We start from the raw sequence: 43,639 nt of genomic DNA, 5'->3' as shown, positions 1-43,639 counted from the left end.
CTAAAGGCCTAAAGACCTAGGGGCGCGGGGAACTGCGCGACCAGCCACAGCGCACCCGCACACACATCTCAGCCCGCACCCCCCCACCCACCAACGGTCAACCCACCCACCCCAACAGCCCCCACCCACGCCCCAACGATCAGCCCACCCACCCCAACAGCCCCCACCCACGCCCCAACGGTCAACCCACCCACCCCCAACAGCCCCCACCCCCAGCCCCTCCGGCGTTTGAGGAGCGGGGGTTCGGGGGCGGAGCCCCTGAGTAAGGGACGGGAATGGGTAGGGGCGGCGGGGGCGAGAAAAGGTCGTCGCTACCTGCGCTTCGGCTTCAGCAACTGTTCCCGCAGGGCCGTGAGTTGATGGGACGTTTCCACCGCTCGGGTCTCGTCCAGGGCCGTGAGGGCGAGGAGCAGCGCGTCGGCGACGACGATCGCGGTGAGGGCCTCCGACGTTATGCCCGTCGGGGTGTGGGGGGCGATGAGGACGGCGTCCACACTCGGCCCGTACAACTCGGCGAGCTCGTCGGTGACGAGGATGACCCGGGCGCCCACGGACCGAGCCCGCTCAGTGATGACCGTCAACTCGGCGAGCGCGCGCCCCGGCTGAAAGATGACCACCGCGTCACCCTGCCGCAGCCGGAGCAGCGGATCGGCGAGTGCGAAGCCGGTCTCGCCGAGGTGCCGGGCCCGGCAGCCGATGCGGCCGAGCGCCAACGCCAGGTGGCGGGCGGCCAGTTCGGAGGCCGCGACCCCGTAGCAGTGGATCTCGCCCGATTCCGCCGCCTCGGCGAGTATGCCGACCGCGTCCCGCAGCGCGTCACCGGGCGTGAGCCGCCGCGCGTGCTCGATCCGCTCCTGGGCCTCGTCGAAGACCTCGCCCCAGATGCCGTCCAGATCCCGCCCCACATGGGCGATCCGCTGCTGGAGGCGGACCTCGGGCGCCACGGTCGAGGTGAAGTCGGAGGCCAGCTCCCGCTTGAGCGCGGGCAGCCCCGCGTAGTCGAGGCGCTGGAGGGTGCGTACGACGCTGGCGTTGCTGGTGCCGCTCGCGCTGCCCAGCTCCTGGGCGGACGCGAACAGCAGGGACTCCACGGGCGCGCTGACCAGGTGCTGCGCCACGGCCCGCTCGGAGGCGGAGAGCGACTCCCACTTCTCGCGCACGGTCGCGCGCAGCCGGGCGAGACCCTCGCCGCCGCCCGGCTCCTCTGAAATGTTCATTACGGGTATTGACTCCGGTGTGATTGCCGTTACTCTCCTGGGCAACGCATTCCAAAAGGAGAGCATCTCGTAACCAACGTTACAGGACGGTTGCGCAGAGCTCTCCACCGCGAGGAGAAGAATGGCACCCCGCACCCTCCCCATCATCGAGATCTCAGGCAACCCCCTGGACCGAGGCCGCCAGTACGGCGAAGCCGTCCGCCCCCGCCTGCACACCGCGCTCGCCTACTACGAGGAGGCGTTCGGGCACTCGTCGGGCCTCACCTGGCAGCAGGTGACCGCACGAGCCGCCCGCTGGCTGGACCCCGTACGCGACTACGCCCCCGACCTGGTGGACGAGATGCGGGGGATCGCCGACGGCGCGGGCGTGGACCTGCTCGACGTCCTCGCCCTCAACGCCCGCGGCGAGGTCATCTACGACCGGTCCTTCGCCAGGATGGGCGAAGCGCGGGGAGAGCTCCAGGAAGCACCCGTCGAGGTCCCCGCCGAGGAACGCTCCGAGGGCTGCACCTCCTTCGCCGCCTACGGAGAGGCCAGCGGCGACGGCCGGGTCTGGGCGGGCCAGAACTGGGACTGGCGGGCCGGTGTCTCCGACACGGTCGTCATGCTCCGTATCGTCCAGCCGCCGAAGCCCACCCTGATCATGCAGGTCGAGGCGGGCCAGATCGGCCGCCAGGGCGCCAACTCGGCGGGGATCGCGCTCAACGCGAACGGCCTGGGCGGGCGGTTCGACGACGCGGTGGGCCTGCCGCAGACCGTCGTACGACGCCGGGTCCTGGACCAGCACACCATCACCGACGCCCTCGACGTGCTGTGCCGCACCCGCGCGCACATCGCCAGCAACGCCCTGCTGACCTGCCGCGAGGGATACGCCGTCGACCTGGAGACCACCCCCGCCGGGCACGGCTGGATGCATCCGACCGACGGACTCCTCGTCCACGGCAACCACTACCAGGCGGGCGTCCCGGCCGCCCTCGCCGCCGGCTACCGGCCCCTGTCGTCGGACTCCCTGGTCCGGGTGCCGCGCGCCGAACAGGGCCTGCGCACCCTGCGCGGCTCCACCGGCCCCGACGAGAGCCGCAAGCTGATCAAGCAGGCCATGTCGGACCACCTCGGCCTCCCCGAGTCGCTCTGCACCCACCCCGACAGCCGCATGCCCGCGGTCCAGCACTGGAAGACGCTCGTCTCCTCCTGCGTCGACCTGACCGGCGGCGACTACCACGTGACCGCGGGCACGCCCTGCGACCGCGACTACCAGCACCTGCCCTGGAACCTGTACGACGGCCCTTACGGAGATGCCGGATGACGACCCACAGCGACAGAAGGCGGGGCGCCACCGCGGTCCTCGCCGCGGCCACCCTCCTCACCGTCGGCGCCTGCAGCGGCGCCGACACCACCAGCGGCACCGGCGGCGCCTCCGCAGACGCCGCCAAGCTGGAACTCAGCCCCACCACCCCGGCCGCCAAGGGCACGCTCGCCAGGGCCGACTGGCTCCTGGAGGACGAGCCCGACTCGCTCGACCTCGACACCCAGGGCACCAGCGCCGGCCGTGTCGTCCTCACCAACGTCTGCGAGCGGCTCTACCAGCTCCAGCCCGACATGACGACCAAGCCCTTCCTCGCCTCGTCGGCGAAGACCTCCACCGACGGCAAAACCCTCACCCTCACCGTCCGCTCCGGCGTCACCTTCCACGACGGCTCGAAGCTCACCGCCGACGACGTCCTGTGGTCCCTGAAGCGGCACGCCGACCCGGACATGGAGCAGTCCGACGAGTTCGGGAACGTCTCGTCCATGACGAAGTCCGGCGCCGACGCGATCACGATCCGCTTCAAGGCCCCCGATGCCCTCTTCACCAAGGCCCTCGCCGGGGACGCCGGAATCGTCTGGAACAAGGAACAGGTCGAGAAGTCCGGCCAGGACTTCGGCACCCCCGGCCAGGCGGACGCCTGCTCGGGACCGTACGCGCTGAAGAACTGGAAGTCCGGCGACTCGATCACCATCGCCGCGTACGACGACTACTGGGGCAAGAAGCCGCTGACCCGCGAGGTCGTCTTCCGCTGGGCCGCCGACAGCGCGCTCGTGAACGCGCTCAAGACGGGTGCGGCGGACGGCGCTTACGCCGAGACGCCCAACACCGCCGCCGCCCTCCTCAAGGACAAGGACATCGCCCAGCACTACGGGCCGTCCACCGCCTCCCTCGTCCTCATCCCGACCGCCCGCGGCGGCCTGGGGGACGAGCGGATCCGCCGCGCGCTCTCCCTCTCCCTCGACCGCAAGGGCATCGCCGACTCCGGCTACGGCGGCCTCGTCGAACCCTGGGCCACCCCCGTCGGCTCCGGCGCCTGGGGCTACGAGAAGGCCGGATTCCAGGCCGCGCAGAAGCAGTTGGCGTCACTGGCCCCCGCCTCACCCACCGCCGACGACCTCGCCGAAGCCAAGAAGCTGGTGAAGGAGGCGGGCACGCCCGGCGCGCCCCTCGTCATCGGCACCGACGCCAGCCAGGGCCGGACCGTCACCGCCAACGCCGTACGTGCCGCACTCCAGCGCATCGGACTCAAGGCCCGGATCAAGACCGTACCGACGTCCCAGTTCGAGGAGTTCTACAGCGACCCGCAGGCCCGCGAAGAGATCGACCTGCTGGTGGGCGACTGGTACATCTCCAAGGCCGACCCCATGGGCTTCTACGACAACGGCCTGTCCGACTCCTCCAACAACTGGGTCGGCTTCAAGGACGCCACGTACGACAAGAACGTCAAGAAGGCGCTCGCCACCCTCGACGACGCCGAACGGGCCTCGCTGGCCATCGACGTACAGCGGCGCTTCGCGGACGCGGCGGTCTGGATCCCGGTCGCGCAGGTGCCCACGATTCTGCTCCTCGACGCGAAGCTCACCGGCCCGCCGGCGTCGCAGGCCTACCTGTACTACCCGTGGGCGGCCGAACTTGGTTCCAAGCGCGCCGAGTGACGTCCGGAATGCAAGCTGCGGGTTCGTTGTGGCTGGTCGCGCAGTTCCTCGCGCCCCTTACGGGGCGCGGGTCGGCGCCGGGCCTCGACGACTGCGCCCAGTTGGAGAAACTCTGATGCTCGCTCGTATATCCCGGCGGCTGGCCGGTCTGCTGGCCACTCTGTTTGCCGCTTCCTTCGTCATTTTTGCCGCCGTGTACGCGGCGCCCGGCGACCCCGCCGTGTTCCTCGCGGGCGGGCGCGACAAGCTCACCCCCGAACGGCTCGCCTCCGTCCGCGCGCAGTACCACCTCGACGAGCCGCTCGTCGTGCAGTACGGGCGCTGGCTGTGGGACTGCGTCCACCTCGACCTCGGCCGCTCGTTCCAGTACAGCGACCAGGTCGGCGACCTGGTCTCCGCCCGCCTGCCGACCACCCTGCAACTCGTCGCGTACGCCACCGTGCTCTTCGTCGTCCTCGGTGTCGGCGCCGGAATCCTGGCCGCCGTGCGCCGCTCGACCTGGGTGGACTCGGCGGTCGTCGGCGGCACGACCCTGGCCGCCTCCGTACCGTCCTTCGTCGCCGCGATCGCACTCGTCTCGCTCTTCGGCGTACAACTGGGCTGGTTCCCGGTGACCGGCAGCGGTACGGGGATCGCGGGCACCCTGCACCATCTGACGCTGCCCGCCCTGTCGTTGGCGCTCGGCGCGCTCGCGATCATCAGCCGGGTCACGCGCCAGGCCATGGCGGACGCCGCCGCCTCCGACCACGTGGAGGCGGCCCGCGCCTCCGGTGTCCCGGAGCGCGACATCATCCGCCGCCATGTCCTGCGCAACGCGCTCGGCCCCATCGTCACCATGTGCGGCCTGGTCATGGCGGGCATGCTCGCCGGCACGGTCGTCGTCGAGACGGCCTTCGGCCTCAGCGGCATCGGCTCGCTCCTCGTCGGCTCGATCAACGCGCACGACTTCCCGGTGGCCCAGGCGGTCCTGCTGCTGATGGTCACCGGCTATGTCGTGGTGACGACCGTCGTCGACCTCGTCCATCCGCTGCTGGACCCGCGCGTCAAGGAGGTGCGCCCCGCATGACCACCCTCGCCCTGCGGCCCGTGGCGACCGGCACCCGCCCCCGCCGACGCCCTCTCAGCGTCCTGATCGCCGCCACCGTCCTCGCCCTGGTCGTCCTCGCCGCGGCCCTCGCCCCGCTGATCGCGCCCTACGCCCCCGACGCCATCGACCTCTCCGCATCCCTCGCCGGAACCAGCGCCGACCACATCCTCGGCACCGACTCCTCCGGCCAGGACCTGCTCTCCCGCGTGCTCCACGGAGCCCGTACGAGCCTGATCGCACCGCTGCTGCTCCTCGCGGTCGCCGCCGTGCTCGGAGTGACGCTCGGCGTGCTCTCGGCCTGGCACGGCGGCTGGATCGACGGCCTCGTCTCCCGGATCACCGACGTGATGTACGCCTTCCCGGGCCTGCTCTTCACCGTCCTGATCATCGCCGTCTTCGGCACCGGAACCACGACCTCCGTGCTCGCCCTCGGGCTGGCCTTCACCCCGACCGTCGCCCGGTACACCCGCTCGCTCGCCCTCTCCGAGGTCCGCAAGCCGTACGTCGACGCCTACCGCGTGCAGGGCATGGGCGGCACCCGCATCTGCGCCCTGCACCTGGTGCCCAACCTGGGCCGCTCGGTCCTCGGCTACCTCGTCGTCCTCTTCGGTGAGGCCGTGATGTCCCTGGCGACCCTCTCCTACCTGGGCTTCGGCGCCCAGCCACCCTCCTCCGACTGGGGATTGATGGTCCAGGAGGGCCAGTCCGCCGTCGTCCAGGGCGCCCTGCTGCCCGCCCTCGTCCCCGGCACGGCCATCGCCCTGGTCGTCGTGTCCGTCAACGTGGCCGGCGTCTGGGCCGCCGACCGCCTAGGAAGTCAGGACTGAGCCCATGCTGCTGTCTCTAGAGGACCTCACGGTCCAAGTCCCGGGCACGGCCCGCCCGCTCCTCGACTCCGTCACCCTGACCGTCGCGGAGGGCGAGGTCGTCGGCCTGGTCGGCGAGTCCGGTTCCGGCAAGTCGACCACCGCGAAGGCGGCCCTCGGCCTGCTGCCCACGGGCGCCGACTTCGCCGGCTCGGTCCGCGTCGACGGCACCGACGTACTCGGCCTGCGCGGCGAAGCCCTGCGCGCCCACCGCGCCGACACCGTCGCGATGATCCACCAGGACCCGCGGGCCACCCTCAACCCGGTCCGGCGCATCGGCGACTTCCTCGTCGAACGCGGCGCCACGAAGGAACGGGCCGTCGAACTCCTCGCCGCCGTCGGCCTGTCCGACCCCGAACAGCGGGTCCGCCAGCGGCCGCACGAACTCTCCGGCGGCATGCTCCAGCGGGTCGTCATCGCCGGCGCCCTGGCCGCCCGGCCCCGCCTCCTGCTCGCCGACGAGGCCACCAGCGCCCTCGACGTCACCACCCAGGCCGAGATCCTCGCCCAACTCCGCACGGCCCGCGAGGAACAGGGCGCGGGCCTGCTCTTCATCACCCACGACCTGCACCTGGCGGCCGCGTACTGCGACCGCGTGTACGTCATGTACGCCGGCCGAGTGGTCGAGGAACGTACAGCCCGGGCCCTCTTCGCCACCCCGGCCCACCCCTACACCCAAGGCCTACTCTCCTGCTCCCCAACCCTCGGCGACTCCCACCCCCTCCTCCCCATCCCGGGCCGCCCTCCATCCCTCTCGGACACCTTCCCGGGCTGCCCGTTCGCCCCTAGATGCGGCGAGGCGGAGGAAGCATGCGAGACGTGGCTCCCGGAGCCGGTGTTCCTGGAAGACCAGGAGCTGGGAGATGGGGCGCTTGTGGGGGAGGGCGGCATGGCAGCCTGCCGCCGCGTTGTGGGCAGGCGTTCCGCAGGGCGGAACGGGTGGGCACAACGCACAACGGCGGGTCAGCCAAAAGACAAGGTGAGCCACAAATGACAAGCACCCTGCTGCAGGTAGAAGGGCTGGGCAAGACATACCCCCTCCCCGGTGGAGGCCACCACAAGGCCGCCGAGGACGTCTCCTTCACACTGCAGCCCGGCGGAGCCCTGGGCATCGTCGGCGAATCCGGCTCAGGCAAAACCACAGTCGCCCGCATGCTCGTAGGCCTCACCACCCCCGACACCGGAACAATCACAGTCGAAGGCCGCGCACGCGAACCCCGTACCCCCCGCCGCAGAACCCAAAGGCTCACCCGAGCCCGCGAGATCCAGATGGTCTTCCAGGACCCGTACGTCTCCCTGGACCCCAGACTCACCGCAACCCAGTGCCTCCGCACGGCCCTCCGCCTGCACGGCCGCGCGGAGCCCCTCGCGGCAACGCTCCTGGACCAGGTGGGCCTCGGCGAACGGGAGGCGGAGGCCCGCCCCCGCCACCTCTCCGGCGGCCAACGCCAACGGCTGGCGATCGCCCGGGCCCTCGCCGTGGACCCACGCATCCTCGTCCTGGACGAGGCGGTCGCCGCGCTGGACGTGTCGATCCAGGCCCAGATCCTGCGGCTCCTGGACGAGATCCGCCGGGACACCGGGGTCGCCCTGGTCTTCGTCAGCCACGATCTGGCCGTCGTGCAGCACGTCACGGACGAGGTCCTGGTGATGCGCCGCGGCCGGACCGTGGAGCAGGGGCCCACCGCCCGCGTACTGACCGAGCCGTCGGACCCGTACACCCGCCTGCTGCTCGCCTCCGTACCGGGCGAGGGCTGGGACCCGGCGGACGCGGTCGAGGCGCGGACCGCTCTCAGTGCCTGAAAGGCAGGAGCCCCGACACCTGACGGTGTAGGGGCTCCTTGGGTACTTCTCTCGGTTCCGGATCAGAGTATTGGGCTCATGGAGCCAAGACTCGGCCGAAGGATCAGACGGGGGTGACGTTCTCCGCCTGCGGGCCCTTCGGACCCTGGGTCACGTCGAAGGTAACCGCCTGGTTCTCTTCGAGGGAGCGGAATCCGCTCGCGTTGATCGCGGAGTAGTGGACGAAGACGTCCGGGCCGCCGCCTTCCTGGGCGATGAAACCAAAGCCCTTTTCAGCGTTGAACCACTTCACGGTTCCGGTAGCCATAAGCCCTCCTTGGGCCCAAAGGGTTGCCCTGCTCCAGAACCTGCAAGGTGTAAACAAAAGCTTGTAAACAACTGCATTCGTCTGAAAACGACGAGAGCCCGCGGTCACATGCTCCGCAGGCTCTGTACTGCAAGGGAAACCAAACTGCAACTTGCGACGAGCGTACCCACGAGGGCAGCCGAAAGCAATAGAGGGCAAGATCACGTCACCCGGAAGTTTGGAGGGGTCGCCCGATGGGTTGACGTTGCGGTATCACTTGGCGTCACAGGGGTTGACAGGGGCGGAGTAGATCCTTTCGGAACCCGCTCGGGACCCTGAAGGCTGCACCGTACCCCATGGGCGCTAGCCTCGCGATGTGGACAATTCTCCCGAGTCTCCCGAGGGGCGTCCCGACGCCCGCCCGTCCAGGCCGCGCGTCGGCCACATCCAGTTCCTGAACTGCCTGCCCCTCTACTGGGGGCTCGCGAGAACGGGCACGCTGCTCGACTTCGAGCTCACCAAGGACACCCCGGAGAAGCTCAGCGAGCGGCTGGTGCGGGGCGAGCTCGACATCGGCCCGATCACCCTCGTCGAGTTCCTCAGGCACGCCGACGAACTGGTCGCCTTCCCCGACATCGCGGTCGGCTGCGACGGCCCGGTGATGTCCTGCGTACTCGTCTCCCAGGTCCCGCTGGACCAGCTGGACGGAGCCAGGGTCGCCCTCGGCTCGACCTCCCGTACGTCCGTACGTCTCGCGCAGCTCCTGCTGTCGGAGCGGTACGGCGTCCAGCCGTCCTATTACACGTGCCCGCCCGACCTCAGCCTGATGATGCAGGAGGCCGACGCGGCGGTCCTGATCGGTGACGCCGCCCTGCGCGCCAACCTCCTCGACGGCCCGCGCTACGGGCTCGCGGTGCACGACCTGGGCGCGATGTGGAAGGAGTGGACGGGCCTGCCGTTCGTCTTCGCGGTCTGGGCGGCCCGCCGCGAGTACCTGGAGCGCGAGCCCGTCCTCACACGCCAGGTCCACGAGGCCTTCCTCTCCTCCCGGGACCTCTCCCTGGACGAGGTCGGCAAGGTCGCCGAGCAGGCGGCCCGCTGGGAGGCCTTCGACGAGAGCGTCCTTGAGCGCTACTTCACGACCCTCGACTTCCGCTTCGGAGGCCCGCAGCTGGAGGCCGTCACCGAGTTCGCGCGGAGGGTGGGGCCGACGACCGGGTTCGCGGCGGACGTGAAGGTGGATCTGCTGCTGCCGTAAGGGAGGTCACCGGCGTACGGCACGGCATTACCCTGCTGGACAGGGTGGCGCGGTGGTGCGGCGGCGCGGTGCGGCACCTACGGGGACGGGTAGGGAACGGGCAGTGGAACACGGGGGAGGCGCGGGCACCATGCAACCGCTCGGAGTCGATGAACCCACCGTCGTGGGGCCCTACCGGCTGCTGGGCCGGCTCGGCTCGGGCGGGATGGGCCGTGTCTATCTGGGCCGCAGCGCGGGCGGCCGTACCGTCGCGGTCAAGATCGTGCACCCGCACTTCGCGCTCGACGAGGAGTTCCGGGCCCGGTTCCGCCGGGAGGTGGAGGCGGCGCGGCGGGTGGGCGGCGCGTACACGGCTCCGGTGCTGGACGCCGGCCCGGACGCGCCGGTCCCGTGGGTCGCCACGGCCTACGCCGCGGGACCGTCCCTCGCCGCCGCGGTCGCCGACGCGGGCCCGCTCCCGGAGCATTCCGTACGGGTCCTCGGCGCCGGCCTCGCCGAGGCGCTGTCGGCGGTGCACGGCCTGGACCTCGTCCATCGTGACGTCAAGCCGTCGAACGTCCTGCTGACCCTCGACGGTCCCCTCCTCATCGACTTCGGCATCGCCCGCGCGACGGACGGCACGGCCTCCCTGACCTCGACCGGCGTCTCCGTCGGCTCGCCCGGTTACATGTCGCCCGAGCAAATCCTCGGCAAGGGGGTCACGGGCGCGGCGGACGTCTTCTCGCTGGGTGCGGTACTGGCGTACGCGGCGACGGGCTCGTCCCCGTTCCCCGGCGACTCCTCGGCCGCGCTCCTCTACAAGGTGGTCCACGAGGAGCCCGAACTGGGCGGGCTGTCGGGCGACTTGAGGGACGTGGTGGCCGACTGCCTCTCGAAGGATCCGGCCGCCCGCCCCTCTCCGTTCGTCCTCGCCTCCCGCCTCGCCGCGGAGGGTGCGGCGCGGCTGGTGACGGCCGGATGGTTGCCGGGACCGCTGGTGGAGCAGGTCAGCCGCAGCGCGGTCCAGCTCCTGAACCTGGAGGCGGCGGACGTGACGCCGTCAGGGGTGGTGGGCTTCAGCAGCCCTTCGGTGGGCGACTCCAATGGATCGGCGCCGGCGGAAGGTCCCACAGCTGGGCCGGTGGAAGGTCCCCGAGCGGCGGTGGTGGATGGGCCCCGGGCGACGCCGATTCCGTCCCCGACCCCGGCCGACTCCGCACCTCCGGCTGGTGTGTTCGGCCCCCCGGACCCGTCGTACGCGCCCTACGCGCCGCACGTGTCCCAGTCACCCCAGCCGTCCCAGTCACCCCATGCACCCCTCTCCGGCCCCCCGACCCACGTCCCGGAGCCACGCGACGCGGCAGGTCCCGGCACCTCCCCCGGGAAGGTGTCCGTCAGCGTGGCCGCGACCTCCGTGCCGACCGCCAACGGGCGGGGACGCAAGCTGAGTTGCACGGTGGCGCTCGCGGTGGCGGGAGCGCTGGCGGCGGTGGTGATCGGCGGGGCGTTCGTGGGCGACCTGCTGCCGGGCGGGGACGACGACAGCGGCAGCGACGCGGGCGGACCGGCCGACTCCCAGCCCGCGGCCACCCCGAGCGGGGCCACCCCGAGCGCCTCCGGCACGGACGGCGGCGGCCTCTCCGCCGTCCCCAGTTCCTACCTCGGCACCTGGGAGGGCGACGGCTTCGCCCTCGACGGCAAGCTCCCCATGGGAACGTTCCGCGTCACCGTCGGCCAGGCCGAGCCGGGCGACCAACTCGGCACCTTCCGTCAGACCGACCTCATCGGCGGCACCTGCGACACCGACCTCGTCCTCAAGAAGGTCACCCCCAAGCAACTGATCGCCACCAGCATCTCCAAGCCCTCCACCACCTCCGAGTGCACGACGGGCCGCCACGAGGTCCGCCTGGTCCCGGTCGGCGACGACCTCCGCTACGAGACGGACAACGCGGACGCGGGGGATCCGGTGGCCCGGATGTCGAAGGTCGAGTGAGCCGCTGAGAGGCTGAGGGGCTACAGCGGCACGGTCACCGTGACCGGTTCGCCGTTGCCCAGGTGGAGCATTCCCTTGCCCGGGGTGATCGGGCCGCCGACCATGCTGCGGGTGGTGCGGATGCCGATCAGTTCGCCGGCGCCGGAGTCCTGGGGGGACAGGAGGATGCCGCGGCGGCCCTTCTTGGCCTCGACCTGCCAGCCGGAGAAGCCGCTGCAGACCTCTTCCTCGTCGCCGCCGATGACGAGCGCGAGGCCGCGGTCGGCGCCGCGCTGGACGAGTCGCTTCAGCTCACGCTCACAGTCCGCGTCCTCCAGGACCTCGCCGTCGTCGACGATGACCACGATCGGCTCCTCGGGACTCGCCGACTCGATCGCCTCGTTGAAGTCGTCGCTCTCGATGTCGTCGTCCGTGAAGACCTTCAACACGCCGTCCTGGCCGTCGAGTTCGCGGAGCGGCGAGGGCCGCGGGGCCGCCACGACGATACGTACGCCCTGGAGGAGGTACGAGCGGGCGAGGTTCAGCAGGGCCGTGCTGCGGCCCGACTTCGCCGGGCCCGCGACGACGAACGTCGGCACGCCCTGCGAGAGGTCCGGGCCGAAGGCCATGATGTCGTCGCCGCCGATGCCCGCCAGACCCCACAGCTTCGACTGCGCGACCGCCGGGTCCCGCATCTCCCACGCGTCCGCGAAACCGATGCGGGAGGGCAGGGAGTCCACTCGGAACGGGCGCCGGGCACGCGGGACTTCGGCGTCGCGGGCCGTGGCCGCCTCGCCGATCGTGGCGAGCGCCGCCGCCTGTCCCTGACCGGTCAGGTCGTCGGAGAGCAGCGCGAACTGCGTCTCGATCGCCGTCTCGTTCTTGAAGCCGCGCCCGGGCGGGATCTCCTCGGGCACCTTGCGGGCGTTGATGCCGAGCATCGAGAAGTCGGACTTGTCGGCGAGCCGCAGACCGTACTTCTCCTCCGTCAGCGAGGCCATCCGGCCGAGCAGCACCTGGCGGTCACCGGTGACGACGAGGTGGATGCCGACGCTCGCGCCCTCGCGCATCATCGTCTGCAACTCGTCGGTCAGTTCACCGTGGTTGTACTCGCCGAGCGTCGGCAGCCAGCCCTCCCACCGGTCGAGCAGTACGACGATGTGCGGCAGCCGCTCCTCCTCGGTGACGGACGCCCGCTGTTCCCCGATGTCGGCGAACCCCTTGTCGGACAACAGGTCCTGACGCCTCGTCAACTCGCCCTTGAGGCGCGTGACCAGTCGTACGGCCCGCTCGGTCTGGTTGCGTGCGACGACGGCACCGCAGTGCGGCAGCCGCGTCAGGGCGTTGAGCGCGCCGTTGCCGCAGTCGATGCCGTACAGGTGCACGTCCTTCGAGGAGTGGGTGCGGGCGATCGACCCGGCGAGGGTCCGCAGGATCTGCGAACGGCCACTGCGCGGAGCGCCGCCCACGATGAGGTGCCCGAAGGAGGAGAAGTCGACGACGACCGGCCGGCGGGCCTGGTCGGCGGGCAGGTCCTCGACACCGAACGGGGCCGGCGGCAGCTTGCCCGCCGACAGTGCGGCGACCGCGGGCATCTCGACCTCGTCAAGGAGCAGCGTCTCGGAGAGCGCGGGCAGCCAGGGGCTGTGCTGGGAGGGGATGCCGAGGGCCCCGTTGGCGTCGCGGATCGCGTCCACGAGCACCTTCAGGTCGGTGATCTCCTCCTCCTCGCGCGCCTCGGCCTTCGGCTTGACCAGCGCGGCCCGCCCCAGGTCCTCCCAGGCCAGCGGCCCGGCCCAGGGCGCGAGCACCGTCGGGTCGGCGGCTCCGGGCCGCCGACCGCCCACGCGTCCCGACTGGAACGGTACGAGCGAGGCATGCCCGAGCCGGACGTACGCGCGACCGGGCGTGCTCTTGGAGATGTGCCCGGCCTCGGGCGAGTCGATGACGTCGCTCGACTCGCCGCCGTCCGTCACGCGCAGCGCGATACGGAGGTTGGTGTTGGCCCGGATCTCGGGCGACACGACACCGGAGGGCCGCTGGGTCGCGAGCAGCAGGTGGATACCGAGCGAACGGCCCCGCTGGGCGATGTTGACCAGACCCGTCACGAAGTCGGGCAGGTCACGCACCATCGAGGCGAACTCGTCGATGACGATGAGGAGTCGGGGCAGCGGCCGGTTCGAGGGATCACGCCGTACGAGATCCTGGTAGTCCTCGATGTCCTTGGCGTCGGCGGCGGCCAGGATGTGCTCGCGCCGGTGCAGCTCGGCGCCGAGTGACTCCAGGGCCCGCTCGACGAGGTGGGCGTCGAGGTCGGTGACCATGCCGACGGTGTGCGGCAGGTGCACACAGTCCTTGAAGGCCGCGCCACCCTTGTAGTCGACCAGCACGAACGTCATGTTCTCGGGCGTGTTCGCCACGGCCAGCGCGGCCACGATGGTCTGCAGCAGCTCCGACTTGCCGGAACCGGTCGTACCGGCGATCAGACCGTGCGGCCCGTCCCGCCGGATGTCGATGCCGAACGCCCCGTCGTACGACTCACCGACGACCGCCATCGTCGACTGCCCGCCCATGCGCCAGCGGGCGGAGATCGCGTCGCTCGTCGGCGGCTCCAGCTGGAGCACGTCGAGCAGCCGGCTGGAGCCGGGCAGCGCCGAGTCCTCGGTCTCGCCGCTGATGTCGCGGATGGGGGAGAGGGACCGGGAGAGGCGGGCGCACCAGGGCGCCGACACGAAGTCGGGCCGTACGTTCTTGACCCGGGCCGTGCCCGTCTGCTCTACGCGCAGCCGCAGTTCGAGCGGCTTCTGCTCGCCGGACTGCTGGTCGTCGGGCTCGGCGGTGTGCCAGGCCTGGAAGGAGGGGAAGCCGCTGCCCTGGGCGGCCGGCTCCCGGGAAGCGGTGACGGAGGTGGCGTGCCCTCCCGGCGTCGACTGCGGCTTCGGCTTCGGCTCGGCGATGACGATGGCCTGGCACTCGCCGGGCAGGAACCGCTCCTCGGCGTCGAGGCAGATCGCGTACATGCTGACGCCGGGACCTTCGCGCAGCAGCCGTACGACGCCGGGCATGGACCGGAGCCGCCGCGAACCGTCCCAAATAACCACGATGTCCGGGTCGGTGAAGCTGGTCTGGCGCCCGTTCTCCTTGGCGGCCTTCTGGCGGGCGTCGAGGAGCTGGGTGAGTTCGCCGATGCGGGCGCCGACGGTCTCGGCGTCGGTGCCGATGAGGACGTTGGCGTCCTGGGCGCCGGAGGGGCGCGAGTGCGGCAGCCAGCGGACCCAGTCCCAGGTGGTCTGGGCGCTGTTCTCGGTGAGGACGTAGAACTGCACGTCGAGCGGGCTGTGCAGCACGGCGCTCTGGGCGACGATCCAACGCCCGATGGACTGGGCCGAGTCGCCGGGCCCGGCGATCCCGACGACCCCGCGCTCGCGCAGCGGCAGTGTCACCGGGGCGTCCTGGATCTTCCAGGTGACCTCGCGCTTGTGGTCGTCCTGCTCGGGGTCGTCGAGCACGACCTCGGAGGGCAGCTGTCCCGTGCCGACGCGGAGTACGAGATGGTCGGCGTCGGTACGCCGCCGCTCCCACAGCCGGGTACGGGGCCCGGTGCTCATGGACAGCACGGAGGCGGGATCGGGCACGGCAAGCCGCCGATCAAGCCGCTCGGCTATCAAGGCATCCTGAGCATCCTTCTCGATCCGCTCTTTGTGCTCCTTGTACTCCTTGACCTGCTTCGCATGGGACTTGCGTCCGTGCTTCTTGTCCATGAAGTAGTTGCCGAAGAGGATCAGCGGGCTCAGCAGGGCCATGATCAGGTAGTACCAGCGCCCGAAGATCATCACGGCCACGACCGCGCCGACCAGCGGGGTCAGGGCCATCAGCCAGGGCAGCGGCCGGGCCTCGAAGTCGCGCGGCGGGGTGGGCAGCTTGAACCGGGTCTGGCGCTCGGGGGGCTGGAGCCGGGGCGGCCGGTTGTAGTCGAGCCCGGCCCCGTCGTCGGACCACTTCAGCGCGGCGTTGGGCGGGGAGTAGCGGTCGAGTTCGAGAAGGGTGTTGCCGACGGCGACCTGGGCACCGAGGGGCCAGTCCTTGCCGTCGAGGGGCTCACCGTCGAGGGTGACGCCGCCTTCTTTCTTCTCGCCCTTGTCCTTGTCGTCCGTGTCGTTCTGGTTGTCCCCGTGTGCGACGACCTGACAGGTTCCGTCCGTTGCAACTGACAACGTCAGCGCGCGGGCGGGAAGCTCGGGATCGTCGATCCGTACGTAGGAGGCGGGGCCGCTGCCGATGTCGTACCGGCCGATGCCGAGCCGGTGCACGGCGCCGGCCGCGGGCCCGCTCGCGACGCGCAGCTCGACGAGGCCGGTCGGCTCGCCGGGCAGACAGCCGGCGGGGTCGTGCAGGCTGACGACGGCGCCTTCGCGCAGGGGTGAGGTGCCGATGGTGGAGGCCGGGTCGACGGGATGGCCGTCGACATAGGCGAGGGGCGCTCCGCCGCTGCCCGCCTGCTGTCCGTGCTGTCCGTGCTGTCCGTGGTGTCCGATGGGGATGATCTGCGCGCCGCCGCTGTAGCCGACGTGCGCGGCCAGCTCTTTCGCGATGTCCCCCACCGAGGACTCGGGATCCGCGTCGAGCACCACGTCGGCGTTGGCGCCGCCCAGTGGATCGACGACGGTCAGAGTCAGGCGCACGATCGTCCTCCCCGTTGACTGCTTTCCTACTGCCCAGTTGCTGCCCAGTGACGATATCCGCTCCACCCTTCCCACAGGCAACGGCGTATGTGCTGGTTCCCTGAAGGCTCTTGAAGGATCCGGGGTGTGCGGCTGCAAGCGTCCTGCGTAAGCTGCAGACTCGGCGGACGATCGCATCATCCGCAACGGGAGCCACGGGGGTTGGCCCTGCGGCAAGTCGAGTTGTTATGGAGGACGCCACATGGCCGGCGGCAAAGACGCAGATATCACTTATGACGAGATGCACAAGGCGGCTACCAAGCTGACCGACGCCAAGGACAAGATCGACGAGAAGCTCGACGCCCTTGAGCGCTACATCCAGGGCCTCGTCAAGGACGGCTACACCACCCGCAAGGGCTCGCAGGCCTTCGAGGACTCCTTCACCGAGTTCAAGAAGGGCGCGAAGGACACGATCGAGGGCCTGACCGGCATGTCCAAGTTCCTCACCAGCGCCGCGAAGGCGTACCAGGACCTGGATGATGAGCTGGCCAAGGGTGTCAAGGGCTGAAACCGCCCTTTTGGGTGGTTGAGATCGCCTTCGGGTGGCAGGGGCCGCCCGGTGATGGTGTGGTCTGGTGCGGTGGGAAGCTACGGCGTCCCACCGCACTGGGCTGTTCCGGGGCCGGTGTGACTGCGGTGGGTTGGTACAGGGGGTGCCATGGGTGGCGAAGTCGGGCATACGAAGCTTGATCTTGACGTGATCAAGGGGATGGGCACTGGTCTCGGCAACGTCAAGAAGGCGTTTGAAGGGCTGGAGAAGCTCACCCAGAAATATGGCGACGACTTCGGGCACACCGATCTTGCCGCAAAGTTCGAGGACTTCGCCGGCAACTGGGAGATCAAGCGCGAGGAATTGACGGCCGAGATCGACACGTTGGCCAAGATCGCCAAGGCCGCCGCGGAGGCGTACGAGGACATCGATCACCAGCTGGCCGAAGCCATTCGAGGCGCTCAGGACCCCAATGCCCCGAAGAAGGGGAAGTAGCCGTGGTGGGACGGCCGCGCGATTGGCACCCCGTAGCGGACGGTGATCCGGTTCCTGGTGACCCCGACCAACTGGCTTCTCTGGGACGGAAACTGCGTAAAACCGCGGAAGAGTTGCAGCGGCAGATCCGAAACCTCAATGCCGTCGCCAAGGTCGAGGCGTGGGACAGCAAGGCCGGCAAGGAGTTCCGGGAGAAGGCGAAAGGCAATGTCAAGAAGCTTGAGGCCGCCTTCAAACGGTATGACGCGGCCGCTGACGCCATCGGATCCGAGGTGACGGAGGTGGGCGGCGGTTACCAGGACAAGCTGCACGCGAAGCCGAAGAACTACGCCTCCGATTTGAATCGTGCCCAGGAGATTGCGGACGCCGCGCTCAAGGAGGCCAGGGATGCCGATGAGAGGAAGGGGGCAGCCCAACGGGGCCTGGATGGGCTGACGGAGAAACAGAAGGACGACAGGAAGAAGATCGAGGAGAAGCGGGATGCCGCTGGAGATGAGATCCAGGCAGCCAGGGAGAAGGTCGGAGAGGCTGAACGGATCCGGAACGAGGCTGCGCGGAGAGCATGCGAGGCCATTGACAACGCAATCAGCAACGATTCACTGAAGGATGGATTCTGGGATAAATTTGATGATTGGGTCAATGACATTGGAGAGTGGACAGGGAGCATCGCCACATGGCTCGGCGTTGCGTCACTCCTGATTGGCTGGATTCCCGTCATCGGGCAGGCCCTGGCCGGAGTTCTGGGCAGCCTGGCCATGGTTCTCACCCTGGTGAGCACGCTGGCCACTCTTATTCAGGTCGCGCGAGGCGACAAGGGGTGGATGGACCTGGGAATGGCCGTGGTCGGATTCCTCATGATGGGAGTCGGCAAGGCTTTTTCCAAGATGGCGGGCAAGTACGCGAAGACTGCTCTTGGCCGTATGGGAAAGGTCACTGAGTCCGCCACCTCGAAACAGTACAGGCGAAGTGCCAAGAGGGTGAACAAGCTTGCTGCCGGCCCCATCAAGTGGCAGCGAGGGGAGTTCGTCAACTCGGTGAAGGGGAGGCTCCAGAATTTCAAGCTGGAGAAGGGGGATGGCTGGAAGTCCTTGACGGAGCCGTTCACGGAGCCCTTCTCGGGGAGGGCGTGGGGGGACAGTCTCGGCACGCTGAGGAGCGCCGGAAGTTATCGTGACGCTTGGCGAACGGTGGTTGGCAGAGGAGACGGCAATGCGGCGCTCGGAGTCGGGCGGTCTTTTTCCGCGGCCGATGCGGGTGTCGCATCCCAGCTCAAGGACGTCAAGTTCGCTTCGCAGGGCCTGAACAGTTCGGAGGCGGTCAACAGGATCTCGCGGACGGCTACGGGTATCTCGCTCGCCGGCGCCGGGGTCACGGTCGGAGGAATGGCCTTGGACAGCAATCTCAATCCGCTGCTCGACTGAAAGGAAGAACGATGACCTCAGGAGGCGTTCCCTCGGGCGCTGACGACTTCGCATGCCGCTTCGACCTCGGGGCGGGTTGGGTGGATCTGACGCTCCAAGGCGGGTCGAAGGGCGAAGCGACGGGGCTGGCCGGTGCGGCGCTCGACGGGTTCAATCCGCTCGAACTCCAGGTCGGACGACGAGAGCTGTTGAGCGACCTGATCGATCGGGCTGTGGATCTCAACAGCGACGATCCGATCTTCGCTGCCTCCTACTATGGAAAGGACGGGGTCGGCCTGATCAATTTCGTGGTCGATTCCTACAGTGAAGAAGGCGAGCCCCGACCCAGTCGCGAAGAGGTACAGCCATTGCTGGTCCGGTCGGGCCCGGATCGTACGGTGGTTGCCGGCGAACCGGAAGTTTCATACCTGGATCTTCCTGCCGGACCTGCCGTCCGGATTCAGGCGATGGCGAAGGCCAAGCGAATGTTCGGCTTCGGGAGCCGCCTCAACGAGTTCGTCAAGTATGCGGTGTTCCCGCCAGGGATCGAACAATTCATTGTCATCACGGCGAATTGGCAGGACATCCAGCTCACGGATGAACTCGCACAAGCGACCGATGAGTTGGTGGCCACGATGAGGAACGTTCCGCTCGACGCCAACGGCCAAGAGATCGCCTCAGGCTCCGTGGAGTGACGGCAGCGTGAAGACAGCCAGTGATTTCATTTCACCGCCGCAGGACTACAACGTGATTGTTCCGGATGGCTGGTTTCAGCTGTCGCTTGACCCCGAAGAGCGCGATCGAGGCATTGCCGCCCTTGCCGATCTGCAGTTTCGTGGAATCGACAATGCTCCGCACCTCAGGGAGCAGTTCATGCGAGATGTGCAGAGAAAGGCGAAGGACGCATACGACGTCGGAGGCATGGAGCTGTACCTCTCGACCCTTGTCGTTGGACCTGTCCCGCTTGCTTCCTCACTGCTCACCAGCATGCCGGACCCTGACGAGTGGCCGAGGTGTTCGGACGCCGAAGAGCTCGCGGAACACCTTGCGGTGCTCGATGGGGGCGAACCCGAGGGTGAACTGGGCGTCGTCCATCTGGACGTGGCGGGCATGGCCGTACGCCGGCGTCGCCGCGATGCCCCGGACCCCGCCGCCCAGTTGGGCAACACGTTGCCCACCACGACCCTCACCTACTACGTCCCGATTCCGGCGACAACCAGATGGCTGATGCTGAGCTTCTCCACACCGGTGGACCCATTGGCGGACCAGATGGTCGAGCTGTTCGACGCCGTCGCGGGAACGCTGCATTGGGTGGCGTGACGACCTGCGGTGTGTTGGCGTTCGGGAACCATGTGCCAACATCTTTGCGTGTGTCCCTGTGCCCCCTCGTGTCACTCAAGTCCGTTTCAGTACGCGGCACTTCTTCATTTCTCAACCCTCACAACGCTCCCTGACCGCACGAACACCGGACATTCCGATCACTCGACCCTGGGATACGTACATGCTGACCACGCGACGGCGGACGGCCGTGGCCTGCCTCTTCGCTGCTGCCGTTCTTTCTCTCACCGGTTGCAGTAGCGATTCGGACGACTCCGGGAACGAAAAGATCGCGGGAGCAGGTGGGGGCGAGTCGGGTTCTCCGACGCCGTCCGCGTCCGCGTCCGCCGAGAAAGGTGCCCCGGCCTTCGACCTGCCCCCGGACATCACGGTGGACGTCGAGAAGGAGTCGACCGGGGACGCGGCGAAGGACGCGATCGTGCGGGATGTGGCGTATGCGGCGCAGGCCCGTATCGAGGCCTTCGCCGAGGGGGACGGCCGGACCGCCAACATGAACCGCTACTTCGCGGCGAATGCCCTCGCCTACTGGGGCGATCGCGTGACGACGGTCAAGAAGGACGGGCTGACCGTCACGGGCGACTACCGGTACTTCGACTTCGAGGTCACCGACGTCGCGAACGGCAAGAAGGCGGCCGCCCGTTACTGCGAGGACCAGAGCAAGGCGTACAACAAGGTGATCAAGACCGAGAAGGTGCAGCGCACCCAGCCGAGCGACAAGGACTTCGTCCTCTACACGCTCCAGGTCGAGAAGGACTCCCGCGGCGACTGGCAGGTGACGCAGCAGAACTGGAAGAAGGGGGACGCGTCGTGCGTGCAGGGATAGGGACAGGGATAGGGGCAGGGATAGGTACTCGCACAGCCACAGCCACAGCCACAGCCACCGCCACAGCCACCGCGACCGCCCCCGGTACTGGTACTGGGGCGGGCGTGATTCGTCCCGTTCTGCGGACTGCCGTGGCCGCCGGGCTGGTCATGGCGCTGGGCACGGGATTTCCGGCGTACGCGGGTGAGACCACCGGCGGGGACCAGGGGACCACCGCGCCCGAGCAGCCGGACCAGGACTCCGGTGCCGGTTCCGGCAACGGCACCATCGGTGCCCACATCCGGATCGACCAGAGCAAGGCCGGTTCGGGTGGCCCCACCTCGACCACCACGTCCTCGAACGCGAACTGGAAGCCCCCGGTCTGCTGGTACGAGCCCATGTACACCTCCGAGGAGTACGAGGAGTTCATCAAGACCGCGTACGACGGGGCGCAGGAGCCCGCGGCGAGTTACGCCAGGAAGCGCGAGGAAGAGGGCTACCGCAAGGACGACAAGGGCCTGTGGTGGCAGGTGCAGTTCCGCAACGACGAGTACACCGACGCCTGCCCCGTCACCACGGACAACTGGGAGATCTGGGTCCCGCCGGCCGACCCGCAGCCCGATCCCAACAAGCTCACCCCCGAGACCCTCTCCGAACTCGCCTTCAACTCCACCAAGTTGCCGGTACCGCCCGTCGAACTGAGCCCGCGCGCGGACCGGCTCATCGTGAACCTCGGTACGCGGGTGAAGTTCAAGGGCGACTTCGATCGCGTGTGGACGACCGCGAGCATCGACTACAAGGGCGTCCAGATGGCCGCGACCACCGTCGCGACCCCGGTCGCGCTCAAGGTCGAGGCCGGTACCGACGACGCGGACCCGGCGACCTGCACGTACGACCTCGTGAAGGGCAAGAACGGCTACACGGTCGACAGCGAGGACGCGGGCTGCAACGTCACCTACCGTCGCTCGTCCGGTACGGGCACCTACCCCTTCAAGGCGTCGATCACCTGGAAGGTGACCTGGACCGACTCCGCCGACCCGGACGGCCCGCCGCAGCAGCCCGCCCTGCCGGGCGGTTTGTCCACGTACGAGGAGAACGTCGCGGTCAAGGAGATCCAGGCCGTCAATCGCTAGGCGGTTCCGTGTGGAGCCGTCCGCTCCGGTTCCGGCCCCCGCCCCACTCCTCGTGGCCGACCCGGCCAGCTATCCTCGTCCGGACCCCGCGAGGAATGGGAGAGTCCATGTCTGTTGGATCAGGGGCCGGGGAGTCCCGGGGGCGGAGTCCTGGGCGGTCGGTCGCAGGGAACGTCGCCTTCGGTGCGGGGCTGCTGCTCGTCCTGGCGACCATGACGCTCGGCGCCTTCGCGGGCGTTGCCCTGACCATCGGCTTGGCCGACGACTCGTTCCTGTCGCCGGCGGTACCTGACGACGGCCGGAACGCCGTGGGCATCGGCGGTATCGGCATGGGCGGCCTGCTGGGTCTGATGCTGCCCCTGCTCCTCCTCGCGGCGGTCCGGGGGACCGAGGAGAAGCCCAGGCTCGGACCGGGCGAGGCTCTGCTCAAGGCGCTCGCCCTTGTTCTGTTCAGCGTCTACCTGGTTGTTGTCTCGCTGCTTGCCGCCCAGCTCGGCTGGATCCTTCCCGAGGGGATCACCACGCTGCTCAGCTTCTTCATCGTCGGCTTCAGCTGGGCGCCGGTGGCGCTGTTTCCCTGGGAACGGTTCGGGCTGGGCGGCCTGGGAGGACTGGGAGGGCTGCGCTCGAACTCGAGCGGTCGGGGCGGTTCGGGCAATCGCGGTGATTCAGGCAAGTCGGACTGAGGCCGCCAACTCGTCGGCGACCTCGGCGAGTTCCTCGCCGAGCCCCATTGCCTGCCAGAGCAGCCGGCACTCCAGTGCCGTGGAATGCGCCCGGGGCAGGACGTAGTGCGCCACGCCTTCCAGTACCGAGCCCGCGGCGGAGTCGGGGGCGGTGGGTTCCAGCCGGTGCACCCGCAGCGCGGCACCCAGCGGAAGCTCGACCTCGGTGATGTCCGGAGGCCTGAAGTACGGCCCTTCGGCGCGCTCGGCCTCGGCGCGCAGCACGTCCAGGCGCAGTGACTCCGACGGGATGCTCAGCTCCCGTACGGAGTAGAACGCGACGACGCCACCGTCCGGAGGCGTGTGAAGCGCCGCGCACAACGCTTGCTGGCGCCTCGCCACGCTCCAGTACCAGAGCACGTCCTCGGCGAACGCCGAGCGCCGTTCAGCGGGTACGTCGGCCGTGAAGTGCTCCTCGGCCACGGACCGTGCCCATGCGTCCGGCTGCCGGGCGGTGAGATCGAGAACGAGCCAATTGTGCGGGGCGGGCAGCGTGACTCGGCAGTGCTGCCAGTCCGCGGACGCCGTGTCCGCGGTGTGCGTCGGGGGCGTCAGGGGCATCAGGGGCTACCTTCCGGCCAGTGACGCGTCGGGTCCGGTCACATCGATGTCCTCGTTCCCGAAGAGCCCGATGAAGCTCTTGGAGTCCGCGACCGCCGCGGTACTCGTTGCCCCGATCGCCCATGAGTTGTACTGCAGGGCCTGCTTGAACGCGTCGGGCGTGCCGACGAAGTTCAGGTCCGCGGGATCGATGTTCTTGATACGGGCCAGCTCGTCGACCATCCCCGGCCCCGCGTACATGCTGCCGAAGCCGCGTACGCCACCCGTGCTCCAGGCGTCGCGGAACGCCGCGATGTTGTCGCTGCCCTTGAACAGGTCCCTCCAGTTGCTCCGGACCGCGCCGAGATCGTCGGCGAAGGAACGGGGCAGGCCGCGGAACGCGGCGCCCAGGGAGACGTTCGGCGCCGCGGCGGACCCGGTCGCTCCCGCTCGCGCACCGACCATCTCCACGACCATCGCCCGCCGCGCCGCGGAGTCGAGGCCGGGATGCCAGCCACGTACGTACTGAGTCGCCGCGGTCCACACGCGGCTGCGGCCGGCCGTGGCGGCGAGCTTGGCGCCGGCGGAGAAGACGCGACCGATGCCGAAGGTCGCCAGGCCCAGTACGTCCATGGCGACATCACCCCACGACCCGTCGCCGTTGATGGCCAGGAGGACGTGGCAGACGAGCGAGATGGCGGTCGCGATCAGCGCGATGGTGCCCAGGACACCGGCGAGAGCCTGCCCGATGATCGGGATCCAGCCGACCAGGAGTGCCACCAGCCCGCACACGGCCGCGACGGCTCCCGCGATGTCGGCGACGATGTTCAGGGTGTCCCGGAGGTCGTCCAGCCAGGAGTCGTTGAGGTCGTCGCCCTCGGTGATCTCGTGGATGCGCTTCGCGGCCGTGTTCCCCGCCGTGTTGTGGCGGCCCTTGAGCGTGGCGAGCTGCCCGCGCAGCCCGTCCAGGTCGCCCTGCAGGTCCGTCACCGCGGTGTCGAGCGTCTTCTGCCCGGCCTTGTCGGTGTCCTTGGGCGGGTTGCCGGCCTTGGACTTCGCGGTCGTGAGGTCACCGCTCTTCGTCTCGGCCTGCCCGAGCAGCCGGTCCGCGTCCTCCTGGATGGTCTCGAGCGTGGTGTGGTACTCCTTCAGCGCGGCGCCCGCCTCCTCGTAGCGGCTGTGCGCCTTGCTCACGGTCTTCGCGGTGTCGTCGGCCTTCTCGGCGAACTCCCGGCCCGCCTTGGAGTCCCAGCTCTTCTGGTCGCCGAGCCTGCGCAGCGCGGCGGCGGCGTCCGAGATGGTCTTCGCGGTGGCGGTGAAACGCTTGGCGAGCGCCGTGAGGTCGTACACATCACCCGGTACGGGATCCTCGCTCTCGCCCAGCACCTCCCAGCGGTGGTCGGCGGGGCGCGTCACTTCTGGTCCTTGCCGGTCTGGTCCTTACCGGTCTTGCTCTTGCCGTTCTTGTCCTGGCCGACGAGTGCCTTGTAGAGCTCGTCGTCGATCTGGGTGTACGCCTCGCCGGCCGTCTTGGCGACCTCGCCCAGGCCCTTGATCTCCTCGATCATCTTCTCGCGGTTGTCGTTCCAGCCGTCGGAGAACTCCTGCAGCCGCTCCTGCAGCAGCTTGTGCCCGACCGTCCGCCGGTCGTAGGCGTCCAGCAGCTTGTCGAGCCCCTCGAACTCCGTGGCCACCGTCCGCAGGCCGACCCCGGCCGTATGCAGATCCTCGGTGGAGACCCTGAGTCGCCCCTCCGTCATCCCTGTTGCCCCCGTGGTTCGTGAGTTGTCCGAGCTGTTCGAGTTGCCTGTGTCGCTTGAGCCGATTTCTGCCAGCGGAGGGTACCGGCGACCGCGTCGAAGAGCTCCACCATCGAGTCCGCGATGGGCTCCAGCGGGGTGCTGAACGTCAGCATCAGCACCTCGTCCCGATCCGGTACGGGGACGAAGTACTCCACGATGGTGTCCGCGAACTCGGTGCCGAGCCGCCGGGACTCCCGGGTGCGCTCCGACCGTCGCCGACGGGCCGCCCGCCCGGCGGCCGGCAGCCGTACGAGAGCCGACTCGCCCTTGTCCCTGAGCGCCGAGACCACGTCGAGGCCGTCGAACCGCTGGTGGATGCGGGAGATCAGCAGGGACGCGGAGAGGGGGATGCCCGCCGCTTCCAGGAACGACAGGTAGAGCACCACTCCGCCCTGCTCGACACCCGCCTCGGCGGCCCCCAGCAACTGTTCCTCCGCCTGCCGGCGAAGCACCGGCTGGTCGTCCACACCGGCGAACTGCCTCTTGATCAGGGCACTCACGGACGCCTCTCGCTGCTCCTCGGGCAGGAGCGGAATGCGAAACCAGTCCTCGGGCGTGATCAGGCCGAAGACGTTCTCGCCATCGTTCTCACCATCGGTCCTGCCATCGGCGGTCCGGTCGGCGGGCGTGGTCTGCTGCATGCCGCCCGACGCTAGCTGTGGGGGGCGGGTTTTCGCCACTGCGAAGTTCTCCGCGAGAGACAACAAGAGGCAGCAAACGGAGTCAATTCGGCGCGGGCGCACCGGCGTCAGTGGCCGGCGAAGTCCGCTTGTCGCGTGCCACGGCGACCGCGATCAGCAGGGTGGCCATGGCGACGGTGGACACCAGGCCGACCGCCCACAGCCAGGGGTAGTTGCTGAAGACCCAGCTGGGGGAACTGTCCGGACCGCGGCCCCACTTGCCGGTGTTCTGAGCGTTGTAGATCAGCGACACGAGCTGCAGCATCGCCGCTCCGCACACGACGGCCAGGAGCGTGAAGCCGAATGATCGGACCTTGTGAGACTTCCAGGATTTCCAATCCGTACGGGACGCGGTCAGAACGAAGAGCGTCGCCACGCACGGCACCAATGCGCCCAGGAACATCGCGAATCCGTACGCGCCGCCCGGCCATCTGTCGGCCGACCATTTCCAGGTGTCGTCTCCCCAGAACATGTCCGAAACGACGAGGAAGGCGAACAGGGCCAGAGTGGACAGGAGAACGAGACAGCCGAAGGCCTTGTCGCCCTTCCCGGACCCCTTGTCCTTGTCCCCGCTCCCCGACCGCTTGCCGGGCCGGTGTTCATACCGCAACGAAGACGCGGCCGCCCTCCGCCTTCTTGGCTTGGCTGACCCTGCCATGTTTTTGTCCCCCACAAGCTGGTTGCCATGACCGTGTGAGAAGTCGGCTAGGGCTGTCAGGCCGTGGATTACCGTGACGTCCACCAGGTTCGCAGGAGCCCTGCGCCGACTGCTGCCAGCAGGATTGCCATGATGGTGAATCTTCCGAACGGTGTGGTGGCGAGCAGCCACACACTTCCGAACAAGGACATAATTCCACCGCTGAAAAACAGGACTCTGCGTGCACCCTCGGGCACGGCTCCTGGTGGAATCCAAGACATGTCGATCGGCCTCCAGGCCACTAGGTCGGGGGTGTGGCTATGTCGATCACTGTGAGGACACCGATTCAGTCGTCCTCGGTCTCCGGCGCGACATAGTCATTGTGGCGCAGCGCGATACTGTGAGCCAGGTCGTCGATGTCGTCCAACGCACTCAGAATCTGCGCCGGAGCGGGTGAACTCGTGATGACTACTACATCCCGTCCATGCTCTTCATTACGCCATGCGTAGCGCAAGCTTGACATCACCACGTTTTTCTCGTCTTCGACCGAATATCGAAGCACGCGCAATCCGGTCCCGAGGAAGTCGGTCGTGAAGTCCTCGACGATGGGCTTCTCAACGGATTTCTCGTCGTCGGCGAGTGTGACGCGGCGCAACTCCGACTCTTCCTGGCCTGTGGACTGGAAATCACTAACGAAAACGGGCAGAGGGATCGAGTCGGGAGCCGGAAGGTACAAAAGTACCTCGAACCCGGGAAACATCTTGGGGTAACGCTCGACGCAGGCCACCAAGGTATCTGCCAGTACCTCGATCCCGCCTACTCCGGGATCCTCGTCCCATTCATCCCACCACAGTTCCGCTGTTTCCGTCGCCCACTCCTGCGGTGTCCGTGAATCGTCGTCCTCTTCCCAGGGCTCCACTGCACCAACGGTCCAGCGCAGTGGCACCTCAAGCCAGAAGTCCTCGTCGTAGTCGATCTCCAGCCAGCTCATTCAGTACTCCAACGGAAGGTGGTGACGATGGCGTCGAAGAGAGAGATGGTAGCGTCCGCGAGATCGTCGGACGGATCGCCGCCTCCCATGGTGGAGAAGGAAATCGTCACCCACCGTCCAAGATTCTTGGGTACGGCAACCACGTAGTCCACGCGTCGTGAACCTATTTCAATGTCTTCTGTCGGGTCTGCTTCCATGACCAGTTCCCGTCGGACTCCCGGTGAATCGCCGACGTCGACAGGTTCATAGCCCGCTCCTGACGTCATCGCTGTGAGGAACTGGCCGCGATCAGAGTCAGCAGAACTCACCTCCCCCACCACGAAGGATGCGGCGATGAGTGGCTCACCGGGCTGCGCAACAGGAAGATAGAAATCCAGGCCACCGCTCTTGCGGGCGTTCTTGATGCCTACGCCAAGGCGCCTTCGTATCTCAAGTCGGTACCGCGCAACGAAATCTCGGGGGAGATTTTCGGGAACCTGCCTGCATGCGGCGGACACGAGCTCATCGGCCGCCGACTCCATTTCGCGCTTATTTCTGAGCGGGATTCTTTTCCAACCTGGAGGAAGGATGATGGAGTATCCAACCGGGGCCTTTTCCGCTCGTACGTCGGTCGTGTCAGATGTACGGGGAGTGGGTTTCACTCTATTCCTCAGTCCAGAGAGTGATTGGCTGATGCTCCTAGGTGCAGGCCTTCAGAAATCAGACCCACGCTGCACCGTGAATTGTTCCTTCGTGTCATTGTATCCCTCCACGTAGGGCTTGCCTTCCCAGATGTCGCTGGTCCCGAGGCCCTTGTCGCCCAGGTCGGCTGCGAGTCCAGCTCCGAAAGCCATCCGGAATCGATCCCGATACACTTCCGCGTTTTGGCCGGCCTTCAAGACTTCTGGCGAATTAGGGTTGCTCGCCCGCATGTGCTGGATGTCCCTGTAATGCTGAGCGAATTCCTTGTCCCCGCCCGATGCCGCAAGGTCGCGACGGCCGGAATCTGGCAGCTCTCTGCCGCGTTCTGCCGCCCTTGCCTCATTTCGCGCCGCCTGCTTCTGCTTCTGGAGATTCCCCAGCGCTCTTTCTGCGCCTCTCCTTTTCCTCTTGCTCGTCGTCCTTTTTCGGGCCTGCCTGTCCGCACTCTTGATGGCATTGTTGATCTTATTGTTGTTTTCTGCCCCCTTTGCGGCTCTTGCAACTTTCCCCGCTTCCTTGGCCGATGCTTTTCGCATGACTGTCTGGATTCCCTTGAGGCCCGTGAGGGCTTTGGTTCCGAGTCCCATGGTCAACAGGGAAAATGCATCCATGCCAACGTCCATCCAGGACCCGTCTCCTGTGACGGCGAAGAGCACGTGTGCAGCCATGACCAGGCCTGTGGCTATCGTGGCAATCATCGCGAGCCATCCGACAGGCGTGATGAAAAGCGCGACCAGGCCGATGATGGTGGCAGTCCAACTCAAGATGTCGACGGCAATCTTTACATAGTCGACGACGCCTTCCCACCATGAGTCCTTGATAATGTCATCGATTCCCTCACGGATATTGCGGGCGTGCGTACCGGCGCGGTCATTGCGATGCCCGGTTACTTTTTCAAGCTCTCGCTTTTCGCTGCCGTACGGGTCGCTCTCGTCGCCCTTGTCCTTCTTGTCCCCCGTCGGCTTCTGCTCTTCCTCCTTCTGTTTGGCTTTTCTCAGCAGGGCGTCAGCGTCGGTCTGGCAGTCCTCCAGGTCGTTCGCCCATTTGTCGAGGTGCCCGTTGACTCGCTCGTACCGCCCCGCCACCTCGCGTAGTTGCTTCTCGAGCTTGCTCGATTCGTCGCGCAGCTTTCCGGCGTACTTACCCTTGAGCTCGTCGTCTTCGCTCATCTTCTTGAGGGTTTTTGCCTGCGCGCGAAGCTTCTTCGCCACACCGCGCAAGTGCGCGGCCTCCGAGCGGATGTCCTCAGGGTCTCCTGGAACCGGGTCGGCTTCAGCAAGCGGATGCCAGTCGCGCGGACGCGTCTTGCTGTTCGCGGCCACTATTTCTTCCCCTTGCGGGTGGAATCAGCGAGCTCTTTGTCCAACCCCGTGAACGAGTCGATAGTCGAAGTCACCAGCTTTTGGACGGTTTCGATGCTACCCAAGAGCTCCTCGCGATACTTTTCCCAGTTGTCCACGAAGTCGCTCATGGCATCGGTGATCTGTCCGCTTCCCCATTCTTTTTCCATCGAGTCTTTTCGCTTGTCGAGACCTTCAAATTCATTTTTGATCGTCTTGAGGCTGCTCTCGGATGAGACAAGCAGGTCGACATTGACAATGAGATCTGAGTCCCCGGCCACGGATCCCCCAGCTATTCTTAATCGATTAATGGACTGGATTTGCTGGACGGTGACGTCCTGGTCTTGCCGAATGCGCCGTCGAGCGGGTGTGGTTGCAGGCGGAGGGAGAGTCGCAGCCGGCTCCGCGCGTACGGAACCGGCCGCTGACCACGTGCCCGCTCAGCGGTTGACGGCCTGGGCCTCCTGGACGGTGATGTCCTGGACGGCCTCGATCGTGCCGTCGGGGAGGCCCACCGGGCCGCCCTGGCCGGTACCGGTCCAGCTGATCTCCCAGGTGAGGGACGCCTTGAGCGGGAAGGTTCCGCCGTTGGACGAGCGGCCGTAGACGATGCCGCAGGGAGGTGTCTCGTCCGCTCTGCCCTTGGCGTAGGGCTCGCCGATCCTGCCGTCGGCGATGGGGCATTCGCCGTTGGCCGGGATGGTGGTGGCGTCTTCGGTGCCGGGGTCGAGGGTGAGCGACTTGGGAGTGGCGGTCGTGGTCGCCTCGATGTTGAAACCGGGGACGTTGATGGCTGCCGTCGCCTGGACCTCGTCGAAGGCCGCGTCGTCTAGCCAGGCCCAAGTCGGCAGGTTCACCTTGGTGATGGCCTCGGGGGCCAGCGTGACCTTGGTGTCGGGGAGCTCCATGTGCTGGTACGCGAGGGCGGCGAGCATCTCCGGAGTGATGGCCTCTTCGTACTGGGGCGGCGGAGCCTCGCCGTTCTCGACCCAGAAGGGCAGGTCGGTGCACGATTTCCGCTTGAGGTAGTCCGGCTCGTCGGGGTTCTCGACACCGGCCCAGAACATCCCCTCGCCGTCCTTCTCGACGTTGTAGTCCTTGTAGCCGGGGGTGTCCGTCCAGCCGTAGTCGTCCTCGTAGTGGCGCTCCATCTCGCCGATCGCCGCGCCCGCGTGGCCGGTCATGCCGGGCGCGTCCTTGGCGCTTGCGATGTCCTTGGACATCTTCTTCTTGAAGTCCTTGGCGCCGAGGTAGGGGGCGTACCAGCAGGGTGGCGGCGTCCAGTTGACGTCCGACGAGGCTACGTTTCCGCTGCCGCCGCTCTTGGCGACGGCGCCGGAGTACTGGATTCGCGCGGCTGCGTAGATGCCGGACTCGTTGCTGCCGCCCTTCTCTTCGGCGCCGCCGCCCTTGCCGTAATCCACTGGTTCCGCCGCGGAGTTGGGCGCCATGAGGAGGAGAGCGCTGATCGCGAGAGTCAGGGCTGCGGTGCTGGTGCCGAGGGGCGTACGCCACGATCCGTTCACCGGCACTTCTCCGCTCCAGTCTCGACGAACACCTTGGACGCCTGCCACAGGCCCTCGCCCGTGGGGAACTTGACCATGACGATCTTGTAGTACCCGAAATCCTTGATGCTGGGCTCAGCCTTCAGGACTTTCCCCGTTTTGACTTCCTTGCCCAAGAACTTTCCGGTGTCTGCGCAGAATGCGACCTCCACGGAATTGCCGTTCGGGGCGGACCGTGTGGTGGCGTCGTAGTGACGGCGGGTGCCGGTGGCGGTCCAGCCGCCCTTGATCCACTCGTTGATCTGCACCTTCGCGTAGTGCAGCCCCTCGCCCGTGGCGTAGGCGGTCACGGCCGCGTCCTTGGTCGTGCGCTTGTCGACGCCCCGGTAGATGGCGCGGAGGTAGTTGGCGGCGTCATCCATCGCAGCCGCCTCGTTCTCGTCCTTCGGCTTGTCCCAGTCAAAGACCAGGTTCATGTCCTTGGGCAGCGACACGTCCACGCCGTCCGGCTTGTCCTCCGCCGGTGCTCCCGAGGGCTCCGCGGACTTCTTGGGCTTCTCCGCTCCCTGGCCGGCGCCGGCGATCTTGTCGTTGTCGCTGGACTTGTCGTCCCCGCTGCCACAGGCCGTCAGCAGCAGGGCTGCGGTCGCGGCGAGCGCGGCAGCAACGGGCAAAGAGCGGCGCTTCACAGTGATCTCCCCGTGAGACAAAGGTGCAGTCAAGAGTATTGACGGTATCTGTGGGGCGATCAGTTTCGCTACAGCGAACTTCCTTGCATGGCTGGGCGGACAGGGAGGAATCCGGGCAAGCCGACGACGCTTGTGGCCTGATCGTGTCTGGTCCCACGGCGGCCCTGGTGACGACCAGGACCAGCTTCACTTCGGCGAAAGCACGCCGGAAGGCGGCCGGTGATGCAGCCTCCGCAGCTCCTCCTGCGATTCGGGGGAGAAGTCCTCCCAGTGCTGCTTGAGGAGGTCGACTTCGGTGCCATCGGCGTCCATGACCATGGAGCGGTCGGAGATACCGAAGAACCCGTCCGCGGCGCTGGGCGCCAGCGCCGCGACCCGATAGCAGCCGCACAGATTGCGGGTGATCAGAGGAGGCCCGGCATCCGGTGCGTGAGTGGCGGCGAACGCCTCGGCCGTACTGTGCTGGGCCGGGGTGAGCGACTCCAGGGATACGAGGTCGGGGTGGTCGGCGGTGTAGCGCGTGAGCCTCTCCCGCCAGAGGCTGGTGAGCCGGCACCAGGAGCCGTCGGTGAAGACGACCTTCATGTCGTCACCGTCCTTGAAGTCCCGGCGCTCGACCGTGCCGATGGCGGACCGCGGGGTCTCCCACAGCACCTCGTCCTTGACGACCTCCCTGTGCTTCTCGGCGAAGGGAAGGCCCACGATCAGCAGACGGCGGTCGGTGAGGATCGCGTGGGTGCGGTAGTGCTTCTGCTTGCAGCGGCCGGGATCCAGCTGCCAGGGCAGGGTACGGGCGATCGTGCCAGGCGCTGCCCACATCACAGGGAAGTCCTCGACCTCGTCGGCCCGGTCGCGGGTGGTGCCCGAGCCGGAGCCCCGGACGCCGCCTCCGACATTGCCTCCCAGAGAACTGAGGGCGGCCATGATCACGACACCCACCGTGATCGCTCCGCCTTTGAGCACGTTGAGCCCCAGCGCACCGCCGCTCGAACGGACCCTGTGGACCGGCCCCTCCGGCCAGCCCGCCAGCTTGCTCAGCTCGCCTTGGATGTCGTTGCGTTCCGTGTCGCGGAACCAGCGCTTGCCCCGTACGCGCATCGCCGCACCCGAGGCGAACGTGACCGGTGTACGGGCGAGCAGGGTCTCGCCCGGATCGGGCTGCCAGTAGTCCATCGCTGTACGAATCCTCCGGGCGGCGGCGGTCGTCGTCGGATGTCGCTGGTGGACGCCGCTTGTCGCCGGTTCAGGGGTGGATCTTGTCAGCGCCTCACTCTGTCACTCCTCACCGGCCGCGGTCCCGCCGGGTCCGGACCGTCGGGCGGAGATGAACGGCCCGCGTCCGCAGGTTCGTCGTGGTCGTGCCGCAGCAGGCGCCCCAGTACTCCACCGCTCCACGGACGCGGTGCGCTTGCGGCGCGGTGCCCAGTCGCGAACGCCACGGCATCCGACTCCCGCGAACCACGCATCCGCCGCCTCGTAGGCTTACGCGCACCAGTCTGCGTCGGAACGGGGAGATCAACCACATGGCCCGCTACATGGAGACGCTCACCATCGAGCGCGGCGGTTTTCGGATCAAGGTTCCGGAGTCGTGGTGGGAGTTCGATGTGCGGCCGGAGTCGCGGGACGACTCGATCCGGCGGATGGTGGCCGAACGGGTGCGTCAGCAGCCCGAGTTGGCCAAGTATCAGGACACGTACACCGCCTTCCTCCGGAAGGCGGCGGGGGACGCCTGGAAGTCGGGCGCGCTGTACTGCGGCTGCATGGCCGAGAGCTTCGGCGGCGACACCCCCATCACCGGCTCGATCACCGTCTCGCTCGTCGGCGGGCGTACGCAGGCCGGCGAGCCCCTCTCCACCGACCCGCAGGTCATCGCGAGCCGGCTCGCCGTGCGCGAGGCCAAGAAGGAGGGCGACGCGTGGCGGAAGGTCACGACGGTCGACATCCCGGGCGTCGGCCCGGCCGCGCGGACGTACGGCATCGAGGACATCCCCGTACCCGACGACGCCCTCAAGCGCACCATCCGTGCCGTGCTCATGCAAACGTTCATCCCCGTCCCGGGGCAGGAGGGCAAGGTCGCCCTCGTCGCGGGCAGCAGCCAGGTGCTCGACCTCGCCGACTCGTTCTTCGACATCTTCGACGCGATCACGTCGACGTTCCGCTTCGCGGAGTAGGGAGGGCGGGGGCGTAACCCCTGTACTGGGCCCCGCCACCCTCGTGACCACCCTCGTGGCCTTTTCACCGAACACCCGTACCCAGTAACTTCACTTGTGCGTATGTGTGGTTGACGGGGTTGGCGTGACGGGGGTTGCGGCATGGCGGGTTATCGGCCGACGGACTGGCATGTGCTGGACCTGGAGAAGGATCCGACGCCGGGCGACCCGGACCGGGTTCGCACCCTGGCCAAGAACCTGCACGACTTCGCCGACGACGTGCAGGATGCACTGCGCCTGGTGAAGGGGATGGCGGACGAGGACGCCGTCCTGACGATGGTGGGCAAGACCGCCGATGTGTTCCGGGACGAGTTCTCGGGTGTTCCGAAGAACTTGAAGAAGCTGAAGAAGTCGTACGACTTGGCCGGGGACGCGCTGGCGGCGTACTGGCCGCAGTTGGAGCGTGCCCAGGCTCTCGCCGACAAGGCCCTCGCCCAGGGGCGGGAAGCCCAGGCCGATCTCTCCTCCGCCAAGTCCCGTCTCTCCTCGGCCGATTCATGGGTGACCCGGGCCAACAAGGAAGCCGACAAGTACAAGGACGACCCGGGGTCGGCGGGCAAGGACGTCCCCAAGCCGGACGAGGCGAAGGTCCGTGCCGCCACCCGCGACGCGCAGAGCGCCAAGGACGCCCACACCTCCGCCCAGTCCGACGTCTCCACCGCGCAGAACGCCCTCGACGCCGCGAAGAAGATGGCCGCGGACGCGCGGAAGATGCGCGAGGACGCCGCCGGGGACGCCAAGCGCAAGCTCGACGAAGCCTCCGACGCGGGCATTCAGAACCGTAAGTGGTACGAGGAGGTCGGCGACTGGTTCGTCGACAACTGGGACACCATCGTCGCTGTATGCAAGGTCGTGGTGGCCGTTCTGGGCGTCATCGCGCTCATCATCGGCGGGCCCATCCTCGGCGCGATCGTCCTCATCGCCGCCCTCGTCGTCCTCGCCGACACCCTCAACAAATATATGAAGGGCCAGGCATCCCTGTTGGATGTGGCCTTCGCGGCGCTGGACTGCATACCCGGCATGAAGGGGCTGACGACTCTCGGCGGGCTTGCCAAGGGACTCAAGGGGCTCGGCGCGATGGGTCTCAAGGGCATGGCAAAGGCGCTCGGGAAGGGGCTGAGGAGAGGCGCCGACGATGCCGTGGCCAAGAGCAAGCCCGCGAAGGGCCGTTGCAAGAACGGCGACCCCGTCGACATGATCTCCGGCGAAATGCTCATGACGGAGACGGACGTCCTGCTGCACGGCGTGCTGCGCCTGGGAGTGGCAAGGACTCATCTTTCCACGTACAGATGGGGGCGGTGGTTCGGGCCCTCGTGGACGTCCACGCTCGATCAGCGCCTCGAACTCGACGACGAGGGCGTGTTGTTCGCGACCGAGGACGGGATGATCCTCGTCTATCCCGTACCGGGCAGCGGGAGCGAGGTCCTGCCGGCGGAAGGCCCGCGATGGCCGCTCGCGTGGGACGACGAGCGGCCGGGTGCTATGCGTGTCACCGACCCGAACACCGGACTCACCCGCCACTTCGCGCCGGTCGGCCGGAATTCTCACCACGACACGACTTTCACTCTTCCTGTCACGGCGATATCGGACCGTCACGGCAACCGTGTCGAGTTCGACTACGACGATGCCGGGACGCCGCTCGGCATGCGCCATTCCGGCGGCTACCACGTGGCCGTCGAAGCGGACGGCGGCCGTGTCACCGGGCTTCGGCTCCTGCGAACCGACGGTGACCCGACCCGGCTGGTGACCTATGGGTATGATGCGGGACGCCTCAGCGAGGTCTACAACTCCACCGGTCTGCCGTATCGATTCACCTACGACCACGAAGACCGCATCACTTCCTGGACCGACCGGACAGGGGACTGGTACCGATACGTCTACGACGACTCCGACCGGGTCGTCAGCGGTGTGGGGGTCGACTCCGTCCTGAACTGCACCATCGCGTACGACCCGGAGCAGCGCAGCACGCGCTACACCAACTCCCTCGGCCACACCACGACGTACCGCCACAACGAGCGGCTCCAGCTGATCTCCACGACGAACGCGCGTGGTGAGTCGCTGACCAACGAATGGGACCGCTACAACCGGCTCACTTCCCAGACCGATGCGTTGGGCAACACCGTCCGCTACACGCACGACGCCGCGGGCAACATCACCACCGTTGTCCGTCCCGACGGCACATCGGGCAGAGCGACGTACGACGAACTGAACCAGCTGGTGCGGGTGGTCACCCCCAGCGGCGCCGTCTGGCAGCACAGTTACGACAGGGGCAACCACGTCCGCACCGTCTCACCGACCGGTTCGGAGACCCGATACGCCTACGACGACACCGGTGGTCTCATCGCCGTCACCGACCCGGCCGGCCGGACGAGCCGTGCCCGATGCGACGGCGCGGGGCTGCCCGTGGAGTTCACCGACGTCCGGGGCGCGGTGAGCACGGTCGAACGGGACGACTTCGGCCGAGTGACCGGTGTCACCGACGCCCTGGGCCGTACCACGCGCCTGCGCACGACGGTCGAGGGCCGGACCGTGTGGCGCCAAGGACCTGACGGGCACCAGGAGTTCTGGCAGTGGGATGCCGAGGGGAACCTGCTCTCCCAGACCGACCGTGCCGGACACGTCACCTCCTTCACGGTCGGCCCCTTCGGCCAGGTAGCGGCGCGTACGACCAGCGACGGCACCACGTATTCGTTCAGCTACGACACCGAACTGAACCTCCTGAGCGTGGCGGATCCGCAGGAGCGCAGCTGGCAGTACACCTACGACGAGGCGAACCGGTTGACGGCGGAGGTCGACTTCTCCGGCCGGAACCTCACGTACCGGCTCGACGCCATGGGCGCGCTCGTCTCCCGCACCAACGGAGCCGACGAAACGGTGGAGTTCGGCCGTGACGTGCTCGGCCGTCTCACAGAACTGCACCACGACGGTCTCTCGGTTCGGTACGCGTACGACGCGGCCGGACGGGTCGTACGGGAGACCGGACCCGAGGTCACGGTCGAGCGGGAGTACGACACCCTGGGTCTGCTGCTGTCCGAGAGCATCGACGGCAGAACCACACGCTACGAGTACGACGCCCTGGGGCGGCGCGTCAGGCGGCGCACTCCCACCGGGATCGAGTCCACCTGGACGTACGACGACGCCGGGCACCCCACCGTTCTCGACACGGCCGGACACCGCATCACGTTCGAGTTCGACGAGTCCGGCCGGGAGACCGGCCGCGGCCTGCCGGGCGGTGTCGCGCTCAACCAGGCGTGGGACACGGCGGGATGGCTCAGCACGCAGCAACTCGTCCGGACCTCCGAAGAAGCGCAGACGCTTCTTCAGGAGCGTGAGTACACCTATCGGCCGGACGGCATCCCGACCGGGATCGAGGAGCTCACGAGCGGCGGCAGGCGGTTCACCCTCGATCCGCGGGGGCGTGTCACAGCCGTCGACGGACGGGGCTGGACCGAGCGATATCAGTACGACGAAACGGGCAACGTCAGTAGGGCCGTGGTCCCGGGAGCGGACGACGGCGACGCGGACCGCGCCCACGCCGGCAACCGGATCCTGCACCGGGGACGCACCCGCTACGAGCGCGACGGTGAAGGGCGCATAGTCCGGACCGTCCTGCGACTTCTCAACGGGCAGAAGAGGACACAGGTCTACACCTGGAACAGCCGCAACCAGCTCATCGGAACGACGACCCGTGACGGCGACCGATGGCGCTACCTGTACGACTCCACGGGGCGCCGTGTGGCGAAGCAGCGGCTGGACGGCGGCGGAGGCGTCTGTGACGAGACCCTCTTCGTCTGGGACGGCACGAGACTCATCGAGCAGGTCACCCGGAGCGGCCGCGCCACGTCATGGGACTACAGCCCCGGCAGCCATCAGCCGGTGGCCCAGCTCGACCGACCGGGTGCCGATCTCGACACGCGATTCCACGCCATCGTCACGGACCTGTCGGGTTCGCCGTCCGAACTCGTCTCCGCCGACGGCAACGTTGCCTGGCAGCCCCGCAGGACGCTTTGGGGAGAACGCCTCCCCGAACCGCTCCAGGAAGGCGGCGACGGCGGGGTCGACTGCCGCCTGCGCTTCCCCGGCCAGTACGCCGACCCGGAGACCGGCTGGCACTACAACTACCAGCGCCACTACGACCCCGGAACCGCGCAGTACACGAGCCCCGATCCGCTGGGCCTCGCGGCCGGCCCCAACGACAGCTCGTACGTGCCCAATCCCTATCGGTGGATCGACCCCCTGGGCCTGCACTGGCAGGACCCCAACAACGGTATGCAGTTCGGGCGTGACCCGAGCCTCCCGGAAGGCGACCGGGAGTACACGCGGAGTAATCAGTATCCTTCGGAATACCGGACGTCCACCCACGACTACATGGTCGAGAACTACACGGACGAGGGCCGGGCGGCCGGAGGAGTACCGCTCGACTCCAACGACCAGAGGGTTCCCCGGGACCAGCTGACCTGGCGCAACGGCAACGACGAATTGATCTGGGACCCCCACGCCGAGAATCCGAAGCCGTTCAACCGTACGGTGACCTACGAACATCTTGATCCTGTGGTCCAGCACTGGAACCGGGAGGGACGCTTCAGCGACAGGGCCACGCGCAATGACTTCTACAACAACACCGACCATCTGGAACCGATGGACTGGAGCGAGAACTCCCGGGGTGGTGGGCGTATGACGGACACCTACATCCAGGAAGTCGGAGAAGGGTACTCGTGCAGCTGATCGTGGAGGAATCATGGACATTCGTGCCGTAGTGAGCGGATTTCGCGATGTGGCACCCCTTCCGGGGCTGGCCGATGCCTGGCACTGGTCGCCGGCTCCCCGAATCGACTTCGCGGGTGCGCTCTCCGCGGACGGCGAGCGGTTGCTCCAGCTGAGCGCGCGAAACTCCTACGACCAGGAACTGGCCATTGCCGCGCTGGAGTTCGGCAGGGAGCACGAAGCGCAGATCTTTGCGCGGAACCCCCATCTCGGCACGGTCGGCGGATTCAAGGCGCCGGGCGGGCAGGGGTTCGACGTCGTGGCCGGAGTGGGACCCGAGGTGCATCGTTTCTATCGCGTGGAGAATCCGGATCTCACTCCGCACGTCCGTCTGACGTTTCCTGCCTATTCCTACGAGTTCTCCGGCGAAGAGTCTCTCGACGAGGCCATCACCCGGTACCGCATGCTGAAGATGAACAACTTCGACCGTGAGCCGCTGCCGTTCGTGAAGATGCGCTTCACGAATACGCGGACCCGGGGCCGGAGCACCAACGCCGGACGCGGATTCACCGAGCCGCAGCGGATGCGGGACGAACTTCGGCAGATGGACGGCGGCGAGGGCAGCTTCGTGGAGTTCGAGAACCGGCACGGCAAGGTGTGGCGTGTCGAGTGGCACGGGGCGTGGTTCATCGCGGAGTGGGAGACGCAGGACGGCCGGCCCCGCGAGATCGGCCTCGACGAACTCCTCGAATTCGCGGCGGCCCGTTTGCGGGACTGAGCCGATGTGTTCGTTCCGGTGAGAGCCAGGGTGAGCCGCTGGGCATGTGCCCGTGGCTCACTCGTGAGGGTGGTTCACGGGCGGGCCCCTGGATCACCCCAGCTTCGCGTTCTGCGCCCCGACCACAACCGCCGCCAGCTTCGTGTCGCTCGGCCTCGACTCCGCGATGGCCCTGCCGTCCACCGAGAAGTAGACCGCGATGACGTCGTCGCGGCGTACGGCGGCCGAGTGGAGTGTGTGGGTGGTGTCCAGGACCGTCATCGTGGACTTGAAGGCGAGGGACTCGTCGCCCGCCTTGGTGGTCGGTTCCGCGGTGACCGAGTCGTACGGGCTGGTGCCGCTCTTCGACTTGGCGGTGAAGCCGTCGCCGCAGGACGCCACCGCCTTGGCGAGGCCGGCCATGGCCGACTCCGCTCCGCCGTCCTCGTACGAGGTGAGCGTGACGTAGGTGTAGCCGCCGTTGAGGCCGTCCTTCGAGGCGACCCGCGTGAGGTCCGCCTGCGGTTCGCCGAGCGGGAGTTGGTTCATCGCGTACGCCAGCGGGGCGCACACCTTCTTGTCCAGGGCCACCTCGTCCGGCGACTTGGCGAACACGAACTCGTCGGAGGGTTCCTCGACTCCATAACCGTCCACGTCCGCCTTCGTGATCATGAGCTTGGCCAGGCGCTCCGCCGGGCTGACCTCCTTGGCCCCGGACGCCGTGGCTCCGGCCCCGGGCCTGTCCGCCGCGTCCGTCTCCGAGTCGCCGCTTCCGCAAGCGGTCAGTCCGGCCAGCGCGAGGACGGAGAGCGCGGCGGCGAGGGCGGATCGCTTCATGTGGGGGCGGGCTCCTTGGCTTTCGGTGGCTGAGGGGGGATGACGGGTGGGGGCGTCAACCTCGCGGCTGAAGATCGCTGAAGATCCTTCCACGCCCCCGCCCCACCCCTGCCCCGCCCCCGTGAGCGAGTAGTGCAGACCTGATGGACGGAGCGTGACGAACGGCCGTCGGAGCAGGGGTGGATGATTCGCTGGTGCACAGCGGCAGCCCCGTACGCAGGCCCTTCCTCGACCGGGAACCGAACGGCCCGCGTTGCGCGTGGATAACGTCGGGGCGTGTGGGGTCCGGGGCCATGGGCGTGCCTTGAGGGGCTTATGCGCTGCTGATACGGTGCGATGACTTGACACTCAGTCCGGCCGTGGCTATTCGACCAGGTCGGGCGGTACGCCCGGTGCGGCCGAAGTGTTCCAAGTGTCCTGAATGACGAAACCTTCTTGGGTGTACGGGGAGCGGTTGCGTGAAGATCCAGGAGCGTACGGGGGCGGGCAACAACCGTTCCGCTGCGCCGGTTCAGCCGACGATGGGGGAGCGCCTTCCCTCGCCGCCTCGCGAGCGCAAACCCGCGCTGGCCGCGCTCGCGGTCCTGCTGATCCTCGTGGGTGCGCTCGGGGCGACCATGCTCGTGCTGCGCGCCGGTGACCGTGTCGAGGTCGTGAAGGTGACCGGCGACATCCAGGCCGGCCAGTCCGTCGGCGACAACGTGGAGTCGGTGCTGGTCGCGGACGACGCGGGGATCAACTACGTCAAGTGGTCCCAGGTGGACACCCTGAAGAAGCTCAAGGCCAAGTCCACGATCTACAAGGGCACCCTCGTCATCGGCGAGATGTTCGGCACCGAGGCCGGCGTCCCGGCAGGCAAGGCCATCGTCGGTCTCTCCCTCAAGGAGGGGCAGTACCCCGAGGGCATCGAGGTGGGCGACCTCGTTGCCGCCTACCAGGTCAACAACACCGGTTCCTCGAACACGGACGACGACACGGGCACCGGTGCCGCGGGCAGCGGCAGCACGCCGATCGTCTCCGACGCGCGTGTCAGCACGGTGCCCTCGACCAAGAGCGACGCCACCATCAGCAGCACCAACAAGCGTTACACGGTGACCGTCGACGAGAGCGATGCCGCCGCGCTGGCCCGCGCCGCCGCGGCGAACCAGGTCGCCCTCGTCAAGGTCCCCGGCAACTAGCGGCGAAGAGAGTCACACACACCATGGCCCTCATCGCCCTCGCCGCCGACAAAGGTTCCCCCGGCGTCACCACGGCGGCCGTCGCCCTCGCCGCCGTCTGGCCCCGCAGGGTCCTGCTCGCCGAGACCGACCCGGCCGGCGGCGACCTCGTGTACCGCAGTGCCGCCGCGCACGGCGGGCCGCTGAACCCGAACACCGGCATGCTGTCCATCGCGGCAACCGCCCGCCGTGGCCTCGTACCGGATCAACTCTGGGACCACGTACAGCCGTTGAGCGGTGGGCTCGAAGTGCTCGTCGGGCTCGGGAACGCCGAGCAGGCGGCCGGGCTCGCGGGGCTGTGGCCCACGCTCGGCCGGGCCTTCGCGCAGCTCGCCGACTCCCCGCACGCACCCGCCGACGTCATCGCGGACTGCGGACGGATCAGCGGAGACACCCCGGCCGTCGAGATGTTCTCGCAGGCGGCCCTCGTACTCCTCATCTCCCGCACCGAGCCGGAGGCCATCGCGCGCGTACGCGACCGGGCCGCCGCCCTCAGTGCCAAGCTGCACGGCGGAGCCCGTGGCGCGGCCGCCCTCGGCACGCCCCTCATCGGGGTCGTCCTCATCACCGACCCGAGCGAGTCCGGCAAGCTCGTCCACCAGGTCAACGACATGCTGGTGGCCGCGCAGACCGGCGCCCGCGTCGTCGGCACGGTCGCCGACGACCCGGCGGGCGCCGACCAGTTGGCCGGCCGCAGGCGCGGACGGCTCGACAAGTCGCTGCTCATCCGCTCGGCGCGCAAGGTGACCTCGGACCTCTACCAGCAGTTCGGCGCGGCCTGGGCCGTACCGGCGGCCGACGGTCCGAACGGCCGGCCCACCGCCGGAGCCGGCCGATGACGGCGGAGACGTACACGCGCGGGGCAGCAGTGGGGGGCGGGCGATGACCGCCGTCGACCACCAGCTGGTCAAGCGGTTCCGGCAGGAGGCCGGTGACCGTATCGCCGAGCAGCGCCGGCTCGACCAGGTCTCCGGCGTCACACCGATGTCCAACGAGGACGAGCGGCACTACGCCCGCGCGGTGATAGCCCAGATACTGGAGGAGTACGCCCGTACGGAGATCAACTCCGGGCGTACGCCGCTGGACGCCGAGACCGAGGAGCAGTACGCGGCCGCCGTGCACGCCGCGCTCTTCGGAGTGGGGCGCCTGCAGCCGCTGCTCGACAACCCCGAGGTCGAGAACATCGACATCAACGGGTACGACCAGGTCTTCGTCGGTTACGCGAACGGCGAGGAGACCAAGGGCGATCCCGTCGCCGAGACCGACGAGGAGCTCATCGAGCTCATCCAGATCCTCGGCGCGTACTCCGGACTCTCCTCCCGGCCCTTCGACTCCGCCAACCCGCAGCTCGACCTGCGGCTGCCGGACGGCTCCCGGCTCTCCGCCGTCATGGATGTGACCCGGCGCCCGGCGCTCTCCATCCGTCGCGCGCGCATGGGCAAGGTCTTCATGTCCGACCTCGTCGGCAACGGCACGCTCACCCCGGAGATCGGGCACTTCCTCGCCTGCGCCGTCCGGGCCCGCAAGAACATCATGATCGCGGGCGCGACCAACGCCGGTAAGACGACGCTGCTGCGGGCGCTCGCCAACGAGATCCCGCCGCACGAGCGCCTCATCACCGTCGAACGCGCCCTGGAACTCGGACTCGACACCTTCGCCGATCTGCACCCGAACGTGGTGGCTTTCGAAGAGCGGCTGCCCAACTCGGAGGGCCAAGGCACCATCTCCATGGCCGAGTTGGTGCGGCGGTCCCTCCGTATGAACCCCTCGCGCGTCATCGTCGGTGAGGTCCTCGGCGACGAGATCGTGACCATGCTGAACGCGATGTCCCAGGGCAACGACGGCTCGCTGTCCACGATCCACGCCAACAGCTCCAGCGAGGTCTTCAACCGTATTTCCACGTACGCGCTCCAGGCCACCGAGCGGCTGCCCATCGAGGCCAGCCAGATGCTCGTCGCGGGCGCGGTGAACTTCGTCGTGTTCGTCCAGCGGCGCAACAACTACCAGACGGGCGGCCGACTCCAGCGCATGGTCACCTCCATCCGCGAGGTCAACGGCGTCGACGGACGCGTCCTGTCCAGCGAGGTGTTCGCCGAGGCGTCGGACGGCCGGATCCTGCCGCACGCGCCCCTCGCCTGCCTCGAAGACCTGATCCAGCACGGCTATCGCCTGCCCGGCGGGAACTGGGGGTGAGCTGACCATGAACCTCGACGGACTCGGCTCCATGGGCGGGCTGTTCTCCACCACCGTCCTGTACGCGCTCGCGTGCGGCATCGCCGTCGGCGGCGGCCTCGCGCTGTTCGCCGTCGCGGTCCGCGGACTGCCCGCCAAGCCCGAGCACGAGAAGCAGAAGGCGAGCGAACGGGCCTCCGAGCTCGTACGGTTCGCCGGTCAGCGCGGTTCGATCGCGGCCGGCGCCGGCATCGTCGTCCTGCTGCTCACGCGGTGGGCCGTCGCCGGAATCGCGACCGCCGTCCTCGTCTTCTTCTGGGACAAGCTCTTCGGCGGCGCCT

The 43,639-nt window shown here is 68.0% G+C and carries 39 protein-coding genes (1 of these 39 only partly in view); 23 read left to right on the top strand and 16 right to left on the bottom strand.

Features of this window, described 5'->3' with window-relative positions; translation table 11 throughout:
• Nucleotides 1-311 precede the first annotated feature (311 nt).
• Nucleotides 312-1,217, bottom strand: coding sequence for a MurR/RpiR family transcriptional regulator (locus ACFWXQ_RS36005; protein ID WP_383935962.1), 906 nt, complete (start codon nucleotides 1,215-1,217; stop codon nucleotides 312-314).
• A 121-nt stretch (nucleotides 1,218-1,338) separates the two neighbouring features.
• On the opposite strand from ACFWXQ_RS36005, the gene ACFWXQ_RS36000 reads away from it, so the two are divergent.
• The 6 genes from ACFWXQ_RS36000 (at nucleotide 1,339) to ACFWXQ_RS35975 (ending at nucleotide 7,937) form a co-directional block, all read left to right on the top strand.
• The gene (locus tag ACFWXQ_RS36000) at nucleotides 1,339-2,523 is read left to right on the top strand and encodes a C45 family autoproteolytic acyltransferase/hydolase (protein WP_383935960.1); all 1,185 of its coding nucleotides are present in this window, start codon (nucleotides 1,339-1,341) and stop codon (nucleotides 2,521-2,523) included.
• The gene (locus tag ACFWXQ_RS35995) at nucleotides 2,520-4,181 is read left to right on the top strand and encodes an ABC transporter substrate-binding protein (RefSeq protein WP_383935958.1); all 1,662 of its coding nucleotides are present in this window, start codon (nucleotides 2,520-2,522) and stop codon (nucleotides 4,179-4,181) included. The genes ACFWXQ_RS36000 and ACFWXQ_RS35995 overlap by 4 nt, the downstream gene beginning before the upstream one ends.
• 115 nt (nucleotides 4,182-4,296) lie before the next feature.
• On the top strand, nucleotides 4,297-5,247 hold the full coding sequence (locus ACFWXQ_RS35990) for an ABC transporter permease (protein WP_190231001.1): 951 nt from the start codon (nucleotides 4,297-4,299) through the stop codon (nucleotides 5,245-5,247).
• Nucleotides 5,244-6,095 (top strand): ABC transporter permease, encoded by an 852-nt coding sequence (locus ACFWXQ_RS35985; RefSeq protein WP_383935955.1) that lies wholly within the window; start codon nucleotides 5,244-5,246, stop codon nucleotides 6,093-6,095. The genes ACFWXQ_RS35990 and ACFWXQ_RS35985 overlap by 4 nt, the downstream gene beginning before the upstream one ends.
• A 4-nt stretch (nucleotides 6,096-6,099) precedes the next feature.
• Entirely contained in the window at nucleotides 6,100-7,128 is a 1,029-nt protein-coding gene (locus ACFWXQ_RS35980; RefSeq protein ID WP_383935954.1) for an ABC transporter ATP-binding protein, read from the top strand.
• On the top strand, nucleotides 7,125-7,937 hold the full coding sequence (locus tag ACFWXQ_RS35975; RefSeq protein ID WP_383935952.1) for an ABC transporter ATP-binding protein: 813 nt from the start codon (nucleotides 7,125-7,127) through the stop codon (nucleotides 7,935-7,937). The genes ACFWXQ_RS35980 and ACFWXQ_RS35975 overlap by 4 nt, the downstream gene beginning before the upstream one ends.
• A gap of 103 nt (nucleotides 7,938-8,040) precedes the next feature.
• On the opposite strand, the gene ACFWXQ_RS35970 is transcribed toward ACFWXQ_RS35975, so the two are convergent.
• Nucleotides 8,041-8,244: a cold-shock protein gene (locus ACFWXQ_RS35970; RefSeq protein WP_033319512.1), complete on the bottom strand. Its 204-nt coding sequence runs from the start codon at nucleotides 8,242-8,244 to the stop codon at nucleotides 8,041-8,043.
• 355 nt (nucleotides 8,245-8,599) lie between these two features.
• On the opposite strand from ACFWXQ_RS35970, the gene ACFWXQ_RS35965 reads away from it, so the two are divergent.
• Both ACFWXQ_RS35965 and ACFWXQ_RS35960 read left to right on the top strand, forming a co-directional pair.
• Complete coding sequence (locus ACFWXQ_RS35965; RefSeq protein WP_383935950.1) at nucleotides 8,600-9,481, top strand: menaquinone biosynthetic enzyme MqnA/MqnD family protein; 882 nt, start codon at nucleotides 8,600-8,602, stop codon at nucleotides 9,479-9,481.
• 130 nt (nucleotides 9,482-9,611) lie between these two features.
• Nucleotides 9,612-11,453, top strand: coding sequence for a protein kinase (locus tag ACFWXQ_RS35960; protein ID WP_383935948.1), 1,842 nt, complete (start codon nucleotides 9,612-9,614; stop codon nucleotides 11,451-11,453).
• A gap of 20 nt (nucleotides 11,454-11,473) precedes the next feature.
• On the opposite strand, the gene ACFWXQ_RS35955 is transcribed toward ACFWXQ_RS35960, so the two are convergent.
• Nucleotides 11,474-16,114, bottom strand: coding sequence for an FtsK/SpoIIIE domain-containing protein (locus ACFWXQ_RS35955; RefSeq protein ID WP_383935946.1), 4,641 nt, complete (start codon nucleotides 16,112-16,114; stop codon nucleotides 11,474-11,476).
• A gap of 241 nt (nucleotides 16,115-16,355) precedes the next feature.
• Here ACFWXQ_RS35955 and ACFWXQ_RS35950 point away from each other — a divergent pair, with 241 nt between their 5' ends.
• The 8 genes from ACFWXQ_RS35950 to ACFWXQ_RS35915 all read left to right on the top strand — a co-directional run bounded on the left by ACFWXQ_RS35950 (nucleotide 16,356) and on the right by ACFWXQ_RS35915 (nucleotide 22,497).
• Complete coding sequence (locus ACFWXQ_RS35950) at nucleotides 16,356-16,661, top strand: WXG100 family type VII secretion target (protein WP_079053446.1); 306 nt, start codon at nucleotides 16,356-16,358, stop codon at nucleotides 16,659-16,661.
• 150 nt (nucleotides 16,662-16,811) lie between these two features.
• Entirely contained in the window at nucleotides 16,812-17,138 is a 327-nt protein-coding gene (locus ACFWXQ_RS35945; RefSeq protein WP_383935944.1) for a hypothetical protein, read from the top strand.
• A 113-nt stretch (nucleotides 17,139-17,251) separates the two neighbouring features.
• Nucleotides 17,252-18,559, top strand: a complete 1,308-nt coding sequence (locus ACFWXQ_RS35940) for a hypothetical protein (RefSeq protein ID WP_383935942.1) — start codon at nucleotides 17,252-17,254, stop codon at nucleotides 18,557-18,559.
• An 11-nt stretch (nucleotides 18,560-18,570) separates the two neighbouring features.
• Entirely contained in the window at nucleotides 18,571-19,233 is a 663-nt protein-coding gene (locus tag ACFWXQ_RS35935) for a hypothetical protein (protein WP_383935940.1), read from the top strand.
• Nucleotides 19,234-19,240: 7 nt separating this feature from the next.
• Nucleotides 19,241-19,858: a hypothetical protein gene (locus ACFWXQ_RS35930; protein WP_383935938.1), complete on the top strand. Its 618-nt coding sequence runs from the start codon at nucleotides 19,241-19,243 to the stop codon at nucleotides 19,856-19,858.
• A gap of 181 nt (nucleotides 19,859-20,039) precedes the next feature.
• Nucleotides 20,040-20,699: a hypothetical protein gene (locus ACFWXQ_RS35925; RefSeq protein WP_383935937.1), complete on the top strand. Its 660-nt coding sequence runs from the start codon at nucleotides 20,040-20,042 to the stop codon at nucleotides 20,697-20,699.
• 104 nt (nucleotides 20,700-20,803) lie between these two features.
• Nucleotides 20,804-21,811, top strand: a complete 1,008-nt coding sequence (locus ACFWXQ_RS35920) for a hypothetical protein (RefSeq protein WP_383935935.1) — start codon at nucleotides 20,804-20,806, stop codon at nucleotides 21,809-21,811.
• Nucleotides 21,812-21,918: 107 nt separating this feature from the next.
• Nucleotides 21,919-22,497: a hypothetical protein gene (locus tag ACFWXQ_RS35915; RefSeq protein ID WP_383935933.1), complete on the top strand. Its 579-nt coding sequence runs from the start codon at nucleotides 21,919-21,921 to the stop codon at nucleotides 22,495-22,497.
• Here ACFWXQ_RS35915 and ACFWXQ_RS35910 read toward each other — a convergent pair.
• The 12 genes from ACFWXQ_RS35910 to ACFWXQ_RS35855 form a co-directional block, all read right to left on the bottom strand.
• Nucleotides 22,480-23,097: a hypothetical protein gene (locus ACFWXQ_RS35910; RefSeq protein WP_383935931.1), complete on the bottom strand. Its 618-nt coding sequence runs from the start codon at nucleotides 23,095-23,097 to the stop codon at nucleotides 22,480-22,482. The genes ACFWXQ_RS35915 and ACFWXQ_RS35910 overlap by 18 nt on opposite strands.
• A gap of 6 nt (nucleotides 23,098-23,103) precedes the next feature.
• Nucleotides 23,104-24,492, bottom strand: coding sequence for a putative T7SS-secreted protein (locus ACFWXQ_RS35905; protein WP_383935929.1), 1,389 nt, complete (start codon nucleotides 24,490-24,492; stop codon nucleotides 23,104-23,106).
• Nucleotides 24,489-24,836: a hypothetical protein gene (locus ACFWXQ_RS35900; protein ID WP_383935928.1), complete on the bottom strand. Its 348-nt coding sequence runs from the start codon at nucleotides 24,834-24,836 to the stop codon at nucleotides 24,489-24,491. The genes ACFWXQ_RS35905 and ACFWXQ_RS35900 overlap by 4 nt, the downstream gene beginning before the upstream one ends.
• Nucleotides 24,833-25,519 (bottom strand): hypothetical protein, encoded by a 687-nt coding sequence (locus ACFWXQ_RS35895; RefSeq protein WP_383935926.1) that lies wholly within the window; start codon nucleotides 25,517-25,519, stop codon nucleotides 24,833-24,835. Before ACFWXQ_RS35895 ends, ACFWXQ_RS35900 begins: the two co-directional genes overlap by 4 nt.
• An 82-nt stretch (nucleotides 25,520-25,601) precedes the next feature.
• Nucleotides 25,602-26,168, bottom strand: a complete 567-nt coding sequence (locus ACFWXQ_RS35890; RefSeq protein ID WP_383935924.1) for a hypothetical protein — start codon at nucleotides 26,166-26,168, stop codon at nucleotides 25,602-25,604.
• Nucleotides 26,169-26,541: 373 nt separating this feature from the next.
• Nucleotides 26,542-27,186, bottom strand: a complete 645-nt coding sequence (locus tag ACFWXQ_RS35885) for a hypothetical protein (protein ID WP_383935922.1) — start codon at nucleotides 27,184-27,186, stop codon at nucleotides 26,542-26,544.
• On the bottom strand, nucleotides 27,183-27,707 hold the full coding sequence (locus ACFWXQ_RS35880; RefSeq protein ID WP_383935920.1) for a hypothetical protein: 525 nt from the start codon (nucleotides 27,705-27,707) through the stop codon (nucleotides 27,183-27,185). The genes ACFWXQ_RS35885 and ACFWXQ_RS35880 overlap by 4 nt, the downstream gene beginning before the upstream one ends.
• A gap of 171 nt (nucleotides 27,708-27,878) precedes the next feature.
• Complete coding sequence (locus tag ACFWXQ_RS35875; protein WP_383935918.1) at nucleotides 27,879-29,189, bottom strand: hypothetical protein; 1,311 nt, start codon at nucleotides 29,187-29,189, stop codon at nucleotides 27,879-27,881.
• On the bottom strand, nucleotides 29,189-29,488 hold the full coding sequence (locus tag ACFWXQ_RS35870; RefSeq protein WP_383935916.1) for a hypothetical protein: 300 nt from the start codon (nucleotides 29,486-29,488) through the stop codon (nucleotides 29,189-29,191). Before ACFWXQ_RS35870 ends, ACFWXQ_RS35875 begins: the two co-directional genes overlap by 1 nt.
• 159 nt (nucleotides 29,489-29,647) lie before the next feature.
• A complete protein-coding gene (locus tag ACFWXQ_RS35865) occupies nucleotides 29,648-30,733 on the bottom strand; it encodes a hypothetical protein (protein WP_383935914.1) in 1,086 nt (361 codons plus the stop codon).
• Nucleotides 30,730-31,401, bottom strand: a complete 672-nt coding sequence (locus ACFWXQ_RS35860) for a hypothetical protein (protein WP_383935912.1) — start codon at nucleotides 31,399-31,401, stop codon at nucleotides 30,730-30,732. Before ACFWXQ_RS35860 ends, ACFWXQ_RS35865 begins: the two co-directional genes overlap by 4 nt.
• 186 nt (nucleotides 31,402-31,587) lie before the next feature.
• On the bottom strand, nucleotides 31,588-32,574 hold the full coding sequence (locus tag ACFWXQ_RS35855) for a hypothetical protein (RefSeq protein WP_383935910.1): 987 nt from the start codon (nucleotides 32,572-32,574) through the stop codon (nucleotides 31,588-31,590).
• 350 nt (nucleotides 32,575-32,924) lie between these two features.
• Between ACFWXQ_RS35855 and ACFWXQ_RS35850 the strand changes: the two genes are divergently transcribed.
• From ACFWXQ_RS35850 to ACFWXQ_RS35840, 3 genes are all read left to right on the top strand, one after another.
• Nucleotides 32,925-33,572: a hypothetical protein gene (locus ACFWXQ_RS35850; RefSeq protein ID WP_383935908.1), complete on the top strand. Its 648-nt coding sequence runs from the start codon at nucleotides 32,925-32,927 to the stop codon at nucleotides 33,570-33,572.
• Nucleotides 33,573-33,713: 141 nt separating this feature from the next.
• On the top strand, nucleotides 33,714-38,336 hold the full coding sequence (locus ACFWXQ_RS35845; protein WP_383935906.1) for an RHS repeat-associated core domain-containing protein: 4,623 nt from the start codon (nucleotides 33,714-33,716) through the stop codon (nucleotides 38,334-38,336).
• Nucleotides 38,337-38,349: 13 nt separating this feature from the next.
• Complete coding sequence (locus ACFWXQ_RS35840; RefSeq protein ID WP_383935904.1) at nucleotides 38,350-39,093, top strand: hypothetical protein; 744 nt, start codon at nucleotides 38,350-38,352, stop codon at nucleotides 39,091-39,093.
• Between the two features lie 93 nt (nucleotides 39,094-39,186).
• Here the strand turns inward: ACFWXQ_RS35840 and ACFWXQ_RS35835 are convergent, their stop codons facing one another.
• Nucleotides 39,187-39,909 (bottom strand): hypothetical protein, encoded by a 723-nt coding sequence (locus tag ACFWXQ_RS35835; protein ID WP_383935902.1) that lies wholly within the window; start codon nucleotides 39,907-39,909, stop codon nucleotides 39,187-39,189.
• A gap of 458 nt (nucleotides 39,910-40,367) precedes the next feature.
• On the opposite strand from ACFWXQ_RS35835, the gene ACFWXQ_RS35830 reads away from it, so the two are divergent.
• The 4 genes in view from ACFWXQ_RS35830 to ACFWXQ_RS35815 are tightly spaced (at most 43 nt apart) and all read left to right on the top strand, a layout consistent with a single transcriptional unit that may run on beyond the window.
• Entirely contained in the window at nucleotides 40,368-41,087 is a 720-nt protein-coding gene (locus tag ACFWXQ_RS35830) for a hypothetical protein (protein WP_383935901.1), read from the top strand.
• A gap of 23 nt (nucleotides 41,088-41,110) precedes the next feature.
• A complete protein-coding gene (locus ACFWXQ_RS35825; protein WP_383935899.1) occupies nucleotides 41,111-41,965 on the top strand; it encodes a hypothetical protein in 855 nt (284 codons plus the stop codon).
• 43 nt (nucleotides 41,966-42,008) lie between these two features.
• Nucleotides 42,009-43,319 carry a CpaF family protein gene (locus ACFWXQ_RS35820; RefSeq protein WP_383935897.1) on the top strand — a complete coding sequence of 437 codons (1,311 nt, stop codon included), beginning with the start codon at nucleotides 42,009-42,011 and terminating at the stop codon, nucleotides 43,317-43,319.
• 31 nt (nucleotides 43,320-43,350) lie between these two features.
• Nucleotides 43,351-43,639, top strand: partial view of a type II secretion system F family protein gene (locus ACFWXQ_RS35815; protein ID WP_383935970.1) — the beginning only. It continues 680 nt past the right edge of the window; the window shows 289 of its 969 coding nt (coding positions 1-289); it begins with the start codon at nucleotides 43,351-43,353; its stop codon lies beyond the right edge, outside the window.

Source organism: Streptomyces sp. NPDC058697, from assembly GCF_042715345.1.
Lineage (GTDB): Bacteria > Actinomycetota > Actinomycetes > Streptomycetales > Streptomycetaceae > Streptomyces > Streptomyces liliifuscus.
The sequence above is the reverse complement of the archived record's forward strand: the minus strand, read 5'-3'. Positions and strand labels throughout refer to the sequence as shown.

Coding starts and splice junctions, on each gene's coding strand:
- ACFWXQ_RS35915 (WP_383935933.1), top strand. CDS start 21,919: ATGTCTGTTGGATCAGGGGCCGGGGAGTCCCGGGGGCGGAGTCCTGGG.
- ACFWXQ_RS35985 (WP_383935955.1), top strand. CDS start 5,244: ATGACCACCCTCGCCCTGCGGCCCGTGGCGACCGGCACCCGCCCCCGC.
- ACFWXQ_RS35845 (WP_383935906.1), top strand. CDS start 33,714: ATGGCGGGTTATCGGCCGACGGACTGGCATGTGCTGGACCTGGAGAAG.
- ACFWXQ_RS35925 (WP_383935937.1), top strand. CDS start 20,040: ATGCTGACCACGCGACGGCGGACGGCCGTGGCCTGCCTCTTCGCTGCT.
- ACFWXQ_RS35820 (WP_383935897.1), top strand. CDS start 42,009: ATGACCGCCGTCGACCACCAGCTGGTCAAGCGGTTCCGGCAGGAGGCC.
- ACFWXQ_RS35885 (WP_383935922.1), bottom strand. CDS start 27,186: ATGAGCTGGCTGGAGATCGACTACGACGAGGACTTCTGGCTTGAGGTG.
- ACFWXQ_RS35995 (WP_383935958.1), top strand. CDS start 2,520: ATGACGACCCACAGCGACAGAAGGCGGGGCGCCACCGCGGTCCTCGCC.
- ACFWXQ_RS35980 (WP_383935954.1), top strand. CDS start 6,100: ATGCTGCTGTCTCTAGAGGACCTCACGGTCCAAGTCCCGGGCACGGCC.
- ACFWXQ_RS35950 (WP_079053446.1), top strand. CDS start 16,356: ATGGCCGGCGGCAAAGACGCAGATATCACTTATGACGAGATGCACAAG.
- ACFWXQ_RS36000 (WP_383935960.1), top strand. CDS start 1,339: ATGGCACCCCGCACCCTCCCCATCATCGAGATCTCAGGCAACCCCCTG.
- ACFWXQ_RS35895 (WP_383935926.1), bottom strand. CDS start 25,519: ATGCAGCAGACCACGCCCGCCGACCGGACCGCCGATGGCAGGACCGAT.
- ACFWXQ_RS35970 (WP_033319512.1), bottom strand. CDS start 8,244: ATGGCTACCGGAACCGTGAAGTGGTTCAACGCTGAAAAGGGCTTTGGT.
- ACFWXQ_RS35855 (WP_383935910.1), bottom strand. CDS start 32,574: ATGGACTACTGGCAGCCCGATCCGGGCGAGACCCTGCTCGCCCGTACA.
- ACFWXQ_RS35835 (WP_383935902.1), bottom strand. CDS start 39,909: ATGAAGCGATCCGCCCTCGCCGCCGCGCTCTCCGTCCTCGCGCTGGCC.
- ACFWXQ_RS35945 (WP_383935944.1), top strand. CDS start 16,812: ATGGGTGGCGAAGTCGGGCATACGAAGCTTGATCTTGACGTGATCAAG.
- ACFWXQ_RS35910 (WP_383935931.1), bottom strand. CDS start 23,097: ATGCCCCTGACGCCCCCGACGCACACCGCGGACACGGCGTCCGCGGAC.
- ACFWXQ_RS35850 (WP_383935908.1), top strand. CDS start 32,925: ATGGCCCGCTACATGGAGACGCTCACCATCGAGCGCGGCGGTTTTCGG.
- ACFWXQ_RS35990 (WP_190231001.1), top strand. CDS start 4,297: ATGCTCGCTCGTATATCCCGGCGGCTGGCCGGTCTGCTGGCCACTCTG.
- ACFWXQ_RS35900 (WP_383935928.1), bottom strand. CDS start 24,836: ATGACGGAGGGGCGACTCAGGGTCTCCACCGAGGATCTGCATACGGCC.
- ACFWXQ_RS35840 (WP_383935904.1), top strand. CDS start 38,350: ATGGACATTCGTGCCGTAGTGAGCGGATTTCGCGATGTGGCACCCCTT.
- ACFWXQ_RS35825 (WP_383935899.1), top strand. CDS start 41,111: ATGGCCCTCATCGCCCTCGCCGCCGACAAAGGTTCCCCCGGCGTCACC.
- ACFWXQ_RS35935 (WP_383935940.1), top strand. CDS start 18,571: ATGACCTCAGGAGGCGTTCCCTCGGGCGCTGACGACTTCGCATGCCGC.
- ACFWXQ_RS35880 (WP_383935920.1), bottom strand. CDS start 27,707: ATGGAGTCGGCGGCCGATGAGCTCGTGTCCGCCGCATGCAGGCAGGTT.
- ACFWXQ_RS35960 (WP_383935948.1), top strand. CDS start 9,612: ATGCAACCGCTCGGAGTCGATGAACCCACCGTCGTGGGGCCCTACCGG.
- ACFWXQ_RS36005 (WP_383935962.1), bottom strand. CDS start 1,217: ATGAACATTTCAGAGGAGCCGGGCGGCGGCGAGGGTCTCGCCCGGCTG.
- ACFWXQ_RS35975 (WP_383935952.1), top strand. CDS start 7,125: ATGACAAGCACCCTGCTGCAGGTAGAAGGGCTGGGCAAGACATACCCC.